The organism is Pelosinus baikalensis, assembly GCF_020819555.1.
Lineage (GTDB): Bacteria > Bacillota > Negativicutes > DSM-13327 > DSM-13327 > Pelosinus > Pelosinus baikalensis.
In genome coordinates this window covers 1-57,054 of the sequence record NZ_JAJHJB010000010.1, presented here as the reverse complement: position 1 = coordinate 57,054, position 57,054 = coordinate 1, and the positions used below count along the sequence as shown (strand labels likewise).

Annotated in this window: 67 protein-coding genes, 1 tRNA gene and 1 pseudogene (1 of these 69 only partly in view); 61 read left to right on the top strand and 8 right to left on the bottom strand. The window is 39.3% G+C overall.

The genetic code is table 11. The features are described 5' to 3' along the window. The 13 genes from LMF89_RS09395 to LMF89_RS09335 all read left to right on the top strand — a co-directional run. Window positions 1-94, top strand: partial view of a formate--tetrahydrofolate ligase gene (locus LMF89_RS09395; RefSeq protein WP_229534837.1) — the final stretch only. Its footprint begins 1,574 nt before the window's first position; the window shows 94 of its 1,668 coding nt (coding positions 1,575-1,668); its start codon lies beyond the left edge, outside the window; its stop codon occupies window positions 92-94. Between the two features lie 200 nt (window positions 95-294). After that, window positions 295-1,149 (top strand): sulfide/dihydroorotate dehydrogenase-like FAD/NAD-binding protein, encoded by an 855-nt coding sequence (locus tag LMF89_RS09390; protein ID WP_229534836.1) that lies wholly within the window; start codon window positions 295-297, stop codon window positions 1,147-1,149. Next, a complete protein-coding gene (gene gltA / locus LMF89_RS09385) occupies window positions 1,134-2,540 on the top strand; it encodes an NADPH-dependent glutamate synthase (RefSeq protein WP_229534835.1) in 1,407 nt (468 codons plus the stop codon). The genes LMF89_RS09390 and gltA overlap by 16 nt, the downstream gene beginning before the upstream one ends. 729 nt (window positions 2,541-3,269) lie before the next feature. Further along, window positions 3,270-4,352 (top strand): alanine/ornithine racemase family PLP-dependent enzyme, encoded by a 1,083-nt coding sequence (locus LMF89_RS09380; protein WP_229534834.1) that lies wholly within the window; start codon window positions 3,270-3,272, stop codon window positions 4,350-4,352. 180 nt (window positions 4,353-4,532) lie between these two features. Further along, the gene (locus LMF89_RS09375) at window positions 4,533-4,793 is read left to right on the top strand and encodes an EamA family transporter (RefSeq protein ID WP_229534833.1); all 261 of its coding nucleotides are present in this window, start codon (window positions 4,533-4,535) and stop codon (window positions 4,791-4,793) included. A 413-nt stretch (window positions 4,794-5,206) separates the two neighbouring features. Next, on the top strand, window positions 5,207-6,250 hold the full coding sequence (ord, locus tag LMF89_RS09370) for a 2,4-diaminopentanoate dehydrogenase (RefSeq protein ID WP_229534832.1): 1,044 nt from the start codon (window positions 5,207-5,209) through the stop codon (window positions 6,248-6,250). 198 nt (window positions 6,251-6,448) lie between these two features. Continuing rightward, a complete protein-coding gene (locus LMF89_RS09365; protein ID WP_229534831.1) occupies window positions 6,449-7,885 on the top strand; it encodes an amino acid permease in 1,437 nt (478 codons plus the stop codon). A 36-nt stretch (window positions 7,886-7,921) separates the two neighbouring features. Beyond that, window positions 7,922-8,233: a 2-amino-4-oxopentanoate thiolase subunit OrtA gene (gene ortA, locus LMF89_RS09360; protein WP_007952724.1), complete on the top strand. Its 312-nt coding sequence runs from the start codon at window positions 7,922-7,924 to the stop codon at window positions 8,231-8,233. After that, a complete protein-coding gene (gene ortB / locus LMF89_RS09355) occupies window positions 8,226-9,641 on the top strand; it encodes a 2-amino-4-oxopentanoate thiolase subunit OrtB (protein WP_229534830.1) in 1,416 nt (471 codons plus the stop codon). Before ortA ends, ortB begins: the two co-directional genes overlap by 8 nt. Window positions 9,642-9,710: 69 nt before the next feature. Beyond that, complete coding sequence (locus tag LMF89_RS09350; RefSeq protein ID WP_229534829.1) at window positions 9,711-10,076, top strand: ornithine aminomutase subunit alpha; 366 nt, start codon at window positions 9,711-9,713, stop codon at window positions 10,074-10,076. Further along, a complete protein-coding gene (oraE, locus tag LMF89_RS09345; protein WP_229534828.1) occupies window positions 10,076-12,277 on the top strand; it encodes a D-ornithine 4,5-aminomutase subunit OraE in 2,202 nt (733 codons plus the stop codon). The genes LMF89_RS09350 and oraE overlap by 1 nt, the downstream gene beginning before the upstream one ends. Before the next feature lie 5 nt (window positions 12,278-12,282). Continuing rightward, window positions 12,283-13,638: a GlmL-related ornithine degradation protein gene (locus LMF89_RS09340; protein WP_229534827.1), complete on the top strand. Its 1,356-nt coding sequence runs from the start codon at window positions 12,283-12,285 to the stop codon at window positions 13,636-13,638. A 265-nt stretch (window positions 13,639-13,903) separates the two neighbouring features. Next, complete coding sequence (locus LMF89_RS09335; RefSeq protein WP_229534826.1) at window positions 13,904-14,821, top strand: PhzF family phenazine biosynthesis protein; 918 nt, start codon at window positions 13,904-13,906, stop codon at window positions 14,819-14,821. Between the two features lie 163 nt (window positions 14,822-14,984). On the opposite strand, the gene LMF89_RS09330 is transcribed toward LMF89_RS09335, so the two are convergent. Next, window positions 14,985-16,460, bottom strand: a complete 1,476-nt coding sequence (locus tag LMF89_RS09330) for a sigma-54 interaction domain-containing protein (protein ID WP_229534825.1) — start codon at window positions 16,458-16,460, stop codon at window positions 14,985-14,987. Window positions 16,461-16,691: 231 nt separating this feature from the next. Here LMF89_RS09330 and LMF89_RS09325 point away from each other — a divergent pair. Together LMF89_RS09325 and LMF89_RS09320 are read left to right on the top strand one after the other, a co-directional pair. Beyond that, window positions 16,692-17,013 (top strand): annotated as a pseudogene (locus tag LMF89_RS09325) (hypothetical protein); the annotation flags it as partial. Between the two features lie 114 nt (window positions 17,014-17,127). Further along, window positions 17,128-17,203 (top strand) — tRNA-Lys (locus LMF89_RS09320). Between the two features lie 118 nt (window positions 17,204-17,321). On the opposite strand, the gene LMF89_RS09315 is transcribed toward LMF89_RS09320, so the two are convergent. From LMF89_RS09315 to LMF89_RS09305, 3 genes are all read right to left on the bottom strand, one after another. After that, complete coding sequence (locus LMF89_RS09315; protein WP_229534824.1) at window positions 17,322-18,554, bottom strand: site-specific integrase; 1,233 nt, start codon at window positions 18,552-18,554, stop codon at window positions 17,322-17,324. A 67-nt stretch (window positions 18,555-18,621) separates the two neighbouring features. Continuing rightward, window positions 18,622-19,041, bottom strand: coding sequence for an ImmA/IrrE family metallo-endopeptidase (locus tag LMF89_RS09310; RefSeq protein WP_229534823.1), 420 nt, complete (start codon window positions 19,039-19,041; stop codon window positions 18,622-18,624). A 22-nt stretch (window positions 19,042-19,063) separates the two neighbouring features. Continuing rightward, entirely contained in the window at window positions 19,064-19,501 is a 438-nt protein-coding gene (locus tag LMF89_RS09305; RefSeq protein ID WP_007930574.1) for a helix-turn-helix domain-containing protein, read from the bottom strand. A 215-nt stretch (window positions 19,502-19,716) separates the two neighbouring features. Here LMF89_RS09305 and LMF89_RS09300 point away from each other — a divergent pair, with 215 nt between their 5' ends. From LMF89_RS09300 to LMF89_RS09230, 15 genes are all read left to right on the top strand, one after another. Continuing rightward, complete coding sequence (locus LMF89_RS09300) at window positions 19,717-19,908, top strand: helix-turn-helix domain-containing protein (protein ID WP_007930573.1); 192 nt, start codon at window positions 19,717-19,719, stop codon at window positions 19,906-19,908. A gap of 32 nt (window positions 19,909-19,940) precedes the next feature. After that, window positions 19,941-20,198: an excisionase family DNA-binding protein gene (locus LMF89_RS09295; protein ID WP_229534822.1), complete on the top strand. Its 258-nt coding sequence runs from the start codon at window positions 19,941-19,943 to the stop codon at window positions 20,196-20,198. 218 nt (window positions 20,199-20,416) lie between these two features. Beyond that, a complete protein-coding gene (locus tag LMF89_RS09290; protein ID WP_229534821.1) occupies window positions 20,417-21,166 on the top strand; it encodes a phage antirepressor KilAC domain-containing protein in 750 nt (249 codons plus the stop codon). 206 nt (window positions 21,167-21,372) lie between these two features. Next, the gene (locus LMF89_RS09285) at window positions 21,373-23,019 is read left to right on the top strand and encodes an AAA family ATPase (RefSeq protein ID WP_229534820.1); all 1,647 of its coding nucleotides are present in this window, start codon (window positions 21,373-21,375) and stop codon (window positions 23,017-23,019) included. Next, a complete protein-coding gene (locus LMF89_RS09280) occupies window positions 23,016-23,864 on the top strand; it encodes a hypothetical protein (RefSeq protein WP_229534819.1) in 849 nt (282 codons plus the stop codon). The genes LMF89_RS09285 and LMF89_RS09280 overlap by 4 nt, the downstream gene beginning before the upstream one ends. Further along, window positions 23,851-24,633 carry a PD-(D/E)XK nuclease-like domain-containing protein gene (locus tag LMF89_RS09275; protein WP_229534818.1) on the top strand — a complete coding sequence of 261 codons (783 nt, stop codon included), beginning with the start codon at window positions 23,851-23,853 and terminating at the stop codon, window positions 24,631-24,633. The genes LMF89_RS09280 and LMF89_RS09275 overlap by 14 nt, the downstream gene beginning before the upstream one ends. Window positions 24,634-24,646: 13 nt before the next feature. Next, a complete protein-coding gene (locus tag LMF89_RS09270) occupies window positions 24,647-25,234 on the top strand; it encodes an ERCC4 domain-containing protein (RefSeq protein ID WP_229534817.1) in 588 nt (195 codons plus the stop codon). A gap of 171 nt (window positions 25,235-25,405) precedes the next feature. Continuing rightward, window positions 25,406-25,639, top strand: coding sequence for a hypothetical protein (locus LMF89_RS09265; protein ID WP_229534816.1), 234 nt, complete (start codon window positions 25,406-25,408; stop codon window positions 25,637-25,639). A 26-nt stretch (window positions 25,640-25,665) separates the two neighbouring features. After that, a complete protein-coding gene (locus tag LMF89_RS09260; RefSeq protein WP_229534815.1) occupies window positions 25,666-26,490 on the top strand; it encodes a phage replisome organizer N-terminal domain-containing protein in 825 nt (274 codons plus the stop codon). Continuing rightward, window positions 26,474-27,178, top strand: coding sequence for an ATP-binding protein (locus LMF89_RS09255; RefSeq protein ID WP_229534814.1), 705 nt, complete (start codon window positions 26,474-26,476; stop codon window positions 27,176-27,178). Before LMF89_RS09260 ends, LMF89_RS09255 begins: the two co-directional genes overlap by 17 nt. 16 nt (window positions 27,179-27,194) lie before the next feature. Then, window positions 27,195-27,875: a hypothetical protein gene (locus LMF89_RS09250; RefSeq protein ID WP_229534813.1), complete on the top strand. Its 681-nt coding sequence runs from the start codon at window positions 27,195-27,197 to the stop codon at window positions 27,873-27,875. Beyond that, window positions 27,868-28,260, top strand: a complete 393-nt coding sequence (locus tag LMF89_RS09245; protein WP_229534812.1) for a single-stranded DNA-binding protein — start codon at window positions 27,868-27,870, stop codon at window positions 28,258-28,260. The genes LMF89_RS09250 and LMF89_RS09245 overlap by 8 nt, the downstream gene beginning before the upstream one ends. Window positions 28,261-28,294: 34 nt before the next feature. Then, window positions 28,295-28,654 carry a YoqU family phage-derived protein gene (locus LMF89_RS09240; RefSeq protein WP_229534811.1) on the top strand — a complete coding sequence of 120 codons (360 nt, stop codon included), beginning with the start codon at window positions 28,295-28,297 and terminating at the stop codon, window positions 28,652-28,654. Window positions 28,655-28,673: 19 nt separating this feature from the next. Beyond that, window positions 28,674-29,741, top strand: coding sequence for a nucleoid-associated protein (locus tag LMF89_RS09235; RefSeq protein ID WP_229534810.1), 1,068 nt, complete (start codon window positions 28,674-28,676; stop codon window positions 29,739-29,741). 106 nt (window positions 29,742-29,847) lie between these two features. Next, the gene (locus tag LMF89_RS09230; protein ID WP_229534809.1) at window positions 29,848-30,147 is read left to right on the top strand and encodes a hypothetical protein; all 300 of its coding nucleotides are present in this window, start codon (window positions 29,848-29,850) and stop codon (window positions 30,145-30,147) included. A 53-nt stretch (window positions 30,148-30,200) separates the two neighbouring features. Here the strand turns inward: LMF89_RS09230 and LMF89_RS09225 are convergent, their stop codons facing one another. Continuing rightward, window positions 30,201-30,620 (bottom strand): beta/gamma crystallin-related protein, encoded by a 420-nt coding sequence (locus LMF89_RS09225; protein WP_229534808.1) that lies wholly within the window; start codon window positions 30,618-30,620, stop codon window positions 30,201-30,203. Window positions 30,621-31,240: 620 nt separating this feature from the next. Here LMF89_RS09225 and LMF89_RS09220 point away from each other — a divergent pair. The 19 genes from LMF89_RS09220 to LMF89_RS09135 all read left to right on the top strand — a co-directional run bounded on the left by LMF89_RS09220 (window position 31,241) and on the right by LMF89_RS09135 (window position 42,102). Then, window positions 31,241-31,447 (top strand): helix-turn-helix domain-containing protein, encoded by a 207-nt coding sequence (locus tag LMF89_RS09220; RefSeq protein WP_229534807.1) that lies wholly within the window; start codon window positions 31,241-31,243, stop codon window positions 31,445-31,447. Window positions 31,448-31,502: 55 nt separating this feature from the next. Beyond that, the gene (locus tag LMF89_RS09215; RefSeq protein ID WP_229534806.1) at window positions 31,503-32,084 is read left to right on the top strand and encodes a hypothetical protein; all 582 of its coding nucleotides are present in this window, start codon (window positions 31,503-31,505) and stop codon (window positions 32,082-32,084) included. A 596-nt stretch (window positions 32,085-32,680) separates the two neighbouring features. Further along, window positions 32,681-33,208 carry a hypothetical protein gene (locus tag LMF89_RS09210; RefSeq protein WP_229534805.1) on the top strand — a complete coding sequence of 176 codons (528 nt, stop codon included), beginning with the start codon at window positions 32,681-32,683 and terminating at the stop codon, window positions 33,206-33,208. 4 nt (window positions 33,209-33,212) lie between these two features. Further along, the gene (locus LMF89_RS09205; RefSeq protein ID WP_229534804.1) at window positions 33,213-33,428 is read left to right on the top strand and encodes a hypothetical protein; all 216 of its coding nucleotides are present in this window, start codon (window positions 33,213-33,215) and stop codon (window positions 33,426-33,428) included. After that, window positions 33,409-33,696, top strand: a complete 288-nt coding sequence (locus LMF89_RS26200; RefSeq protein ID WP_369412572.1) for an HNH endonuclease — start codon at window positions 33,409-33,411, stop codon at window positions 33,694-33,696. Before LMF89_RS09205 ends, LMF89_RS26200 begins: the two co-directional genes overlap by 20 nt. A gap of 190 nt (window positions 33,697-33,886) precedes the next feature. After that, on the top strand, window positions 33,887-34,060 hold the full coding sequence (locus tag LMF89_RS09200) for a hypothetical protein (protein ID WP_229534803.1): 174 nt from the start codon (window positions 33,887-33,889) through the stop codon (window positions 34,058-34,060). A gap of 182 nt (window positions 34,061-34,242) precedes the next feature. After that, window positions 34,243-34,554, top strand: a complete 312-nt coding sequence (locus LMF89_RS09195; protein WP_229534802.1) for a P27 family phage terminase small subunit — start codon at window positions 34,243-34,245, stop codon at window positions 34,552-34,554. Beyond that, on the top strand, window positions 34,538-36,205 hold the full coding sequence (locus LMF89_RS09190; RefSeq protein WP_229534801.1) for a terminase large subunit domain-containing protein: 1,668 nt from the start codon (window positions 34,538-34,540) through the stop codon (window positions 36,203-36,205). The genes LMF89_RS09195 and LMF89_RS09190 overlap by 17 nt, the downstream gene beginning before the upstream one ends. A 16-nt stretch (window positions 36,206-36,221) precedes the next feature. Then, the gene (locus tag LMF89_RS09185) at window positions 36,222-37,394 is read left to right on the top strand and encodes a phage portal protein (protein WP_229534800.1); all 1,173 of its coding nucleotides are present in this window, start codon (window positions 36,222-36,224) and stop codon (window positions 37,392-37,394) included. Then, entirely contained in the window at window positions 37,391-38,110 is a 720-nt protein-coding gene (locus LMF89_RS09180; RefSeq protein ID WP_229534799.1) for a head maturation protease, ClpP-related, read from the top strand. The genes LMF89_RS09185 and LMF89_RS09180 overlap by 4 nt, the downstream gene beginning before the upstream one ends. A gap of 20 nt (window positions 38,111-38,130) precedes the next feature. Continuing rightward, complete coding sequence (locus LMF89_RS09175; RefSeq protein WP_229534798.1) at window positions 38,131-39,288, top strand: phage major capsid protein; 1,158 nt, start codon at window positions 38,131-38,133, stop codon at window positions 39,286-39,288. Window positions 39,289-39,298: 10 nt separating this feature from the next. Then, window positions 39,299-39,472, top strand: coding sequence for a hypothetical protein (locus LMF89_RS09170; RefSeq protein WP_229534797.1), 174 nt, complete (start codon window positions 39,299-39,301; stop codon window positions 39,470-39,472). Next, window positions 39,472-39,741 (top strand): hypothetical protein, encoded by a 270-nt coding sequence (locus tag LMF89_RS09165; protein ID WP_229534796.1) that lies wholly within the window; start codon window positions 39,472-39,474, stop codon window positions 39,739-39,741. Before LMF89_RS09170 ends, LMF89_RS09165 begins: the two co-directional genes overlap by 1 nt. Next, complete coding sequence (locus tag LMF89_RS09160) at window positions 39,728-40,087, top strand: phage head closure protein (protein WP_229534795.1); 360 nt, start codon at window positions 39,728-39,730, stop codon at window positions 40,085-40,087. The genes LMF89_RS09165 and LMF89_RS09160 overlap by 14 nt, the downstream gene beginning before the upstream one ends. Then, the gene (locus LMF89_RS09155; protein ID WP_229534794.1) at window positions 40,084-40,473 is read left to right on the top strand and encodes an HK97-gp10 family putative phage morphogenesis protein; all 390 of its coding nucleotides are present in this window, start codon (window positions 40,084-40,086) and stop codon (window positions 40,471-40,473) included. Before LMF89_RS09160 ends, LMF89_RS09155 begins: the two co-directional genes overlap by 4 nt. Further along, window positions 40,470-40,877, top strand: coding sequence for a tail completion protein gp17 (gene gp17, locus LMF89_RS09150; RefSeq protein ID WP_229534793.1), 408 nt, complete (start codon window positions 40,470-40,472; stop codon window positions 40,875-40,877). Before LMF89_RS09155 ends, gp17 begins: the two co-directional genes overlap by 4 nt. Before the next feature lie 3 nt (window positions 40,878-40,880). Then, complete coding sequence (locus LMF89_RS09145) at window positions 40,881-41,366, top strand: phage tail tube protein (protein WP_229534792.1); 486 nt, start codon at window positions 40,881-40,883, stop codon at window positions 41,364-41,366. 65 nt (window positions 41,367-41,431) lie between these two features. Further along, on the top strand, window positions 41,432-41,815 hold the full coding sequence (locus LMF89_RS09140; RefSeq protein ID WP_229534791.1) for a hypothetical protein: 384 nt from the start codon (window positions 41,432-41,434) through the stop codon (window positions 41,813-41,815). A 98-nt stretch (window positions 41,816-41,913) separates the two neighbouring features. After that, window positions 41,914-42,102 carry a hypothetical protein gene (locus LMF89_RS09135; protein WP_229534790.1) on the top strand — a complete coding sequence of 63 codons (189 nt, stop codon included), beginning with the start codon at window positions 41,914-41,916 and terminating at the stop codon, window positions 42,100-42,102. Window positions 42,103-42,116: 14 nt separating this feature from the next. Here LMF89_RS09135 and LMF89_RS09130 read toward each other — a convergent pair whose 3' ends face one another. Continuing rightward, window positions 42,117-42,386, bottom strand: a complete 270-nt coding sequence (locus tag LMF89_RS09130; protein ID WP_229534789.1) for a hypothetical protein — start codon at window positions 42,384-42,386, stop codon at window positions 42,117-42,119. 64 nt (window positions 42,387-42,450) lie between these two features. On the opposite strand from LMF89_RS09130, the gene LMF89_RS09125 reads away from it, so the two are divergent. The 11 genes from LMF89_RS09125 to LMF89_RS09075 all read left to right on the top strand — a co-directional run bounded on the left by LMF89_RS09125 (window position 42,451) and on the right by LMF89_RS09075 (window position 55,834). Then, window positions 42,451-45,906, top strand: coding sequence for a tape measure protein (locus LMF89_RS09125; RefSeq protein ID WP_229534788.1), 3,456 nt, complete (start codon window positions 42,451-42,453; stop codon window positions 45,904-45,906). Window positions 45,907-46,050: 144 nt separating this feature from the next. Continuing rightward, window positions 46,051-46,266, top strand: a complete 216-nt coding sequence (locus LMF89_RS09120; protein ID WP_229534787.1) for a hypothetical protein — start codon at window positions 46,051-46,053, stop codon at window positions 46,264-46,266. After that, window positions 46,259-46,876: a baseplate hub domain-containing protein gene (locus LMF89_RS09115; RefSeq protein WP_369412571.1), complete on the top strand. Its 618-nt coding sequence runs from the start codon at window positions 46,259-46,261 to the stop codon at window positions 46,874-46,876. Before LMF89_RS09120 ends, LMF89_RS09115 begins: the two co-directional genes overlap by 8 nt. After that, window positions 46,873-47,235, top strand: a complete 363-nt coding sequence (locus tag LMF89_RS09110; protein ID WP_229534785.1) for a hypothetical protein — start codon at window positions 46,873-46,875, stop codon at window positions 47,233-47,235. The genes LMF89_RS09115 and LMF89_RS09110 overlap by 4 nt, the downstream gene beginning before the upstream one ends. Continuing rightward, complete coding sequence (locus tag LMF89_RS09105; RefSeq protein ID WP_229534784.1) at window positions 47,223-51,557, top strand: phage tail protein; 4,335 nt, start codon at window positions 47,223-47,225, stop codon at window positions 51,555-51,557. Before LMF89_RS09110 ends, LMF89_RS09105 begins: the two co-directional genes overlap by 13 nt. 13 nt (window positions 51,558-51,570) lie before the next feature. After that, window positions 51,571-52,830 (top strand): gp53-like domain-containing protein, encoded by a 1,260-nt coding sequence (locus LMF89_RS09100; protein WP_229534783.1) that lies wholly within the window; start codon window positions 51,571-51,573, stop codon window positions 52,828-52,830. 16 nt (window positions 52,831-52,846) lie between these two features. Further along, entirely contained in the window at window positions 52,847-53,230 is a 384-nt protein-coding gene (locus LMF89_RS09095) for a hypothetical protein (protein ID WP_229534782.1), read from the top strand. A 117-nt stretch (window positions 53,231-53,347) separates the two neighbouring features. After that, complete coding sequence (locus tag LMF89_RS09090; protein ID WP_229534781.1) at window positions 53,348-53,767, top strand: phage holin family protein; 420 nt, start codon at window positions 53,348-53,350, stop codon at window positions 53,765-53,767. A 108-nt stretch (window positions 53,768-53,875) separates the two neighbouring features. Further along, the gene (locus tag LMF89_RS09085; protein ID WP_229534780.1) at window positions 53,876-54,613 is read left to right on the top strand and encodes an HNH endonuclease; all 738 of its coding nucleotides are present in this window, start codon (window positions 53,876-53,878) and stop codon (window positions 54,611-54,613) included. 38 nt (window positions 54,614-54,651) lie between these two features. After that, window positions 54,652-55,212: an N-acetylmuramoyl-L-alanine amidase family protein gene (locus LMF89_RS09080; protein WP_229534779.1), complete on the top strand. Its 561-nt coding sequence runs from the start codon at window positions 54,652-54,654 to the stop codon at window positions 55,210-55,212. A gap of 1 nt (window position 55,213) precedes the next feature. Further along, on the top strand, window positions 55,214-55,834 hold the full coding sequence (locus tag LMF89_RS09075; protein WP_229534778.1) for a hypothetical protein: 621 nt from the start codon (window positions 55,214-55,216) through the stop codon (window positions 55,832-55,834). 59 nt (window positions 55,835-55,893) lie between these two features. Here LMF89_RS09075 and LMF89_RS09070 read toward each other — a convergent pair whose 3' ends face one another. Then, window positions 55,894-56,208 (bottom strand): hypothetical protein, encoded by a 315-nt coding sequence (locus LMF89_RS09070; RefSeq protein ID WP_229534777.1) that lies wholly within the window; start codon window positions 56,206-56,208, stop codon window positions 55,894-55,896. Window positions 56,209-56,338: 130 nt separating this feature from the next. On the opposite strand from LMF89_RS09070, the gene LMF89_RS09065 reads away from it, so the two are divergent. After that, window positions 56,339-56,578, top strand: coding sequence for a hypothetical protein (locus tag LMF89_RS09065; RefSeq protein WP_229534776.1), 240 nt, complete (start codon window positions 56,339-56,341; stop codon window positions 56,576-56,578). A gap of 30 nt (window positions 56,579-56,608) precedes the next feature. On the opposite strand, the gene LMF89_RS09060 is transcribed toward LMF89_RS09065, so the two are convergent. Further along, a partial coding sequence (locus LMF89_RS09060; protein ID WP_304622599.1) for a Ku protein occupies window positions 56,609-57,054 on the bottom strand: 446 nt, incomplete at its 5' end.

Here is a 57,054-nt window from a genome sequence, read left to right as displayed (position 1 = left end):
AGGTGAAGTGATGACTATGCCAGGGCTGCCTAAACGTCCAGCGGCAGAAAAAATGGATATTGATAATGTTGGAAAAATTGTTGGCTTGTTTTAAGTATAAGCAAGAATTAGGACAGGTTTCATTATAAATGGTGAATCGTATTGATAAAGTATTGACTTATCATGAGAAAGGGATAAAATTAGAGACATATTACTAATAAAAATTGGACTATTATTTACATTACGATTCGAGAAGTTTCTGGGAAGGTGAAATAGGTAAGGGGTTTACCTTTCCTTAATTAAAGGAGGTTTCTTGTGTATAAAATTCTTGTGAAACAGCAGTTGGCGCCAAGTGTTCAACTTTTTGAGGTGGAGGCGCCTCTGATTGCTAAAAAAGCAAAACCCGGGCAATTTGTTATTTTACGTGTAAATGATCAAGGGGAGCGTATTCCTCTAACCATTGCCGATTTTAATCGGGAAAAGGGCAGTGTTACCCTTATTTTCCAAGAAGTAGGTGCTTCTACAGTTGAGTTAGGTCGCTTACAGCAAGGGGACTTCTTATTAGATTTAGTTGGTCCTTTGGGTAAGCCTACTCATATTGAAAAGTTTGGTACGGTTGTCTGCGTAGGTGGTGGTATCGGTATAGCACCAGTATATCCTATCGCTCGTGGTCTGAAAGAAGCAGGTAATGAAGTGATTTCAATTATTGGGGCCCGCTCGGAGGATATTTTGATTTATGAAGAAGAAATGGCGGCAGTCAGTGATCAATTGATCATTACAACGGATGATGGCTCAAAAGGTATTAAAGCTTTGGTTACCCAGCCACTAAAAGAATTATTAGATTCGGATAAAACCATCGGTCTAGTAGTCGCGATTGGTCCTGTTATTATGATGAAATTTGTTGCAGAAACAACCAGACCTTATGGGGTTCCTACAGTCGTTAGCCTGAACCCTATCATGGTGGATGGTACTGGCATGTGCGGCGGCTGTAGAGTTTCCGTCGGTCAGGAGAATAAATTTGCCTGTGTTGACGGTCCCGAATTTGATGCCCATAAAGTTGACTTTGAAAGCCTAATGGCGCGTCAGCGTATGTATAAACCTCATGAAAAACAGCATAGTGAGTATATTGCTGGTAAAAGAGAGGAGGGTTGTAAATGTCACTCTCACTAAATAAAAATCCAATGCCAGAGCAAGAACCTAAAGTACGGGCAAAGAATTTTGCTGAGGTAAGCCTTGGTTATACGGAAGAGCTAGCGAAAGCAGAAGCAGCACGCTGCCTGCAATGCAAAGCAGCACCTTGCCGTAAGGGCTGCCCCGTACAAGTTGATATTCCTGCTTTTATTAAAGAGGTAAAAGAAGGAAATATGGACGTAGCCATTGCAAAAATAAAAGAAGTGAATAGCCTTCCAGCAGTTTGTGGCAGGGTATGTCCTCAAGAAGAGCAATGCGAAAAATACTGTGTCTTGGCTAAAAGAGGGGAAGCAGTAGGTATTGGTCGTCTAGAACGCTATGTGGCAGATACTGCCCGCAATAAAGGAGAAAGTATTGCTGCAATTGATTATGCCCCTGATGCACAGAAAGTAGCTGTCATTGGTTCTGGACCGGCAGGCCTGGCAGTAGCAGGCGATTTAGCGAAAAAGGGTTATAAAGTTACTATTTTTGAAGCCTTGCATTTACCAGGCGGCGTTTTGATGTATGGCATCCCAGAATTCCGTTTGCCAAAAGACGAGGTGGTACAAGTAGAAATCAACAATTTACGCAAGCTTGGTGTGGAAATTGTTGTGAATGCTGTAATTGGCAGCACCTTTACCGTTGATGAACTCATGGAAGAAGAAGGCTTTGATGCTGTATTTATTGGTACAGGAGCAGGACTTCCTTACTTTATGGGAGTACCAGGAGAAAATCTGAATGGTGTCTATTCTGCCAATGAATTTTTGACTCGCTGCAATCTGATGAAAGCCTATCGATTCCCGGAATGCGGTACACCCATTCATGTAGGAAAAAAAGTAGCGGTTGTCGGTGGTGGCAACGTAGCCATGGATGGAGCAAGAACTGCTCTGCGCTTAGGGGCAGATCGTTCCTATATCGTGTATCGTCGTTCGGAAGCTGAGTTACCAGCAAGATTAGAAGAGATTCATCATGCAAAAGAAGAAGGCATTGATTTTCAATTTCTCACAGCTCCTACTGCTGTAATCGGCAATAAGGATGGCTGGGTCACAGGCCTTCAATGCGTACGAATGGAGCTGGGTGAACCCGATGCCTCTGGACGTCGCCGTCCTATTGAAATTCCAAATTCTGAATTTGTATTAGAGGTAGACACTGTCATTATCGCCATTGGTCAAGGTCCTAATCCTTTAGTACAATCTACTACAAAAGGATTAGATACGAATAAAAAGGGCAATATTGCTGCTCACGAAGAAACTGGCGTTACCAGTAAACCAGGTGTATTTGCTGGTGGTGATATTGTAACTGGTGCAGCCACGGTTATACTAGCCATGGGCGCAGGCAAAAAAGCTGCAGCGGCTATTGACAGTTATTTGCAGGAAAAGAAAGCAAAATAATAAAATAGAATGTATAGCTTAGAGATATTTTCCCTAAGGACAAGTAGGGTAAGGGTTAATTCCTCTGTATGCCATCATAAGAAAAGCCTTCGCAGGTATGCGAAGGCTTTTCTTATGATGTATTCGGCATAGCGACACAGCGATGCTCGGACAGTGAAAGTCTGTTATACGTTGGTTATAAGAGTGTTATCCCAAGGGCAAAGCAAATATTTTTGCGGTATTATGCCTTTGGGCAAATCTCTTATATGCAAAATGATGTGAGGTGAGCGTGCTGAAAAAAATTATTTTAGGTTATATTTTTTTAGCTTTATTTCAGACAAACTCTAAGATTAATCTTTGCAGCTGCAAAAAAATTGGCGGTATTTTCCCGTAATCATTAAGCTAATATGCAAGAATGCGGGGAATTGAAGGTTATTTGCGTTGGCATCATTATTGCATTAAAAGAAGGTAAGTAGTGGCAATAGGGTGCCAGTTTGGCAAGCTATTAAATATAGCAAGAGTGCAAAGCTTACTACATTCGCTATACTAGTACCTTATCAGCCCTAATCCAGTGAATACTGACGGTCTATTTTCCGCAACCCTTCGTTGTCGTCGGTCAGCATACTCCCGGTATGCCTCCCTCCTCCGCCTTGTGTTGCGAAAAATAGCCTCGCCATTATCCTACCGTTTTAGAGCTGACAAAGTATTAGAATATTTTGCACGTATTCGTAAAAGATGGAGGTAGGTACTATGGGTTATCCTTTTATTGAAATTGATCTTGATAAAATTACTGCTAATGCTCGTTTGATCGTTAACATGTGTAATGCTCATAATATCCAGATTGTCGGTGTGGCTAAAGCTGTGTGTGCGGATATCGATGTAGCTAAGGCTATGTTAGCTGGCGGAGTGCCTATGCTAGGGGATTCACGGGTTCAAAACCTTCGCAGGCTTCGAACGGCTGGTATTGATGTTCCGCTGCTGCTGCTAAGGATTCCAATGCCGAGTGAAGTGGATGAAGTGGTGAAAATTGCTGACTGTAGCTTAGTTTCTGAGCTTTCAACGATCAGTCAGCTGAGCCAGGCTGCCATCAAGGCTGGAGTTATTCATGACGTAATCCTAATGGTGGACATGGGAGATTTAAGAGAAGGAGTTATGCCGCAAAAAATTTTGCCTCTGGTTCAGCAAATCCTTTTGCTATCGGGAATACGTTTGCAAGGACTTGGCGCAAATTTTGCTTGTTATTCAGGCAAAATTCCTACACAGGAAATTCTTGAAAAACTTGTTGCGTTAACTCAGCAAGTTCGAGATGCGTTTGATTTGGCATTACCCATTATTTCTGGTGGTAATTCTGCTACTATTGACTTACTAATGACTAGTGCCATGCCAGCGGGAATTACTCAATTGCGAATTGGAGAAGGTATTTTACTCGGGCGGGAAACCCTAAAGCGGAATCCTATTCCGGGGGCTTACCAGAATTCTTTAATTCTACATGCTGAGATTGTCGAGGTGCAGGAAAAACCATCAGTGCCGTCAGGAGAAATTGCCCAAGACGCTTTCGGGAATATACCGGTACTTATTGACCGAGGTATCCGCAAACGAGCGATTGCAGCCATTGGTCGCCAAGATGTTGAAATCGATAATTTAACGCCAATATTAACAGGAATTGATATTTTAGGCGGTAGCAGTGATCATTTGATTCTTGATGTCAGTGATGCTGCTGAAGATATTACTGTCGGCAGTGAGGTTTGTTTTTATTTGCGGTATGGAGCTTTGGCTCATGCCATGGTTTCGCCCTATGTATCTCGCGTTTACAAACACGGCAATATTAAATAATGCATGTCATTGTTTAAGCAGATATATCATCCTTACTTGGGGGAATTTTCATATGAAATTTAAGGAAAATCTATTACTTTTACTTACGGCGGCCATCTGGGCGCCTTACTTAGCTTCTTTTACAAGCCGGCATACCAAATTTTATACGGTGGGATTTTCTCTGTTGCCATTGGGCATACCTTGCAAATCATTGGTCAGAGTTATACCTTGCCTTCTCATACTGCTACTATCCTTAGTATGCAGACGGTTTTTGCAGCATTTGGAGGTTATTTATTGCTTGGTGAGTTGCTGGGATTACAAGAGATCCTAGGATGCATATTCATCATAGTAGGAATGTTTTTGGCCACAAATACCTGCGCTTGCACAGAAAAGGTGTGCGAAGAGTTCTTCATTTTCATCCGAGGGCTAACCCCTGTAAGACTCTTAGCTTCGCATCATTAATAGTCTATAAGTTAAAACTCTATCTAATTAAGTTTTCTTTATAGTAAGCCTAGGTAAGGTGCCAAATGCTGCAAATAAATTTGCTCACTTATAAAGGGAGGTATATGTCTATAAATTATCGAATAGCAAATTTATATTTGCAGATGGTGCAAATTTTTTTGCAGATGTCGTTATATTTAAGAGAGTTATATAGAGTAACAACGAGCCAGGGAAGTGACATATGCCGTTACCAACACCCTCCTGATATTTTACTAACCTACGATTATATTGAAAATAGATATTTGATAATTGAGAAAATTAAATGAGATGAAAAAAATTATATTGTACTAGCTTAGCTTGGCATGAATGTTGCAATATGCAGTTAGTAAGCAAGTTGATAAATGTGCTTGCAAAAATTGGGGAGGTTTTATTATATGGAAACAGTAAAAGTAATTCTATGGGGCTTGGGTGCAATGGGAAGCGGTATGGTCAGAGACATTGTACAGAACAAGAAAGGAATTGAAATTGTGGGTGCCATTGGGCAAAATCCTCAAAAAATTGGAAAAGACCTAGGAGATGTCTTGGGACTCGAAAAAAAACTGGGAGTTATTATATCCAAAAGCCCTGGAGAAGTATTGAATAATACGAAGGCGGACGTGGTACTGCTTTCTACTCAGTCGCTTACCAAAGAGGTATTTCCAGAGATTAAGCTGATTGTGGAATCTGGCAAAAACGTTATCACGATTGCAGAGGAAATGTCAGCACCGCAAGTGGAAACACCTGACTTGGCAAAAGAGATGGATGCACTTGCCAAAAAGCATAATGTCACTATTTTGGGAACTGGCGTTAACCCTGGTTTTGTGCTAGATACATTGATTTTAACATTGACTGGTGCTTGTCAAGTTGTAAACAAAATTTGGGCAGCCAGAATTAATGATCTTTCCCCTTTTGGTCCGACAGTGATGAAGAGCCAGGGAGTTGGCACTACTTTGGAAGAGTTTAATAAAGGTGTAGAGAATGGCACGATTGTCGGACATATTGGTTTCCAACAGTCCATTTACTTAATTGCTAATTCCCTTGGCTGGAAGCTGGACAAAGTGGTAGAAAGCCGCGAACCTATTATTACTAAGGTTTATCGTGAAACACCTCATGTTCAGGTTCAGCCTGGTATGGTTGCTGGCTGCCGTCATATTGCACGCGGTTTTTATAATGATCAGGAGATTATTACGTTAGAGCATCCACAGCAAATTCATCCAGAGTTAGAAGGGATAAAAACCGGCGACTACATTACAATTGAAGGTACACCGACAATCAAGTTTGCTGATGAACAAGAAATTCCTGGAGGAATTGGTACAATGGCCACTGCTGTGAATATGATTCCGCAAGTAATTAATGCCAGGGCAGGCTTATTGACTATGCCAGAATTACCTGTGATTACTGCTCTAATGGGTGATGTACGTAAACTAGTAACAAGATAGAGAAAAAGGGATGTAATTTACATCCCCCTGTTATAGACAATACCCCTATTTGAGAATATGATTCAGACTGCCTTTTTGGGTTTCCTTATGGATTAGGATTGTTGCTTTATAAGTAGGAGTACAAAGGGAAAAATGTACAAATGAAGGAGGATAGTAGGCAGAGTGTAATCACTGGAAAATAAACGAGGGGGACTAATAATGAATGAAAAATTTAATGGAAAAATTGAGCAGGCTATAGCGCAGCAGGCAGGTTTGGATCGGGGGATGAAAAGTCGACATTTATTTATGATTACGCTGGGGGGCGTTATTGGAACCGGATTATTTCTGGCTTCTGGTTCCACAATAAATCAAGCTGGACCGCTTGGTAGTGTAATAGCCTATATGATTGGCGGCTTTATCATGTATATGGTCATGATGTGTTTGGGTGAACTCGCTGTGGCAATGCCTGTATCCGGTGCTTTTCAAACCTATGCGAGCATGTTTATTTCGCCTTCTATTGGTTACTTATTAGGCTGGCTATTCTGGTTAAACGGGGCGACAACGATTGGAATTGACCTCGTGGCAGCAGGTATGCTGCTAAATAATTTGACAGGAATTTCTGAATGGATTTGGGTACTCATATTTGGTGGTGTATTATTTGCTTTGAATTCCTTGCGGGTAGGGGTTTTTGGTGAATCTGAATTTTGGTTTGCAGGTATAAAGGTAGCAGCCATCGTTGCCTGTATTATAGTGGGTGGTTTGTCAATGATGGGATATATTGGCGGTCATGAAGCAATTGGCTTTAATAATTATTTTACAGATGGCATATTTCCTAATGGTGTAGGTGCAATTTTAATAGCTATGCTCACGGTTGCATTTGCTTTTAATGGGACAGAAATTATTGGGATTGCTGCTGGCGAAAGCCAAAATCCAGAAAAAACTATTCCCAAAGCGGTGAATGCCACTGCATTTAGAACGCTATTGTTTTATGTTCTATCGATGATTGTTGTTGCAGCTATTGTTCCATGGAGAGAAGCCGGCGTAAAAGACAGCATTTTTGCTGAAGTTTTTCAATATGCAGGCATCCCTGGTGCCTACACGATTATGACATTAGTGGTTATTACTTCGGCACTTTCTTGTGGCAATTCATGGGCTTATAGTGCCACCCGTATTTTGTGGGCAATGTCTAAAGATGGTATGGCGCCGTCTGCATTAAGCAAATTAAATAGTCATCAGGTTCCTATGAATGCGTTGATTTTGACTATGGCTGTTTCTGGCATGTCTTTGTTATGCAGTGTGTTTGCCGCAGATACAGTATACCTTTGGCTGATTTCGATTTGTGGGTTAGCAGGTGTGCTAGGTTGGATGGGTATATGTGCTTCCCAATATTGCTTCCGAAAGCAATTTGTTGGTAATGGAGGAAATGTAGATAATTTGAAATATAAAGTTCCTTTATTCCCCCTAGTTCCAGCTTTAGGTTTTTTCCTCAATGCCCTCATTGTAATCGGATTATGGTTTGATGATAGTCAGCGTATTGCGATTTATGCTAGCGTACCGTTTATTATCATTGTTATGATATATTATTATAAGGTTGTTTCGCCACGTCGGGGATTGATTCAGATGGAGAAGGCAGAACGCACAGATAATCAAGCGTGATTTCTGAATATTCATAAAAAAGAAGGGAGAGTTACTATGTCGCAAGCACAGAAAGGTGATTGGGTACAAATATATCAGGTGATTTTACCGGTGGGCGAACGTGCACCACAGGTGCCAGCAGAAACAGCAGGTGTTCCTTTGGAGATGTGGGTGAAAGGATTTTTAGAGGAAGAACAAGCACAAGTGGGTACTGATGTAACTATTCGTTCACTGGCTGGTCGCTTACTACAGGGACAGTTGGTAGCTATAAAACCCGATTATGAGGTTAACTATGGCTTTCCTCAACCAGAATTGTTAACGATTGGTGTTGAATTAAGGGCGATATTGGAGGGGAATGGTAATGTCTAATACTAGCTACCAAGCGGTAATTACTCGGAAACCGGAAATTATCAAAAAAGCAACGAATATTGATTATGCTGCATTTGAAAGTGGTGAGATTGGGTTTGATTATGAGCGCATGATGAGCCAGGTGGCATATAGTTTGAATAAGATTCGTCAAATACAACAGGAAACCGGAGTTGGCAATACGCCGTTACTGGAACTAAAAAATATTACGGCTTTGGCTAGACAGCTAGCTGGTCCAGGAAAGGGTGCCAGGATTTTTATCAAAGATGAAGCCTGCAATCCGTCAGGCAGCTTTAAAGCACGGCGGGCTTCGGTATCCGTTTATCATGCTAAACAGCATGGGTATAAAGGGGTTGTTGCTGCAACTAGTGGTAATTTTGGTGCAGCAATTGCTTCCCAAGCTGCCATGCGTGGCTTAAAAAGCATTATTGTTCAAGAAGTGTTTGACAGCCGTGGCATTGGACAGCCGGAAATATTGGAAAAAGGAAGAGCCTGTGAAGCATATGGTGCTGAGGTTATTCAAATGACTGTTGGTCCAGAACTTTTTTATCAATTCCTTCTTGTGCTGGAACAAACAGGCTATTTCAATGCCTCGTTATATACTCCATTTAGTATTTGCGGCATTGAAACCTTAGGAACCGAAATCGCAGAACAGACGTTATTGGCGACAGGGCGAAAGCCAGATGCCGTTGTTGTAACCCATGCTGGTGGCGGGAATGTGACTGGTACAGCGCGAGGCTTGCAACGGGCCGGTTGTGAAAGCAGCCAGATTGTTGCTGCTAGCGTTGACTTGAAAGGTCTGCATATGGCCAGTGACATTGATTTTAACCGCAAATCGTTTACTACCGGACACACTGGTTTTGGCATGCCGTTTGCGACTTCTCCTGATCGTGCGGATGTACCGCGGAATGCGGCACGACCATTACGCTATATGGATCGCTATGTAACGATTACGCAGGGTGAAGTATTTTATGTAACTGAAATGTTGGCTATGCTGGAAGGTTTGGAACGTGGACCAGCTGGTAATACGTCATTGACCGCTGCCTTTGTTATGGCTCAGCATATGGAACGTGATGAGGTTATTGTTGTGCAAGAAACGGAATATACGGGCGCTGGGAAACATCCTTCTCCACAGCTTTCATTTGCCAAAAAGAATGGGATTGAAGTGCGTCGCGGTAATCCAATCGAAAATGTGCCAGGCAAAGCGATCATTATCCCTGAACATCCTGGGCAAATCAATATCAAAGACATTAATTTGGGCAGAGTACGTCAATCTTATCTTCGTAATGCGCTAGGTAGTGTCGGTACTGGAGCACTGCATCCTCAGGATATTGAATTCTTGGCAGCTGAAACTAGGCTCGAAGCAGCAATCGTTGAGAAAAAAGTCCGTGAGTTACAAGCGAACCTGTGATGTTCGACAGGTTAATTCATTGGTTACAATTTGGTTTAGGGGGTGATCCCAGATATTTCTGGGAATTATATGCAGAGAAATGATGATTATTTACAGCGAAGAGTTCATCTAGCACCTTTGACGGATGAAGAATTAAAGGATCATTTTTGGGAATTGGCAAAACAACTAGTTGAGCCGCTGGTTGAACTGGCAGATACACATACTTCGCCGTCGGTGGAGCGTTCGGTATTGTTACGCATGGGATTTTCTAGTATGGAAGCCAAAGAAATTGTTCAGCATTGTGAGGAACAAGGACTTCTGGGCAAGGGGGCTGGTCATGCTGTATGGCGGCTAGCTGCATTAGAAAAGATAGACTATCGTGAAGCTGGCTTGCAGTTAGGTAAAGGTCAAGGTTGGGAGAAATTAGCGCAGTTTTGGGCAAAGGGGGGAGCATAATGATATTGAATCATGAAGATAAGATTTCGTTGGAAGCAATATTAACAGATTTACAGACATATCGTCCCAAACGCAAAGGCTGGACATGGCGCAAACCCCATGCAACTGGGAAAATCGGACCTTTTACCTATAAGCAGACATCGGAATCCCTTCAAGCGTCTGGAGGATTACCCGCATCCAAATATTTCAATAGTATTGATCCCCAGCCTGATTGTGTTATTACTACTGAAATAGCCTCAGGACGATTTGAGGACGATATCCGCCGTATGCGTATGGCAGCTTGGCACGGTGCAGATCATCTTATGGTTATTCGTACGGCAGGACAAAGCCACTTTGATGGCTTAATTGAAGGCACTCCTGAAGGTGTGGGCGGTGTGCCGATTACGCGCAAACAACTTCGCGCTACCCGCAAAGCACTAGACTATATTGAAGAGGAAGTCGGTCGCCCGATTAATTTCCATTCTTATGTAAGTGGTGTAGCAGGCCCAGAAGTTGCTGTGCTGTTTTCTGAAGAAGGAGTAAATGGAGCGCACCAAGACCCACAATATAATGTATTGTACCGCAATATCAATATGTACCGTTCCTTTGTTGATGCTGCTGTTGCCAAGAAAATGATGGCAACAAGTGGTATGGCCCAAATTGATGGTGCACACAATGCCAATGCTACGGCGCGTGAAGCGTGGAAAGTAATGCCGGAATTGATGGTGCAGCATGCTATCAATTGTCAATATTCTGTAATGGCAGGGATGCCCAAGGACAAGATTTGTTTGTCTACCGTGCCGCCAACTGCGCCGCCAGCTCCGTGTATTAGCTTGGATCTGCCCTATGCTGTAGCATTGCGCCAACTGTTCAAGGGTTATAGATTTCGCGCACAAATGAATACTAAGTATATGGAATCCTGCACACGGGAAGTTACAACTACCCATGTGCTGAATACGTTGCTTTCAAGATTGACCAGTGCCGATATTCAAAGCACGATTACACCAGATGAGGGCCGCAATGTTCCTTGGCATTATAATAACATTCATGGTGTAAATACCGCGAAACAAACGCTGCTTGGGCTAGATGGTATTATGGATTATGTCACTCTCAATTTTGACGGACCTCTGGGTGAAAAAGTTCGTGAATTAAAAGAACGAGCTTGTTTATTCATGGAAGAAATTGTGGCATCCGGCGGTTACTTTACGGCAGTGAGCCAAGGGTTCTTCGTAGATTCAGGTTTCTATCCAGAACGAGGTGGAGATGGTATTGCGAGGCAAATGAATGGCGGCGTTGGAGCAGGCACCATAGTTCCCCGGGATAAAGACTATATGGCACCGGTTTGTGATCACTTCGGTTATAATAAGTTGCCAGCAGATTGTAGTGTTACCGAACCATGTAATTTGATTGACGGTTGTACCTTATGCCATTCGGAAAAAATCCAGTGGATTGATGAACTGGATCCAGAAGATAATGTATATGAGCGGTTGGCTCAGAATGAAACAGAACGTAAAGAAGGGTTATTACGTCCAGAAGTACAGTGGCATGGTGACGGTATCGTTTGTATGACCATGTTTTTGCCGGCAGCGGAACGTGTGGCAGAATTTGCTGCAAAGGATATTGCGGAACGATTGGGATTAGAAGATGTTGAAGTTATTCACAAACAAGCCATGCATCCTTCAGAGGGAGCACTAATTGAAGTAAAAGGTAAGGTACCATTCGGTATCGATCCGGCGAAATTAGTGATTCCGCCTTTAGTTGAACCTCTAAGTGAAGAGGCAATCAGGCAATATGTTAGTGAGAATAAGTTGAAAATCGTGGCAGCCACAGTAGGGGAAGATGAGCATTCTGTTGGTCTAAAGGAAATCCTTGATATTAAGCATGGTGGGATTGAGAAATTTGGCATCGAATGTAATTATCTGGGAACATCCGTATCGGTAGAAAAACTAGCAGATGCGGCGGTGGAAATTGGCGCAGACGCGATTTTGGCTAGTGCAATTATCTCCCATTCTGATATTCATCGCATCAACATGCGGCGACTACATCAATATTGCCAGGAAAAAGGCATTCGACAAGATCTGATCGTTGTTTGTGGTGGAACACAAATTACGAATGAAATGGCCAAGGAAGAAGGCATGGATGCTGGCTTTGGTCGTGGTACGAAAGGCGTTCATGTAGCTAGCTTTTTAGTCGATCAGCATCGCGCAAACAAGAAAGGGTGAATAGGATGAAAACTGTTGATATGTTGGTTGCCGAAATTGGCAGCACGACGACTGTTGTAAATGCCTTTCATAGCATTGATACAGATGCGCCGATTTTTGTTGGGCAGGGGCAGGCAGCTACGACCGCATTGGCAGGTGATGTCACTATTGGTTTATATCAGGCAATTGCTTGTTTGGAAAAAAGGCTGGGGACTCAGCTCGCTTGGCAGGAGATGATGGCCTCCAGTAGTGCAGCTGGTGGGCTTAGGATGACGGTACATGGTCTGGTTTATGATATGACTGTGAAAGCGGCGCAGGAAGCGGCTTTAGGGGCTGGTGCGAACATTTATTGGGTGACAGCCGGCGAACTGAGTGATGCTGATATTGATACGATTGAACGCACTAAGCCGAATATTATCTTATTGGCTGGCGGGGTAGATTATGGTGAAAAAGCGACAGTAATTGCTAATGCCAGGCGTTTGAGTCATCTGACTTGTCCAATACCGATTATCTATGCTGGTAATAGGGCAGTTAGCGATGAAGTATGGCAGATACTGACTGCAGGTGGTATACCAGTGACGATAGTCGAAAATGTTTATCCGCGGATTGATCAGTTGAATATTGAACCAACCCGCCGGGAGATTCACGATGTGTTTGAAAAACACATCGTCGAAGCTCCTGGTATGCAAAAAATTAGGGAATTGGTGAATGGAAGCATCATTCCGACACCAGGAGCTGTCATGAAGGCTGCCCAATTGCTACGTGAAAGTATCGGGGATTTAATGGTCTTAGATGTGGGCGGAGCGACTACCGATGTTCATTCTGTAGCAGAAGGTGATCCGGAAATCACAGCCATGCTGGTTGGTCCGGAGCCATTTGCTAAACGCACGGTAGAAGGCGATTTGGGAGTCTATGTAAATGCTGATAATGTACTGGCACTTTGTGACAATAGTAAGCTTTGTAAACAGCTAGACTGTACACCACAAGAATTGACTGCTTTACGGACACCACTGCCGGCTACTGATAAAGAAAAATTATTTGCAGGTTATTTGACGGATATGGCTGTACAGACAGCCGTAAATCGGCATGTTGGTAATATTGAGCATATTTATGGTCCAACCGGAAGGTTAACAGTTGCTAGAGGTAAAGACTTAACTGGAGTTAAATGGATCATCGGCACAGGCGGGGCATTGACTCGTTTGCCGGTGGGACTGGATATTTTGGCAAATATTAACGCGCCGTCTAGTAGTAATTTGTTGCTGCCACGGCAGGGGCACGCTCTGGTTGATCGGCATTATATTATGGCATCTGCTGGAATGTTAGCCCAGAAGTATCCCCAGGCAGCTTTGGGTATATTGCGGCAAAGTTTTTTCGATGACTAAACCGCTCTAAGACTCCCCATCTTCTATCTCGTTAACAGAATGTAATCCCCTTCCCCTCTGGTCAGCAGGATAACAGTCTGTAGAACTCGAAGTAAGTTCGCTCTAAGGGTCTCTAGACCCAAGGCTCACTTATATAAGTGGGAGTTAAGAGCGGCTAATTTCGGCTAAGATTCAGGTGGAGTTAAAACTCCATCTGAATCAAGTCTTTTTATCTAACATCTCGGGTTTTCGAGAGATACATTGATAATGTGGGAGGAAATCGCAGATGGAATTAATAGTATATACATTAAATTCTTTTGCAAAAACAGAAGATGGAGGAAATCCTGCAGGTGTTGTATTACAAGCAGATGGTCTTTCAGATGAAGAAATGTTAAGTATCGCACAGCAAGTTGGCTTTTCTGAGACAGCATTTGTGCAAGAGTCAGAGAAAGCAAATTATAAAGTACGTTTTTTTACTCCTAATTCTGAGGTGGATTTATGCGGTCACGCGACAATTGCAACGTTTACCTTGTTAAAAATTAAAAAAATTATTGAAGATGGAATTCTGTGCCAAGAAACAAAAGCGGGCATTTTAAATATTGAAGTTCATAATGATAAAATTTACATGAACCAGAATACTCCAGAGTATTTTAATATCATTGATAAAAATGAGATTGCAGATAGTTTAAATATTACTCAGAATGATTTTGTTTCTCACTTGCCTGTTCAGATAGTTTCTACTGGGCTAAAAGATATAATGATTCCTATCAAAAGCTTGGATAGGTTATTAGCGATAACACCAGATCTTGAAAAAATAACTGCTTTAAGCAAGAAGTATAATGTAAGTGGTTTTCATGTTTTTTCGTTAGAAACTAAATTTGATTCTACTGCACACTGTAGAAATTTTGCACCTCTTTATAATATAAATGAAGAGTCTGCTACGGGCACATCAAATGGAGCTTTAGCTTGTTATTTGTATAATCATGGGATTGTTAATAAAGAACAATCCTCTGAACTTATATTTGAACAGGGATATTCCATGCAGAAACCCTCTGAAATATTAGTTCGACTAAAGATAGATAAAAATAAAATTTGCGAAGTAAAAGTTGGAGGAACGGCTATTATAAAGCAAGAATTGAGCTTGGGCAAACCAATTTTTCCTTCAGTAATACTGGAGGAAAAAAGACCAAGACAAAAGCCTTGATCGATATAACATCTCGGGTTTCCGAGAGAGTACATATCAAAAGAAGAGGTAAAAACGGTACTAGAGAGGGCAAATGATTTTGTCAGTAAACATTTTTCCTTTATCTTTTATCCGAGGACTAAGATTCAGGTGGAGTTAAAACTCCATCTGAAACAGATCTTCTTTATTTTAGGTTATATTTTTTAAGTTTGTACTGTAAAAGCTGGCGAGTAAGTCCTAAGGACTTTGCCGCCCATGTAATATTGCCGTTTGACTTGTTGAACGCGGCGCAGATTAGTTCTTTTTCGATGGTCTCTCGATGTTCGATTAATTTTGTGGGTTCGGTACAAATTATATTGGCTGCCTGTGAAGATTTTGATACCGTTAGTAGATTAGACAAGAATAATGCCGGTAGGTGGTGCATTTGTATTTCTTGTTCTGTCGATACAAGGTTCATGGCTCCTTCAATTGCATGCTGAAGTTCTCGTATATTGCCTGGCCATGAGTGCTGGTAAAAAGCGTCTAACACCGTGGATGAAACTTTCTTTATATCCAATTCCAAACTCTGATTATATTTTTCAATAAAGTGATCGATGTAAATTGGAATGTCCTCTTTATGTTCGCGCAGAGGGGGTATGTGAAGGGTTACAGTGCCAAGACGATAATAGAGATCTTCCCGTAGTTGTTTTTGGGCTATTGCATCAAAAGGATTCACGTTTATTGCGGAAATAACTCGGACATTAATAGCTATTTCATTTGTTGCTCCCACTCTGCGAATGGAGTGTTCTTGGAGTACTCTCAATAGTTTAGCCTGTAGATTAATGTTCATGGAGTTAATTTCATCGAGGAGCAAAGTTCCACCTTGAGCTTGCTCAAAAAAACCCGGTCGGTCAAGGGCACCGGTGAACCCCCCTTTGGCAGTTCCGAAAAGCAATCCTTCTAGCAGATGTTCTGGCAGAGCCGCACAGTTTATTGCAACAAATGGACCTTGCTTGCGAAGGCTGGCATTATGAATGCTTTGTGCAAACAACTCTTTTCCTGTTCCTGTTTCACCATACAATAGTATATTTGATGAGGAGCGTGCCACCCGATTTGCTTGTACCTTCACGGTTTTTAATGCATCAGAGTTTCCAATGATATCAGAAAAAGTATAGCGGGTGCTAAAAGGTTGTGCTACATTCAGCACATTCTTCTGGGCAGATAGGTTTTGTTGCAAGTCAATGATTTTTTCGGCGAGCATCTGAATAAAGGTGATATCTTTGGCGATTTCCAGAGCTCCAAACAATTCATTGTTAAAGTATATCGGTGTAGTGCTGTTTACTGTGATGACTCTTTTATTTTGAGCAGTAATATAAGTTTGTCGTCGGTCATTTAAAGGTCTCCCCAATTTTAACGCAGTAATGAGCGTACTGTTTTCTGCTTCCAGATAAGGCATTGTGTTTAGCAATTTCTTGCCTAGTATATTGTTGACGTCTTCGCCTTCTAATTTTGCCATCATACTATTATATACAATTGTTGTCTCTTGCTTATCAATTACCTGAATACCTACATCCAAGCTATTTAAGATTGTTTCATATAATAATAATTTTTGTTCAGCGATTGCCAGCTGTTCTCTTAGTTTATGTTCTTGATCCATTACTAGTTCTTTGGATTTAGTCATATTTTGCTCCCCCATATAAAGGTATCATATTTTCAATATTCTGCATTTTGTAAAAAAATTCCTATCTACCAGACATTGGTAATCAAATTTATATTTTGAATATTCCCGTATAAAGTTATAAAAGTAATATGAAATATTAGACTCCGATAAAACCATCAGTCTAGTAGTGGCGATTGGTCCTGTTATTATGATGAAATTTATTGCAGAAACAACCAGACCCTATGGGGTTCCAATTCTGAATTTGTATTAGAAGTAGACATTGTTATTTTGCCTTGGTCAAGGTCCTAATCCTTTAGTACAATCTACCACAAAAGGATTAGAGACGAATAAAAAGTGCAATATTGCTGCTCACGAAGAAACCAGCGTTACCAGTAAACTAGGTGTATTTGCTGGTAGTGATATTGTAACTGGTGCAGCGACTGTTGTTTTGGCCATGGGGGCAGGAAAGAAGGCTGCAGCAGCCATTGACAGCTACCTGCAAGAAAAGAAAGCAAAACAAGAAAACAAAATTCAGGTGGAATTCAAAATCCATCTGAAGTTAAGTAGATTATAGAGATCTTCTTAACTTCCAGTGTAGAAGGAGAGTTTAGGGTGGCTGATGATCGAATAAAATAGTTGACAATTATAGCATTATAGTATATTATATAAATGTTGCTGAAATTAATACGACTCACTAGCTCAACTGGCAGAGCAACTGACTCTTAATCAGTAGGTTCGGGGTTCGATTCCCCGGTGTGTCACCAGTAAATTCAAGCCTTCGCAGGTCATGCGGAGGCTTTTTTATTTTAATCGTTGCCAAAACCGTTGCCAATGGTGGGCATAAAAAAATATACAGCACCAATCTGCACTAATCAATAGTATTCATTTCTTAAACTTACTTTCTATACTTTTTATAGAATCGCGTTTTTCTAAGGGAATAAAATGAAAATATGTTTTATAAGTTATTGTGATATCGCTATGACCTAATCGCTTTGATACATATGAAATATCTTCGTTTTCCGCTAATAAGTGGCTGGCGTGTGTGTGGCGCAAGCAATGGAAGGTGAGTCTAGGAAGTCCACAATCAATACAGAAACCGGGAAACCATGACGAAGGGGTATCAGGATGAATAGGTTGTCCATTGTTCCTGCAAAATATTAATTTATTGTCGGTGTATTGCGGTATACTTTCGTCTCTTTCCTTGTTTTCCGCATTATTTGCTTCTGCATCTTTTTTAGCTTTTTCTTGTTTTTCCTTAACTAAATTTAATATATCAAGCACCTCGCTAGTGACTTCAATTATGCGTTTGTTTTTATTCTTAGTGGATTTATATATGCAACCATTGTCGGGGGTGTATGATATAGAACGTTTAACAAAAATCGTTGATTTGTCAAAGTCAACACTATCCCATGTTAAAGCTAATAATTCACCGCGCCTCATTCCCGTCCGGAGGGCTAGTGCTACCAATGCGTAATAGTCAGTGTCTATGGTATGACGCTCCAACGTGGTTATTTGCTCTGCTGTGAAGACTTTTACAAGGTCTTCGTCTTCATCAAAATCTTGATCCGGCGGTTCTGGAATAGTAATCTTATCCGCAACATTCCTAGGTAAAATTTCATCTTCATACACAGCATGGTTGAGAATGCGCCTAATTACTTGATGGTGATATAAAACAGTTCTTTTGCTTACTGGTTGGCCTTTTTTGCTATCTTCCTCTCTGCCAGCCAATCTGCCCTCTTCATAAATTCGCTGATAAAAATTCTTTAATTGGGATCGAGTTAAATCTCCAATTTTAGTATTACCGATCCAGGGTACTATGCGAAGGTCTATACATTTTTTATAACTTGTAAATGTCTTAGGGGCCAATCTTTTCGCTTCTGGTGTTTTAAGCCAGTTGGTGAAGTATTGTTCTACAGTTAAATTAGGCGACTTGATAAATGTTTTATTAGCTATTTCCCCTAAGATAATATCTAGTTGGCGTTGCGCTTCACTCTCGTCATCGGTCTTTACGGATTTCGACCAACGTTTTCTTATGCCCGTTTCGGGATCAATTCCTTCATCGATTATTAGAGTATAACTACTTTTATGACGGTTTTCTATGCGACCTTTTGCCATTTTTACCTCCAATTTATAATTAAGACACAGCTTATCCATTTTTATGGGGCTGTGTCTTTTTTTATTTCTATCTATTTTTTAAATGCAATAATTCCAGTGGTACTCCGCTGTTTGCTGCAAGATGAGATAATGACACGTCCTGATGTTCATACAGCAAGGTATCTGGTAATAACAGTTCAACAGCAAATTCGTTTGCTTCTCGCTCAATTTTAGAAATAGAAAAAAGAGTATTTTTTCTAAGAAAAGGCGTGTTTACTTCTGGATGAAAAATAGAATGCCCTAGTTCATGAGCGCATACAAATTGTTGTTCCGATTCGTTAAGTTCTTGATTGATATGAATTATTTTAATGCGTTTGTATGTATTAAAGTATCCCAAGGTATCTTTTAACCTTTCAAAAAGGATAACTACGCCCATCTCCCTAGCGATTTGGAAAGGGCAATTTGTGTGGAATTTTTTAATTAATTTTTTCGCCATTTTTTTACGCATCTACGAAAACCCTCCCTTGAGGCTATTTCTTATATTTATTAGGTGTGAATTTTTTCTTTGCCATTTGTTTGGCGAGGCGCATTGAGTTTTCTAAAGAAATACGCAACAATTCCTTGCTTTCTTCATCTAAAGGCTCACCATCGTAAAAAGACATAGCTTCTTGGTTCTCTAGATTAGAGAGCATTTTTTCTAAGTCGCGGGCAATGTCTCGCTCTTCTTTTGGCAATAGAGAGGATTGAGGTAACTTTTCCTTTAGACCTTCACCATCATTATCTTTAAGCAGTTCACTCATAGTAACACCCAAAATATTGGCTATGTTTTCCATTAACTCTAAACTGGGATTTCTTTTGTTATTTATGACATAACTTAGATGGGTTGGGCTTATACCCAATTTTCCAGCGAGTTCTTTAGCTGGAATTTTATTTTCCATCATAATATTGCGAAGATTATCGCCGACCATAAAATCACCTCACAAACTGTTAGTTTATCCAATTATAAACTAACAGTTAATATAATGCAATGAAATATTGAGATATATTGAGGAAACATGAGAAAATAAACAATAGGTTTATTTAATTGATGAAATATGATAAACTATAAGTTTATTTGAAGGTTTCAACAAACTATGAGTTCATGATAAGATAAACTCACAGTTTAAGAAAGGACGGTGATTCCGTGAACAACATTGACAAAATCAGATTAAAGAAGCACTTAAGTTATGGTGTTATTGCCAAGGAGGCAGAATTAACCCCAACTTATATTCACCTATTGGCAAAAAGTAAACGCACTAATCCAAGCTTAGATGCAATGAAAAAAATATCACTAGCACTAGGAGAGAAAGTAGGATATGTCTTTCCAACAACCTGAAAAAACAAATGAATTAAAAAAGGAGTGCTTATATGACTTGCAAATGTGGCATAGACCTTACGCCAAAAGCGAAATTTTGCCCTGAGTGCGGAACGCCTGTCCCAAAACCAGAACCATTAAAAGAATCCAAAATAGAAGAAATTCTCACCACTTATGAAGCAGCTGAATTCTTGAAAATATCTCGTTGGAAGATATATGACTTAATCCGTAAAAAGCAAATTCCATTTAAAGAAGTTGGAACGCAAAAACGATTTGTAAAAGCGAGATTGATTGAATGGATGCAAGTCTAACCTCTATTTATTGCCACAGTATATCTTCTATTTGAGGAAAAGGAGCATAACCACATGACAGGTCGCTACTCAACAATAATGGCTCTGCAATATCACCGAAAGGTAGTACATAATCTCAGCCGCATGAAAAGTCCCGAAGTAAGCAAGATGATCAAACGTCATGCGAAAACGGTGGACAGGTTGAGCAAAAAAATTAAAACGAAAGGATGGTCGATAGCGTGACCGAGTTAACAATCATTAATCAAAACGGCAAATTACTGGCTAATAGTCGGCAAGTTGCTGAAATGATAGGCAAAGAGCATTCTCATTTAATGAGAGACATTCGAGGATATATAAGTATTTTAGACCCCAATCCAAAATTGGATTCGGCTAGATTCTTTATTGAAAGTACATATTTAGATTCTCAGCAGCAAGCAAGGCCTTGTTACCTACTAACTCGCAAAGGTTGCGATATGGTAGCCAATAAAATGACAGGTGAGAAAGGAGTACTATTCACCGCTACATACGTTACCCGCTTCGAAGAAATGGAACAGCAATTAACTCAACCGCAGCAGCTTACCCGAATGCAGATTCTTGAAATAGCAATGGCGGCAGAAAAGCAAGTGGTAGAGCTACAAGCAACCATTACCGAGCAAAGGCCAAAGGTATTACTAGCCAATTCCGTAACAGCCAGTAAAAAGTCAATCCTAATCGGTGAACTAGCAAAAATCCTCAAGCAAAACGGCATAGACATAGGCCAGAATCGTTTATTCGAATGGCTAAGAAGCAAAGGTTACCTTGGCAGGAAATGCGGTGACAACTTCAATTTACCAACTCAAAAGGCAATGGAAATAGGGCTGTTTGAAATAAAGAAAACCGCCATAAACCATTCAGATGGGATTCGCATTGAACGAACTACCAAGGTTACAGGCAAAGGGCAGCTATATTTTGTTAATAAATTTTTGACCAAAGAACTAGCAAAAATTTAGGGGGTGTTAGAGTGGCCCAAGTACAGATTACCGTCCTAAAACAACGATCTCAAGACAATAAGTACTTAAGCTTTATATTAGGCGTAGTAATGACCACCTGGATAGCATGGTAAAAATGAGAAAAAGCCCGTTTGCAGACGGACTTCTTCGGGAACATATGAAATCAGATTACTAAAATTATAACTCATAAAGGAGATAAAAAGCAAATGAAGATAAATGCAATTGAAATTAATAAATTTATTGGTATTGATATATTGAGGTATAACCCGGGTAATTTGACTGTTTTTATAGGCCCGAAAGGTAGTGGAAAGTCTAGCGCATTAGAAGCAGTTGAAACGGCTGTAAGTAACACTAAGCGGCGTACTGAGGTTATAAGGCATGGTAGTGACGAAGCTACTATATTTGTCAAAACTGACACTGGATTAGAGATTGATAGACGAATCCGCGACAATAAAGCCGATTACTTAAAATTACGCCAAGAAGGTCAAGGGATAAAATCGACTGAATCTGAATTGCGGAAATATGTATCTGGAGATATATTCAGACCGCTTGATTTTATTGATATGAGTCCACAAGAACAGACTAAAATCATCCTTAGCATGATTAAAATGCAGTATTCAGACAAAGAGATAAACGGCTGGTTTGGTGAAGATGTAGACGTTTTAAGCAATATTAATACATCTAAGCACCTATTGCAAATTCTGAGAGATATTGAAAGTGCCAAGTATAAAGAACGCGAGGAAGTAAATCGAGAAATTAAATCCTTAGAAATAGATGTAAAGAATATCGAGGCAGCATTGCCAGCTAATTACAATGGCGAAGAGTGGAAAGTGTTAAAAGTCCAAGATTATTACAATAAGGTTGCCGAGGCTCAAAAGACTAATAACCTCATTGCCGAAGCTGAACGGCTACAGACGGGAATTACCGATAAAATTGAATCTCTTAAAACTACTGCCGAAGGTGCTAAGTCTAAAATACAAATGAAGTTTACCGAACAACGGCAGGATCTGAAAGACATTATTGATTTGTCAAAAAACAAGATTGAAAAAGCGCAAAATACAATCGATTCTTCTACCAGTAAATTAACAATCGAGCAGCATAATTTAACCACTAAGATGAATGACGAAATTGCCGCAATTAAAGAAAAATACGCCAACTTAGGCATACAGCTAGTTAAAGAAATTAACAAAGAAAACACCGAACAGCAAGAAATTATTAGTCAACAAAATCAAAGAATAGCCGCTAAAGAACAGGAAATAACTTCACTTTCGGATCTTGAAAAACAAGAACTGAAAGCCGAAGATACTGCAACGGAATCTGCAATTGAAAAAGAAAATTTGCGAGTTGGGACAGCGACTGAATGGTTAAAAAACCATCAAGTAACCGATATTGAACCGCTACAGGTTGAAGCTGATAAAGTGGCAAATATGCAAAGTTATCTTAGAGAATGGGATCGTATGTTAGATATTCGAGATGGTAAATTAGCCACTAAAAAAGCCTATAGTGACACCTTAACCAATCTTATCAACGTCGCTAGAAATAAACCTGCCGAGCTATTAAAACAGCATAAATTGCCAATTGATGGTATTTCAGTAGACGAAAACTCAATGATTAGAATTAACGGAACTTTACTGGACGGTCTATCTGATGGCGAAAAATTAGAGGCTGCATTTAAGATCGCCTTGCAGCGTATGGGTGAGATGCGGATTATATTTTTAGATGGGTTTGAAAAACTCAACAAAACCGAACAAGATAAAATTGCCGACATTTGTGAAGATAACGACATTCAAGCGTTTGTGACAATTACTAAGGATACCGAAAGCGGAGAATTTGAAATCAAGGAGAGTTTATGATGGCTGATTTTACATATGAATCCCCTGCAACAATTAACAGTAGTTCCAATTTAAAGCCTGTAAATACAGAGGCGGCAATTAGTAGACAGGCCCAGGAAGTACAGGCGGCAATGGTAGTCGCTAAACGCTTTCCACGTGATGAAAATGAAGCGTATTCAAGAATAATTCAGTCTTGCAAAAGAAAATCTCTAGCTGAACAAGCCGAATATGAGTTTCCTAGAGGTGGGCAGAAAGTTGTTGGACCATCAATCAGACTAGCGGAAACTTTGGCCAGAAATTGGGGCAACTTGGATTATGGTGTTATTGAATTAGAACAGCGCAACGGCGAAAGTACTATGATGGCTTACGCTTGGGATTTAGAAACAAATACACGGCAGACTAAAGTGTTTGCTGTAAGGCATGAACGTAAAGCAAAAGGTAAGATGAATTCTCTTGATGATCCTAGGGATATATATGAACTTGTTGCAAATAACGGTTCAAGGCGTGTTCGTGCTTGCATCCTTGGAATCATTCCTGGCGATATTGTGGAGGCTGCCATTGATCAATGTAGAGCTACTTTAAAGACCGGCAATGCAGAACCATTAAATGACCGCATTAGAAAAATGATTGTTACCTTTGAAGAGAAGTTCCAAGTTTCAAAGGAAATGCTAGAAAAGTATATAGGGTGCGCTGATACGGCATTTAGTGAAAATGATGTAATAAGGCTTGGCAAGGTTTTTAACTCCTTGAAGGATGGTATGGCAAAGCGTGAAGACGTTTTTAACTTAACAAAGCCTAAACCAGCCAGCGAAGAATCCCCCTTTAAAATGACTGATGATGAGGTGTTAAAAGATGCAATTAAATAGCGAAAATTATTTCTCACTAGAAGCTGACAGGGAGTATTTCTCTGTCAGTCAGGTAAAAAGCTTTTTAGCGTGTGAAGCAAAACAAATGGCATTACTGAATGGTGATTGGCAGAAAGAAGATAAAAAAGCATTCTTGATAGGCAGCTATGTACACGCTTGGAATAGCGGTGATTTGCAAGAATTTATCAGTAAAAATTACAGTAGTATTTATAAGAAAAACGGTGAAATGTACGCTGATTTTATTGCAGCAGACCAAATGATAAATACCTTAAAGAATGATAAATTTATCGAACGAATGCGCGAAGGTGAAAAAGAATTAATCTATACGGCTGAATTGTTTGGAGCTAAATGGAAAATCGCTGTAGACATAATAAATGATGAATTAGAATATTTCAATGACATTAAAACCGCACGTTCCATTCGTGAAAAATATTGGGATGAGGAAACAAGGCAGAAGGTAAATTTCATTAAGAATTACAGGTATGATATTCAAATGGCTGTGTACGCCGAGGTTGTGAGAATTAATAAAGGCTTAGATTACTATTACCACCCTCATATTATCGCCGTAGACAAGCAATCAGTGCCTGATAAAGAGATTATTTACATGGGCCGTGAGTTTATACCGGAAGTTTTACAAGAAGTAAGCTCATATATGCCGCGCTTGATTTTAGTTAAAGGTGGTAATACAGAGCCTGCCCGGTGCGGTAAGTGTGATTATTGTCTAAGTACTAAAAAGATAACGGAAGCTATTTTCTGGACGGATTTGTAATTGGAGGTACAACATGCTAGGAAAACGTAAATTCACTGATTCGGAAATGAAAACATTGCTAAAGTCTATGACCGTAATTATAGACACTCGCGAAAACGTAAATCAGCATATTACAAACTATTTAACTAAGGCAAAAGTTCCTTTTAAGAAGCAAAAGCTTGATGCAGGTGACTACTCTATATTCTTACCTGCAAATAAAGACCTCAATATACCAGTAGATATTTATTATACGGATGAAATAGCCTTTGAACGCAAAAATTCTCTTGAAGAAATATCTTCAAATCTTACAACTGGTCGCCAACAATTTGAATCTGAATTACTCAGAAATAAATGTGAGTTTTTCACCTTGCTAATTGAGGGCGGCAGCTATGACAAGATTTTAAGCGAGGATTATAAGACGCAGTATGACAAAAAATCATTCTTGGCAACGTTGGCAGCTTTCAAAATGAGATACAAGATACATATTGAGTTTATAAGTAAAGAGGAAATTGCGGGCCATATGTGCAGACAGTTTTATTACTTCTTGCGCGAGAAGCTGAAAGAAGGAGCTATGTCGCATGAACCAGCAACCATGCCTCTGCCCAACCTGCCAGAATCATAAAGAGTATTGCAAGTATTACGGAGAGTGTCTTAAGACTTGCGGTGAGTGCGATAAAGTAACGAGTTGCCCAGAATATACGGAGATTTTAGGGGCCTCAGAACCCCTAGACTCCACAATATGAGCATACCCAATTCACGAAAAATTATACATAGGAGTTGATAAAGTGAGTGGGTGATAAATAAAAAACCTTCCATAAATTGGAATAAAGAATTATCAATAAAGTTTGTCGGTGATATATGGGCGTTGGCTTATTATGCGCTGATCGATGCTGGTAAAAATGATAAATTGTTGCAAATGCAAGATTCTTTAAAAGCAAACCAAGAACCGAAGGAAGTTTTTAATATTATACAGCGGTTCGTTGATATTGAAGGGGTTAGAAGTAAGATACCTCGTAGACGTAGATAATTTAGCAGTTAGTAGGCGGTGAAACTATGGCAGAAATCAAGTGGATAAAGATAACCACGGATATGTTCGATGATGAAAAAATTGATTTTATCAGTAGTTTGCCAGAAGGAGATTCATTAATTGTAGTGTGGGTTAGATTGCTCACAATGGCAGGTAAAAACAATGCTGGCGGCTTTATCTTCCTTACAGAAAATATTCCTTATAGCGAAGATATGCTATCTAACAAATTCAAGAAACCATTAAACGTAATAAAGTTAGCACTTAGAACTTTTAAAGACCTAGAAATGATTGATTTTGATGATAGCGGAAGGTTGTTTATATCAAATTGGGAGAAGCACCAAAATATTGAAGCCCTAGATAAAATAAGGGAGCAAACAAGGTTAAGGGTGGCTAAATATCGCGAAATAAAACAGTTACAATGTAACGTTACAGTAACGGAAGAGGTAACGCCAAGTAACGCAACAGATAAAGAAATAGATAAAGAAATAGATAAAGAAGTAATACCTTGTCAGGATATTATTGATTATCTAAACCAGAAAGCTAGTACTAAATTTAGGGCCACTGATAAGCATAAAGAATGCATTCGCGCTAGATGGAAGGAAGGGTACGGCTTTGATGATTTTAAAACTGTTATTGATAAGAAATATAAAGAGTGGGCCGGAACGGAGCAAGCGAAATACATAAGGCCCATTACCTTGTTTGGCACTAAGTTTGACGGATATTTAAACCAAGTTGAGGGAGGTTCAAAGGTTGGAGCGTATCAGCAATCCACTAGAAAGGCTAAGGCAACAAATATTACGAAACCCTCCACGCCAACACGTAGCCGAAAAGCTAGTGAGTGGGAAGACTGATTGTCCACACTCTATACAGCATTGTGAGAATTGCGTAGATGGCGTGTATAACGATTATGAGGGCAATCGCATCAAATATCTAACTAGCGAATGTCGTAAGCAGCAGGTAAAAGCAAAAATGCTATCTGAAAGCGGATTGATCGGCAAGGATATTACGGAAACTTTTCAAAAGGCAAAAATCGACAGTTACAATAAGGGGCCTTACAATTACCTGCAAAACAAGTGGAATCGCGCCGAATGGCTTTATATTTGGAGTCGCGAGAATGGCACAGGAAAGAGTTATACCGCCAATGCTATTGCCAATATGCTGCTGGACGAAGGTATACGCACGTTGGTAAAGCGTGAGGTTGATATGGCAAATGAGATACAAGAGACATTTAGTGATAAATCAGGCGAGTGTGAATATGCGCTAATGGGCAAGTGGAAAGGCGTTGCGGTATTGATAATTCAGGACGTTGGTAAATATGGTTGTAAATCTGAATGGTGGCCCCAACGTATATATGACATTATCGACTACAGGCTTATTAATAACAAAACTACGATCTTTACTTCTAATTACAATATTGAGTATCGGGATATTATTGAACAACGTTTCGGCGAAAATCACGGAGGCGCAATCTTTTCCAGGCTCAATGGGCTATGCACCATATTCGAAATGGACGGGGAAGACCGAAGAATAAAAAATTAAAGGATGGTAGATAAAAATGGATTTAAATAAATTAGTTAACGAAAGTTTAGCAAAAATTCAACAGGATGGATTTGTTCAGAAAGTGGTGGAGAAGCAACTAAAAAGCACGATTGAAAGTATTGTTGATGATTTATTCAGGAGCTATAGCGACTTTGGCAAGAACCTCAAGAAAGAAATTGAAAGCCAGTTAAAGATTAATCTAAATGAGCTTAATCTTGCTGGTTATAATGTCATGGTTTTAAACGCTGTCAAAGAAAAGTTGGATGAAGCAGTTACTATTCAAGGGGTAGAAAAAATACAGCAAGCACTTGATGCAATGCTTGGTGATGTAAAGAAAGAATATAAATTATCTGAACTGATAAAGAAAATGAAGGAAGAATCTAATGAATATGGTGACCATAACGGAGAAGAAATATCATTCCATATTGACTCTGACAGGAGAATTTTAACGTTCATTTCCTTTGATGAAGAAGACGGGCAAAGTGAATATGAATGTAAATACAGGCTTTCCGTTAGCAAGGACGGCAAAGTTACTTCTGTAAAAATCGGGAACAAAGAATTAAAAAACAGCGTAATTATGGGCGGTCTTTATGGACTTGATGAAACTTTATTTAAGATATATGCAAGTGGCGCAAAACTAATTATTGATGAAGATGACGTTAATCTTGAGTATGGCTATGGTGATGAAGATGAATAAATTTATAGGAGTCGGAAGGTTAACCCGTGATCCTGAAATACGCTATACGCAAGCAGGCAAGGCGGTAGCCTCTTTCAATATAGCAATAGATAGCGGGTATGGTGACAACAAGAAAACTGACTTTGTGCCAATAGTAGCATGGGACAAACTAGCCGAAGTGGTAGGCAATAACTTGGGTAAGGGCCGCAGGATATTAGTCGAGGGACGTTTACAGATTAGGGACTATGAGAAGGACGGAGTAAAGCGCAGACAGGCTGATATAGTGGCGCAAAACATTGAGTTTCTTGATAGTAAGAATCCTGCCAGTAATAGGGCGGCAGACGATGGCAGTCCCATGGATAAGTTCGGTACAGAGGTCTTCCCCGAAGAAGAGATTCCCTTTTAGAATATTCTGATAATTAATAATAAGGAGCGATATTATGCGCGATAATAAGCGAGCGGAAAGGGTAGAAACAATAAACAAACTTATTGAGAAAGTTGCTTCATGTGGTCGTAATTTCTTTTTAAAAAGAAATGGTATCTGTAGATTTGAATTAATTAATGGCAAACCGAGATATATAGACACTTACAATAATGAAACAATTTACCCTTATGGAGAAAGAGATGGTAAGTTTAACGGCGGCAGTACTTTATGGGAATTGATTAAAGAATTTAGAGCATTCATCATTGATGGAGAGCAGTTAGAATATTCGGGGTTGTACGTTCCTTATTGGGGATACCCGCAAGAAGACATGAATTTAATTAGGGAGTTTGCTAAAAATATCGGATATTTAAAATGAAAATTGGAGAGTGACACTAATGTTTGATTTTACTAGTGCAAATTTAGATAAATTAGTTATTCATCAAGTAGGTAATAAATTGCGGGATGAAGGGATTCATACCTCTCCCGCTGTTTACGAAATGAAAGACGGCAATGTAGAAGAGTTGTTATTAAAATACTTTCTAACCTCTTTCAAAGATAATTCACTTTATAAGTTCTTCAATGAAACGGACGTCCATTTAAATGAGCTATATATGCGTGTGAGTGATATTTTCATCAAGCCTGAAACTTTTTACGATCATTCCATTAATATTTTAAAACACTTATACGAAAAGTCTTCACATCCTCAAATTAGAGGCGGGGAATTCTATATGGCTTACTTCAAGGACTGCATTATAAATGATCAAAGGACGGATGCAGTTGGGATTTTTAAGACAGAGAAAAAGGAAACATACCTGAAAATTACCAAGTATGCCAATGAGTTTATGGTAGGTAGTGAAAAATGCATTGACGTTAAAAAGTTAGATAAAGGTTGCATTGTTTTTAATGTAAATTCTGAGGACGGTTATCGAGTGGCAATTGTGGATGCAGTCAATAAAGGGGGCAATCAAGCCTTGTACTGGAAAGATGATTTTTTACAATTAATCAACGTACAAGATAGTTATTTTCACACAGAGAGACATTTACAGATATGCAAGGATTTTGCTGAAAATATTTACGGCACGGTTTACCAAGCTGATAAAAAGGATCAGGTCGCATTTATCAATGAAGCAGTAGCTTATTTTGATAAACATAGTGAATTCCAGCTTGAAGATTTTGTACAAGATGTACTGAAAGAGCCTGAGATTATCGAACAATTCAAAGAACATAAGCAAAATTATGATCTAAACCAAGGTATCCAGAGCGTAGAACAGTTTAGCATTTCTACACCTGCCGTAAAAACAATAAAGAGAAAGATTAAAAGCTTGATCAAATTGGATACTGATTTTGAAATTAAAGTGAAAAATTCTAGTTCGGAAGATGGGAATATGCAACACATTGAGCGTGGTTTTGATGAAGAAAAGGGCATGAATTTTTACAAAGTCTATTTCAACGAAGAAGAGTAGAAAAAGGGAGTTGCAACAATGGCTGCTACTATCTTGCACATAGGACAACGTGTGAACTTCTATTCTGGAGAAACGTAATACCATTTAGTTAAATTAGGAGGAATATATGGCTAAACAAATAAATTGCGGGATTTGCGCTATACATGGAGAAACAACAGCAATGAACCTAGTAAATAGCTTCTTTCGTTGCCCTGAGTGCGGCGCGGAACTACATGTAAATGACACAGGGGATAATACTTTCATAAAGTCATGGCAACAGCAGCAACAATATAGGTCGTGCAGCTTGCCAGAGGGGGTAAAGGTGCATGGGGGCGGTGATTCTGTGGGGAAATCGAAGAAAGAGGCTATGAAGAAAAAAACATGTTCTAGATTAGCAACGGAGTTAGGGCCGAAGAGATATTACTAAACAAAAAGAGCCGTCTATCTTAATGATAGACGGCTCTCTCTCTTTCCAACATATTATTGGGTTAATTGGATGCACTTAAACGAAGAAATTATGTCGTTGGGGATATTTGCTGCCTCAACCCATCTGTAGTAGCCTGGCCCAAGCACCCAATAAGCCCCTTGATAATGCGCGTGTTGGAAAAATTGCCATACACCACTGCTAATTACCATAGACGATATTTTGTCATTCCAAAAACCACCTACATAATACCAGTTGAGATTTGTTCGTGCGTTAGCTCCACCATAGTCTATATGCTCATATATTGTTATTTCTGGAAAACGTAGAACTTGTGTTTGTACTGGTATTATTGGAGGATCTTGACTATCAGAGATTTTCACTGACGCTTTAACTAGTTCAATGGTTCCTCCTATTTTTGATTCTAGATCGACAATACAACCATTAAGCGTACTAAGTTCTGATTTTAAAGTGTCCATAAAGTAGCCTCTTTTCTAAATTGGTTTCAATCATCTCATATTTTTTCAAAGAATATAACGTACATAGTCTTATGAAAACACTATCTTGTGATCCTAGTTTTAGGCAGCAATGCAATGATTGATTTATTCATAGTTTGTCTTTATAAGTACTGTGATATACGTTGCACGAAGGATAATATTTAAAAACTTGTTTGATCATTGTAATAACAATGCATTTACTTTTGGTTGACGTAGAGCAACTATAATGGTATAATTAAGACATAGAAAGGAGGTGCAAAACCAATGTGATTGAATGGGTGGACACAGCAAAAAACCTAGTAATTATCGGATATACCGCCTATAAGTGGTATAAAGAAATCACTAGGCAAAAGAAAAAGCGCTCTCAGCCTCGCAAGCAAAGAAAGCGCTAACCACAGGGGACGGTAACGTCCCCCACCTATTAATCATATTGTAACAAACATGAAAAGTAAAAGCAAGTTTATTGACTGGGGTATGGTGTTTATCTTTGTACTTTGGTTAGCTTCAACGAATTTTCATGAAATGACGGATTTGTCATGGATTGCTGGTGGTTTGATCATCTCCTATTTAGTATTCTATGCAGTTAGGAGGATAAATAATAGATGAAATATCAATTTAAATCCGATGAAGAATTAAAGTTATTTATTAGTGATAATATTATAACAACTATGGAAGCAGCTGCTATATTAAATTGTTCTCGCCAAAATATTGACAAAATGGTCAAGGGGAATAAACTAATTCCTGTCAAGCAAACACAGCGAGATAAGTTGTTTTTAAAGTCAGATGTGATGGTACACATTAAAACTTGAGTTGCCAATTTATAAAAATTAATTAACACGGTTGCAATGAAGGGGATTTAAGATAATGATGAAAAAATTTATATTCTACCTTTCTACGACTATGATTATTTTGGGACTTGCATGGATTTTAATTAATTCAAATAATGAGGTTAAATCAACATTAGCCTTTTTAGTTGCAGTGTTTAGTTTCTTTTTCGGCCCAGGAGCTTTTATAAAACTAAAAGACTGGTGTTTTGGCAAAAGCTCTGCCAAGCTTGTAATTAAAAATATTGAAAAGCCTTTTTCGTCTTTAATTAGAGAAAAAACATTGCAAGGTTATAGCATTGAAGTTTGCATTCTAAATGTTGGGCAGATGGTAGTTATAAAAAGAATTTGCTTAGATACCGACAAGGGATTGTTTCAAATGCAGTTGATTGGATCTAGCGACATAAACACTGGGGAAAAAATAACGCCTCGTCATATGGTTAATCCCGCAAAGCGTTTAAAAATTAATAATATTTTTGTTGAGGATTATTATGGGAATAAATGGTTTATGGAAAAAGCGGAACTTGATAATCTTGCTCAAGCATTTGAAAATTTATTAGATAAAGATGCAAAAAATGGATATACGATACCTGAAGATCTCAAAAACGGTAAAAAGTGTTGACAATTTGACAAAAGTAGATTATCATAAAAATGTACACGTGAACCTCAAGGGGTTTTTACAAATTTAATAGTAATTTTAAGGTCGTCAAAATCATTGGCGGCCTTTTCTTTATGCCTAATTTTAAGCCTCTAAAAATGGCAACTACCTTTAACCGTTTTCTCCTTGCGGTTGGTAGTTGCTGTTTTTATGGGCTTAAGTAATAAAGGAAGGGGTGAAAGCGATGTGAAAGCGTGTGAAGAGTTTATAAGAGATGTAAATTTGCCTTGGGTGAGGGAATTGATTGTCCTTTGTGATGTGTGTATTTATAGTGTTGGGCATAAGGATTGCAAGATCAATGGCATTAACAACGAAACTGTAATTGTGCATAAGCCATTTTACGGTAATAGTAGGGTGATTAGGGTGTTTAAGTGAGCGATTTTCGGCTAATCATGTAAACATGTAGTGTATATACATTACATCTCTGCATGATTTGTGAAATAAAAATAGCTTCAACTCCTTGTAATTAGAGGGGTTATAGATATTTTATTGTTTTGCAATTTTTGCTCATTTTAAGGCTTTGAAATGTTATGAGATTGCAATGAAAAATGAGGTGATATATGTTAGAGCGCAAACAGGTAATTGACAATAAAACTGGACAGGTAATGGCTGATAACGTGAGACATATATCGTCTGCTTTTGATGATGATAAGGGTTATTTATTCTGGGCTAGGAAGTCATTTGCAAAGTCGTTTATTGATGTGCCTTATCCTAAAGAAATGAGCAAGATGGATATTGCGAATATCTCTATATTATCTAAACATATGTGGTCTAACACTAATATGTTGGGTTATCGTGGCAGCGGTGGAGCCAAGCCGTATGATGTAGTTATGATTGCAAAAGCGATTGAGTTAAAGCAGCGGCAAACATATTCATTCCTCAAAAAAATGATTGATCTTGGGTTGATGGCAAAGGTTGATATCAAGACCGATAACGGAATTGAGACTCAATACTACATCAATCCTATTTATTTCTTTAGCGGGAATAGAATTCCATTGAGCTTATATTTGATATTTAGAAAGCAGTTAGATGGGGTGTTGCCTGGGTGGGTGAGGGAAAGGTTTATGATTGATAATATGAGGAAGTGATGAAGTGGGAGATAAGTTAGTAATTGTTTTTAATGGTGCTGTGTTATTTGTAACTGACAAAGCCGAACAAAAGAAAATATACCGATGGTTTACACTTGGTAATGAACAAACAGCTTTTGTAACCGCTCATAGTTCTTTCGGTAACAGGAAGAGCGAGCAAGAACATATTATAAATAGAAATAATGTTTCTTTTATGACCTTTGAAGACGATCAACTATAACACTTTTTATCGCTCAACTATTTGGAGATCAAAGCGCAAAGAGATATTAAAGCGTGACAACAACGAGTGCCAAAGGTGCAAGAGTAATGGTAGATATAGTAAGGCTGACTGTGTGCATCACATTAAATTCTTGAAGGACAGGCCAGACTTGGCATTGGTTGATAGTAATTTACTATCTGTTTGTGATATTTGCCATAATATTTTACATCCTGAGAAATTGCATAATAATGATGTGGTGAAGCGAGTTGTTAGTGAGGAAAAGTGGTAAATGAGTTATGCTAAGTGAGTGGAATTTATAGTATAATGTAAAAGGTATAAAGTATAGGAGTTGATGATGTGATTACTCAACTATCTCCCAATACCAAAAATTATTGACCCATTTTCAAAAATGCATATGTATGACAGATCGTAGATATTTATTAGAATGTCAAACTAAAGCGGCTCGCGAGGTTGCCTTTATGGAACTAGAAACAGTGATTCGTTGTTTAAATGATATTAAGGCTGACATGTCGCAGTATAAAGAAATGGACACAGAAGAACTTCAAGCAACAAGAAGAAGATTGATCCAAGAAGCAAGTAATAAGTTACCTAAATATAGTGCTGATGAGTTACGTAAATTATTATGCAACTAAATAAATTGTAATTGAACCACTTGTAAAAGATGCAGGTGGTTTTTCTTATGCGAATTAATAAGAAAGATGGTAGTATACCCCCGGGTCAGAAAAATGATTTTAGGCTGATTTGCTAGGAACCGGGGATGGGCAAGACAAAAGAGATTTTTTTAAAATATTGCGTGAGGGGTGGGGGTGATGGCGTGGCGAAAAAGGCTGATATTAAAAAAGACCTTATTGACCAGCTAGAGCGCAATGGGGTTTATGGTAATCACTTCCTTGATGTTGTTGAAGATTATATGTCTTTGTGGGAGATAAAAAACAAGCTTATTAGAGATATTGAATCTAGAGGCGTGTCTATAGAATGGAGCAATGGCGGCGGTCAAGGAGGATTTAAGAAAAACGACTCAATAGGCGAGTTGAATAAAACTAACGCTCAGATGTTGAAAATTTTAAATGAATTAGGGTTAAAGGCATCTAAAGCAGAAGTGATTAAAGATGATGAGGAAATGTAAATATCATCCGTTCATAGATGATTATATGGACGCAATCACTACCAGGAAAGTAATTGCATCAAAAGATATCCTCCTAGCCATGATTTACGTAAAAGAAAAGCTCAATAATCCTGATGTAGTAATTAAAGCTGATATGATCGAGAAAGCAGTCGAGCTTACTGAACGATACTTTGAAACAAAGCTAGTTGATTGGGAACTTTTCATAATAGCCTTAATTCACTGTTATTACAAGTCTACGGACATGGTAGTATTCAGTGAATTTCTAATTGTCATGGGCAGGGGAAACGGGAAGAATGGCTTTATCTCGTTGCTGGCGTGGTATCTAACGACGCATTATCACGGTGTAAGGGAATATAATATTGACATTGTTGCTAATAGTGAAAAACAGGCAATGACCTCATTTGAAGACGTGTATAATGTTTTAGAAAGAACGTGGGCTAAGTCTAAAAAGTTTTTTTATAAATCTAAAGAAAAAATTATCAATCTAAAAACAAAATCATATATTCGCTACAATACATCCAATGCCGACACGAAAGATGGTGGTCGTCCTGGATGTTTAATTTTTGATGAAATACACGGCTATGAAACAGATGATACTATCAGGGTTTTCACATCTGGTTTCGGTAAGAAAAAACATTCGCGTACTTTCTACATAACAACAAATGGTTATGTAAGGGGCGGCGTTTTGGATGCTCAATTGGAAATGGCTGAAAAGATTCTGCAGGGTAAGATTAAAAATTTGCGCTTGCTCCCATTGATTTACCGAATTGATAAAAAGGAAGAAGCTCAAAACCCTGACATGTGGCATAAAGCTAATCCTTCGCTGGCGTATTTTCCTATACTGAAAAGCGAAATGGACGACGATTTTATAAAAATGCAATACCAACCGACTATAGCAATTGAGTTTATGACCAAACGTATGAACCATCCGGCGCAAGATAATTTTCTAGTGGTCACACCATGGGAAAAAATATTAGCCACCAATAAGCCAATACCTTATGACGAGTTGCAAGGGCTTCAATGCATTGGTTGGATTGACTATGCCAGGATAACAGACTTTGCTAGTGTTGGATTAATGTTTAAACACAAGGGGAAAAGAATCTGCATTGAGCATAGCTTTGTTTGTAGAAGGTCGCTGCAAATTGAAAGCAGACCTATTAAATTCCCGATTCAAGAGGCAGTTGATAAAGGGTTAATAACAATTGTCGAAAATGGCCCGGACGGTCAAATTAAACCAATTACTCCGCAAATGTTAGCAGATTGGTTTTTGGAACAGGCTAAAAAGTATCACATTAAAAACATTGCTTGTGATTCGTACCGTAAAAGCATTTTAGAGGAGAAATTTACCGAAGTTGGTTTGCCGTTAACGGAAGTTAGGAGCGGGCCAATTACACATGCTAAACTTTCCTCGTTAATCGAATTAATGTTTACAGAAGAAAACCTAATCTTAGGTGATAATATTACCATGCGTTGGTATATAAATAACACGTGCCAAGAGATGGACAAGAAAGGCAATGTAACATACTTAAAAATAGAGCCGAAAACCCGTAAAACAGACGGCTTTTTCGGCTTAATTCATGCCTTGTCGCTTGATTCTGAGCTTGTTGAGGTGCAGGGCGATATCATAACCTACGATGTTTATACTTACTAGAAAGCGAGGTGATTAAATGAGTCTTATGAGTTGGTTTTCAGGGTTGTTTTCAACTGACGGAACCCTGCAGTTAGATATTTACTTGGGCGAACTTGCCAGCGAGGTTTTTTACAAGGAACTAGCAGTACAATCTTGTGTTAATTTGATTGCGAATACAGTATCACGTGGCGAGTTTCTTACTTTTGAAAAGGGTAAAGATGTTCGAAAAAACAATTATTACCTCTTCAATGTGGAGCCCAATCAAAATAAATCAGCTAGTAAGTTCTGGCGGGATGTAATACATAAGCTTGTCTATGAAAATGAGTGTTTAGTGATACAGCAGGGCGGAATGTTCTACGTTGCAGATAGTTTTGGCATTACTGAGTTCGCCTTTAAAGAAAATGTGTATAACAATATTGTTGTTGGCGACTTGGGGTTAACTGGTAGTCGTGTAGAATCAGAGGTTTTCCATTTTGAGCTACACAATGAAAAAATTAATAATGTTGTTGATGGTTTATATGCGTCATATTCAAAACTGATAGCAGCAAGCCAGATGCAATACAAGAAAAATAATGCAAGGCGTGGGACGTTAGATATACCGACCAAGTATCCACAAACAGAAGCAGCGCAAAAAGCTTTGCATGACCTTTTAAATGTTAAGTTCAAACGATTCTTTGATGCAGAAGGTGGCGCGGTGCTTCCGTTATCTAATGAAATGAAGTATACAGAATTAAGTAGTAATATTGGCGTAAAGGGCGGGGCAGAAGGTAGGGACGCAAAAGCCTTTATTGATGATGTGTTTGAATTTGTGTCCATAGCCTTTCAGATCCCACCTACTTTATTACGTGGGAATGTGGCGGATACGGACAAAGCATTAAATAATTTTTTGACGTTCTCTATTAATCCACTGGCAGAATTAATTGCTGATGAAGTAAACCGTAAATTATACGGTAAAACGCTATTCCTGCAAAAAACATACATGAAGCTAGACACGACAAGAATTAAAGCCGTAGATATTAAAGACGTTGCTAATGCTATGGACATACTTGTGAGAATTGGAGCGTACTGCATTGATGATTGCTTGTTAATGCTTGGCATGGAGCCGCTAAATACTGTAGAAAGTAGGGCAAGGTGGATGACTAAAAACTATACTCCCGTAACGGATGCAATTAAGGGTGATCAAGTAGGGAAAGGGGGTGAAACTAATTGAGGGAAAATAAATTTGATCTACAGTTATTCGCTACTAAGGAAATTCCTAAGGTTGAAATAAGGCTAGAGGTTAAAAACGAGACTACCGATACCGCAGATTTATTTTTATATGGCAGTATCCGTCAATCATATTGGTGGGATGATGAAGGATCATGTATATCTGCGAATGGGGTTAGGAAAAGCCTTGAAAGCCTAAAAGGTAAAACCGTAAACATACATATTAACTCTCCTGGTGGTGACGTTTTCGAGTCTATTGCAATTTGTAATTTACTTAAACAACATGATGCCGATATTAATATTTACATTGATGCTATGGCGGGAAGTGGAGCTAGCTTACTTGCGACTGCTGGTAAGAACGTATATATGTTTAACAACAGTATGCAGATGATTCATAATGCTTGGACCATTGCATCTGGCAATGCTGCAGCATTACGAAAAACCGCTGACGATCTTGATAAAATAGATGCGGCAGTTAAGGCAAGTTATATGAGCAGGTTTGTTGGTACTGAGGACGAGCTAACAAAACTATTAGCCGACGAAAGTTACCTAACAGCCGCTGAGTGCTTGGCTTTTGGCTTGTGTACTGAAATCATCGAAGATAAGCAAGAAGAGGAACCACCTCAAAATAATATTAAAACTTCTCTTTTTGCAAAATACAATAAAGTTCCTAAGGAAGACGGTAAAAAGCCGTCTATTTTTAATGCCTTTAAAAAATAAAAAAACGGGGGAAATAAAGTATGAAAAAACAATTCAAATTTAATCAACAGTTATTTGCAATGGTAAACGCTGACCTGGATAAAACAGATATTGAATTGCAAACACAAATGAAGGAGGCAATTGAAAGCGGAGATAGTGAAGCTTTTGTAAAGGCGCAGGTCGCCATGGCAAAAGGCATTGAGGCGCGAATCCTTAAAGATGCCAAACAAGCCGTAAATGATGATCTCAACGATCAAACAGTCATGGCTAAACGTGGATTAAACCCGCTTACTAAGGCTGAAATGGAATATTACAATGAGGTAATCGGGACTAGTGGGTTTGCTGGAACCGAAAAACTAATGCCTGCTACTGTTTTTGGCCGAGTATTTGAGGATTTGCGGCTAAATCACCCGTTGTTATCTGAGATTAATTTCCAGAATACAACTGCAACCTCTGAATTTATCAGTAGAAATAATGATGTAGTTGCCGCATGGTGGGGGACTTTAACTTCTGCAATTACTAAAAAGCTAGAAATGGCGTTTAAGAAAGAACAAACTGAACTATATAAACTATCTGCGTATGTCCCTGTATGTAAGTCTATGCTTGATCTTGGGCCTCAATGGATTGACCGTTTTGTTCGTGAAGTATTGATGGAATCTCTAGCTATTGCCTTGGAACTAGCGATTGTGGCAGGTACAGGCAAAGAACAGCCAATTGGCATGATTAAAAACTTGGCTGGCGCGGTTGTTGATGGTGTTTATCCTGATAAAACAGGTACTGCCCTGAATGACCTCACTCCTGGTACTTTGGGCAGCTTGGTAATGTCACCTTTAACTAAGGGCGGCAAACGTGCAGTTCCTAGCGTGTTAATGATTGTTAATCCTCTAGATTATTGGGCTAAAATTTTCCCAAATACAACTGTTATGAGTGCTGCGGGAACTTATGTTTATGGTGTGTTGCCCATACCCGCAAAGATTGTGCAGTCAGTCGCAGTAGCCCAAGGAACGGCGATTGCAGGTATGGCGAAGGATTACTTTATGGGCGTTGGATCTACTCAAAAACTCGAGTTTTCCGATCATTACAAATTCCTAGAAGATGAACGGACATACATTGCTAAACAGTACGCTAATGGCAAACCAATGGACAATGATAGTTTCTTGGTGTTCAATATCTCAGCAATGACTATTCCTTCCGCCTAGGAGGTAGCTTATGAAATACATGGTAAGTAATACGTTTCGAGACAAACGGAACGGTAAGATTTACAAACAAGGGCAAGAAATAGAACTTACTAAGAAGCGGTTCGAGGAAATAAACTCAACCGCTTCTGGTGTTTTAGTAGAAGAAATTATTCCGAAGAAAACTGCTAAAAAGCAGGTGAAATAATGCTAGATGAACTTAAAGATATCCTAGACATAATCGGGAATGACCGAGACGCTAGCCTAGAAAAAATCATCTTGCGAGGCAAAGATAAAATTGAAGGTTTGGCAGGGGTAGTTCTAGACTTTTCAGCAGAAGGACTGCCTAAGTTCCTTCTGCTAAATTATTGCCGATATGATTATAATAATGCTCCTGAGTATTTCGAGGAAAACTTTAAGTCTGAAATACTTAGGATGCAGTTACAGGCGGCGGTGATTGCTAATGTTGCTGAGTAAAGCTGATGTAATGAAGGCCGTAAATAAAAAGTATGTTGAAAAGATTATATTACAACAAGTGAACATGATATCTGATGGAGCCGGGGGATTTAAACCAGCAACAGGGATAAATAAATGGATTACAGTTGCTACGGTCTGGTCAGAGTTTCGCAAGCCAAATTTAAAAACAGAAGTCGTCGCAGGTGCCATTTCTAGCGTCCTTTTACGTGAAATTGGTATTCGGTATCGAACCGATGTTAAAAAGGGCTGGCAAGTGCTGTATGGAGCTAAAACATATAGCGTGGAACATACTTACAATTACGGCACAGAGAGTACTATCCTTGTTTGTAAAGAGGTGGTCAAGTGACGATTGGCGGCAAAAATGCAGACTACAGTAAAAACAAGCTGAAAATAAAGTTTGACGTTCCAGAAGTCCAAAAATCAATGAATCACTTTAAAATGTATGATGCAAAAACGCAAGCAAAAATAAGACTTGCAATAAGGAAATCGCTTAGAAACATTAAGCGAGGAGCCAAAAGGCGCGTTCCTGTCAGAACAGGTGAGCTATCAAGTAAAATAACTGATACCTTTGACATGAAGAGTGCTAGCGGTTCGGTGTCGGCCAATACATTTTATGCTCACATTCCTGAGTTTGGCAGTAAATATGTAAAAGCAAGACCTTATATGCGCCCCGCTTTTGAGGATGAAAAGCCTAGTTTAATCAAAGGAATTAAGGATGCGGTAAAACCATGATAAGAAAGAGAATCCCTTTAGCTGCTTCACTGAAAGCGTTGTTCCAAGTATTAACAGTCTACCAAACAACAACTGTATACAATAAAATTCCGTCTGATGCCGTGGCACCTTATATAAAAATATGCGCCTTTACTTGTAAGCCTGGCGGTTCTAAAGATGTAAACATTTCTAATATAACTGCTCAAATTCAAATATTCAGCACATACGATGGCGAATTGGAAGTAAACAGCATAGCCGACGATGTAATACAAGTAATCGAAGCTGATGTTGCTAAATTAGACTTATCAGCAGATGGATTTAATGTAATGGAACAATCATATGACTTTTTTGAGTCGTTTGAAACCGAAGACGGATACACGGGAATTATTACTTTCGTCGCAAAAATACAAAATTTAGGAGAGTGAAACATGCAACAAAATGGAATCAATCTACAATTATTCGCAGTGACTTTACCTGAGAATCCAGATGCTTCAAATAAAGCAACGGCGGGTAAGGATTATAAAATATATATCAATACGGGAACTGTGGCAGTTCCAATTTGGACAAAGGTGGGAGGGCAAAGGAATAGTCCTTTAAATCAAACCGCTGATACCATAGATGTTACGCATAAAGAAAGTGGCGGTTATAAATCAACAATTGCCGGGCTTAAAGGCTGGGATATCTCGCTTGACGGCCTTGCAATGCTTGACGATCCTGGTGTTGATGCAATTGAATATGCTTACGATAATTCCAAACAGGTAAATATTAAGTTCGAACGTCCTGATTTGAAATATAAAACAGGATGGGCAAGCGTTTCGGAATTCTCGCTTGACGTTGGACATGATGCCGAAGCGACTATTTCGGGCAGTCTTCAAGGAGTCGGACCTATATCCGCATGGACTACACCGGAGTAATTAAATCAGCCGTGAGTGAGGGCTTAAAACTCACTCTAAATTAATTATAAAAGGGGTTATTTAATATGAAAAAAGTACCATTTGATTTATTCGAAGAAGGACAAACAATCTATTTTGACATTCCGCGAATTGAAGATCTGGAAAAGGGAATGGGGATGCCGATTACTACTATAGTCAGCAAACAAGAAGTGGGTGTTGGATTTTGCTTAACCGCCTTGCAAATTGGCTTGAGACATCATTACAGAAAAGGCAACAAAGAGTTTTATGCAGCTAAAATGGGAGAGTATTTTGAAAATGATGGCACGTTAGGAGACGTTATCACTCCAATTATTAGAGCGATAATGGGGAGTGGTATTTTTGGTAAAGAAGCTATTGAGAAAATAGAAAAAAATGTTGCTGAAAATAGTGAATCTGAATCTGATATGGAAGAAAACTCAAAAAACGTATAGAAGGTGACAATCCTGTCTTTTCCTTTGCGGATTGGCTAGAATGGGCAAAACCAATTGCATATGGCCCGTTAGAGTTAAAACCTTGGGAATTTGAACGATTGTTTCCTATTGAATTTATGGATTTATGGGATGGTTACCGCTGGCGACAAGAACAAGAAGAAAACAGGCTTGCATATTTTACAGCCTGTCAAATGAGTGTACATACTAAAAAACCAGTTGCGCCGAAGGATTTATTGAAACCTCTTAGGGGCAAGGGGAAACAGAGAAGAAATAAGGACGATGAATAAAAAAGACCAAAGGCTTATGCCCTTGGTCTTGGTGGTAGTCCAAATATGTTGTTTACAATTTTTTCTATTATAGGATTGTGTCTTTTTCGCTGAGCAATAAAAACAGCAAACGTCTTTTTAAAACCTTTAATTGTAATATAAAATCCTATAGGTATTAAAAATAGTCCCGCAGGAATAAAGAAAACCACGCCTAGTCCTATTAAAAATATACCTATCCCTAAAATCCATGACACTATAAATATTTCTTTAAAAGTTGTGCCGAGTTCTTTCAAAAAACCATTCATACAAAACATCCCTTTTGGTTTTTATAGTATTACAATTATTGGCACTTGTCAATGAATAAGGGAGGTGAAAAACATAGCAACAATAGCACAATTAATGGTGAATATTGGAGCAAATATTGGAGACTTTAGGCAAGGAACAGACGAGGTAAGAAGTGACTTGAAAAGTTTGGCTAGTGACGTGGCGAAAATATCTGCAACCGCCTTTGCTGGTATCGCTGCTGTAATGGCCCCTATTAGTGCCTACGCCATACAATTAAGTAGTAATATGCAGCAAGCCAAAATAAGCATGGACACAATGTTAGGTAGTGCACAAAAAGCAGATGCCATGATTGCAGATTTATGGAAGTTTGCTGCTGAAACTCCATTTGAATTTACCGAATTGCAAATGGCAACGAAAAGGATGCTTGCTTTTGGCTTTGCGGCAGAAGATATCATTCCAGACCTTACGGCGATAGGTGATGCGGCTGCAGGGTTAGGTGTTGGATCTGAGGGAGTTAATCGGATAACCCTTGCATTAGGTCAGATGAAAGCTAAATCAAAGGTGTCAGGCGACGAAATGTTGCAAATGACAGAAGCTGGAATACCTGCTTGGGACATACTTTCTAAGTCAATTGGCAAATCAACTGCCGAAGTAATGAAACTTGCCGAAAAGGGTGTTATTCCTGCAGATCAAGCAATACAAGCCTTGCTTGTTGGCATGGAAGAACGATTCCCCGGGATGATGGATAAACAATCGAAGTCTTTACAAGGCTTATTTTCCACGCTAAAAGATAACGTCAGTACCGTATTGATTGAAGTGTTTAAACCTGCCGTTGCATGGCTAACTGATGTAGGACTGCCGAAACTAGTTGAAATGACTGGTAATTTTTCAGACACGATAAAAAGCGGCGGCAGCATAACAGAGGCAATAAGTTCAATGTTTAGCGGTGGATTTGACGGAGTCCTTGATCAAATGGGGACGGTTGGCGAATATCTTAAAAACATAGGAGATATGATTGCTTGGGTTAAGGATAATGCCAATATGCTTATACCTGTCTTAGCTGGTTTGGCTGGTGCATTTGTTGGATTACAAATTATACAAACCGTACTTGGCCCACTTGAAGCCTTTGTAGTTACTGGAATTGTTGTTATTGGTGTTGTTTCTGCAATCTGCATTGCGTTAGGCAACATGGCGGCAGCAGCGGCAATTGCTCCATATTTTTATGCATTGATCGGGGTACTTGGAGAGTTGGCGAAATGGTCACTTATTATTGGTGGGGTGACCATAGCAATATCATTATTGGCGGCAGCAGCTTATTTAATTTACGATAATTGGGAGCCAATCAAAGCCTGGATGATAAATTTCTGGAATAGCCTAGTTAATATAGTTGCCGATAATATTGCGTTAATAGTAGCGATATTCCCAGGGCTTGGCCTAGCGGCATACGTAATATATGAGTATTGGGATGATGCAGTAAATGCCGCAAATAAGGTAATAACATGGCTTGCGGAGCAAGTAGCCTTTGTAACAGATAAAATCACAAACAACTTTCAATGGTACTCTAAAATGTGGGACGATTTTGTCGCATGGGCAAAACAAGGCGTATCTGATTTTAAAGTTTACTTATCAGATTTAGTTGACTCTTTTATACCAGCATGGGCAAGTTCGATGTTAGGCGGGATACAATCATTAGGGCAGAAGTTGGCTGCTAAAACTGCTGAAATAGGCAAAGCAATGAGGGAAAATTTAACTATTACCCCAATTAATACTAGTGGTGGATTTGGAAGCGTTCCTTATGGTCCAGAAAATACAGATAAAATGTTCGCGGGAATAAATGAAAACGGTGGCGCTGGCAGTGATACTTACGGCCCTGCAATGAAATCTGCTGGAATTAAAGCGGCAGACTGGTCTAAGGTTGATTTTACTGGTGGTGGAACCGACAAAGAAGCCGCGAAAGCAGCTAAAGCCGCCGCAAAAGAAGCTAGGCAAGTAATAAAAGAGCAATCCGATTATGAGATTGACATTCAAAAAAATAAGGCTACTTTACTACTTGACTTAATAAAAACCGAACAGGAAGATTTAGACCGTGAGCGCAAAGGCGGACTCAAAGCCATTCGACAGTATTGGTCATCCCGTGAAGATGAAGATTCCGCAGGATTAGCCGTAATAAAAGATTATTGGGATAAGAAAAATGCGCTTGATATTAAGGGTATTAATGCCGAGCTTGAAACCCTAAACGCGCAAAAAGCGGCATTAGATACCGAAATAGCAGCAACCGCCGATCAGTCTGATAGCATAAAATTAAAAAAAGAAATGCTAGACTTAACCACGAAAATAACGCTAAAAGAGCGTGAATTAGGCGACATCGTTAAGAAAAACACAGATTCTGCAAATGCTGAATCTATCGGCTATATTGAAAAACGTGCGTCATTACTGGAAAGCATTAAGCAATCCATGAAAGACCTTAATGCGACTAATGTTATTAATGGTCTGAATGGATCAAATAAAGACTTAGCGGAATTTGAGCAGGAAAAGGCTAGTAGGATAAAATCAGTTCAAGACATTGTTGATAATTGGGATAAGGCTGCAGCGGAAATAAAAGATAGTTATGGTATTGCTTTAAAAGATACTATTGATAAAGACAAGTGGCGTGCAGAACAATTTGAAATGATAAACAAGCAAAGTATTGATGAAGTAAATAAATATTATGCAACGGGTAAAGCGTTGCAGGCTGATTTAGACGAGGCTTATAACAATGGTAATCTCGCAGAATATCGAAATCTGCTAAATAGTAAATTATCCTTACAGCAGCAAGAATTAAAAGGTCAACAAGCTATGGCGGACACCTATAAAACGATTTGGAATGAAGCAAATAAATCAACTACTGAAATTATGGCAGATGCTATTAGTAGTTTTAATTCAGGCATGCAAAGCGTGTTCAAAGATATGATTTCTGGTGTGGACGGTGCCAAAAGTGCATGGGTAGGATTCCGAGACACGGTAATTGATATTATTGCAGATATATATGCAAAGCAAATGTCTGCAAATCTTACATCTAGCCTTATGAGTTGGTTGCCCGGCATAAGTACGCCATCCTTTGAACTCCCGGGCGTTAGCGTCAGTGCGGCAACTGGTGGGGCCATATATGGACCAGGTACAGGAACATCTGATAGTATCATGGCAATGCTTTCAAATGGTGAATACGTCATCAAAGCATCTAGTGTTAAACAATTTGGGACTGGATTTTTCGATACGTTAAATAATGGTCGTATGCCCGCCTTTGCTACAGGTGGACTTGTGACAGGAGCTCCGTTGTCTAGCGTAGGCAATAGTTATAGCAGTGCAAGCACAGGCCAATCAAACGGTGGAAATGAGACTCCGAACATTCGTGTAAATATAAACAATTATGGAAACGCCAATGTGCAAGCAGAAAAACCGCAATATGATGCGCAATCAAAAAGTTATATTTTAACCGTTATGGTTGATGGGCTTAAAAATAATAGCTCTGTCAGAAGTGCAGCGAAAGGGGCGATGAAATAAATGGCAGTTACAACATGGGATATTCCTTGGCTAGAGTCAAAAAGATTCTCTATTAAATACAAAACGGAAGTCGATTCCGAATACACAGCACATGAACAAAGAAGCAAATTACAATCATCCCCACGCTATGGGTGGTCTATTAGAATGCAAAAAACTATAGCAAATTATCATCTATTAAGGGGATTTTTCGAGGCCAGGAGCGGAAGGTATAACGCTTTTAATTGGAAATGGGATTCAACAATTGATCCATTTGGCGATAATAACACCTATTTAGTCAGATTTGATGTTGATGAATTTGAATTCGACGATGATGGAGGATTATGGGTTATACCGATTGTGCAGGTGGTAACGAGTGAGTAAAGGCATAAGTGCCGAACTTGAAGAAGTAATATCATCCCCGGAGATCATGCCAAGAATGTTATTAACCATTTACGCCGCAAATGGCGTTATTTTTAGGTTTGTAGCTAATGACAATCAAGATTTAGTTTTCGATGGGAATACGTATCTTTCTGCCGAGATAAAAAGAGGCGAGATAAAAACCACTGTCGAGGGAGATAAAGAGCAAGTATCCCTTACTATGTCAAACCGCTGGCAGCAATGGGCCGCCTATATCGCGAACAACGGCAAGGGACTTAAGTATAAACGGTGTGTGATTCAGGAAGTTTATCTTGATCATTTGGAGGAAGGCCCTGTATGGTTATTCGAAGGTATACTAAATACTCTCAAAACCACCATAACGGAATTTAGTTGTGTTGTTGAACGTGACACCGTAGATTTTGCCCAAGAAGGCCCTAACATGGATTATGGCCCAACTTGCCAATATATCTATAAAGGCACAGATAATCGTTGTCGCAGTACTAGACAACTTCCTACCTGTGACGGTACAGTTTCAGCATGTACGGAGCGCGGAAACATAACGAGATTTGGAGGTCATCCAAGCACACCAAATCAAATGGTGATAAGGTCATGACAATAGAAGAGCTAATAAAACAGGTTGGCAAACCCTACGAGCAGTTAGATAGTAATGGTAGAGCGTTGGGGTGTATGTTACCTGTTTATTTAATGTATCCACATTTACCTCGTTTCGACTGGCCCGATAATTTAGGCGAGTATATGAGAGACATGTTTAAAAAACATCTACAAACAATTGAATTGGAAGACATAAAAGCAGGTGACCTATTACTAATTAGGTTGCCTTTTGGTTTAGTCCATCCTGCCGTTTATATCGGAAATGATGAAGTGATTGACTGCATGGTGGAAACGAGCTTACAGAAATCACGGCTTGGTATTTATGGTCGAATAGAGGGGGCATTCAGATGCCGAGTGTAATAGGCGCAGCAGCCTGGAAGTTTGTAGTAAAAACAGTTGTTAGTTTTGCGATTAGCACTATCACAAATAAAATTTTTGGGCCAAAGGCAAAGAGCAATAGCCCTACGTATTCTTTTGGTGTACTGCAGACCCAAACCAATTCAGGTTTAGTGATGCCCCTCATATACGGCAAGGTAAAATGTGCAGGGAATATGATATGGGCTAGTCCACCGGGGGAGATACAACATAAAATTGTTAGTTTCGGCGTTGGCAAAATTAAAGGATTTTCAGACGTAAGGCTAAACGACATTCCGATTGGTGACGTAACGTTGATTTCGATCCAGAATACTATGTATCCCGATGCAACCGTTAAAGTAGGTAATGTACCAGACTGGAAATCTGGCATTTATTGCCGTAGTAGTGGTGACTCTTTTTCTTTAGATTGTCAGGCTGGCATAACAATACAAAATATAGTTGATGCGATAAATAAGCATGCCGAACATGGATGGACAGCGACAACAACATTAGGCAATATTGGCTCTGACCAAATACCTAATACGAAAGTGTCGATAACGAACTTTTGGGGCGTGGAGTGCTACGAAACTCCATACGCCCCGCACAAAGTAATGCTGCCAGGATGCTCATATACTGCATATCTAGGTGATGGAGAGCAGTTAATTGATAATAGGGTAACGGGAGAGACGCAGGAAGAAAAGGCAAAGCTAATCGGTGGTCTAAAGTATGATGCATATCTGGCTATTACCGCCAAGGCGAGCGAAAAATTAACAGGTGATTTTAATGTTACGGCAACAGTCGAGGGGCGCATAGTAAAAGTGTATAGCTCTCCAACTACTTACACTGAGCAATGGACAGATAACCCCGCTTGGTGTGAGTTAGATTTTAAAACCAGTGTAGACGGTTGTGGAATGGATATGAGCAGTATTGATATTCAAACTTATTTGACCGCTGCACCTTACTTTGATTTTTTAGTGAATGGTCAAAAAAGATTTACCTTGAATTTAATCCTTGACGAAAAAAAGAGCCGTCAAGATTGGCTAACCGAGATATTTAGTGTATGCCGATCTTACCCAACATACCAAAGAGGTTTACATGGTATTCTTGTTGACAAACCCGAGCCGGTAAGTCAAATATTTATAGTTGGCCCAGATGAGTCCATAGAAACATGGTGGCAAGATAATGAAGAAGACGTTGAGCGTCTGCAAATAGAGTATGTCGATCCCGAATATGAATACACAAAGGTCGTCGCACAAGCTGATAGAGTGCAGTTAGCAGGAGAAACAAGCCAATTCCGTAATAAAACACCATTAACTAAAAAAATATCTGTTTATGGAATCAACAACTTTCCACAAGCTAGCCAATTAGCATGGTTCCATCTAAATAAAGCACAGACCTGCCCCGAGTGGCTACAGTACACGACTAATAAAAGGGCATTGAATCGTTCTATTGGTGATGTGGTTGGTATCTGGAATCCAATCACTGAGGTTGCAGAACCGGGACTAACCTATAAACGTTATCGTATTATGCAAATGACTGAACCGCAGGAAAATAAAATTACAATGGTCATGCAAGAATATAATCCATTATTGTATACTGACCAACAAGGCAGCGTTGCACCAGTGATAAATGTGACGAAGCTGGCGAATCCCGCTGCTCCGCCGCCCGAGGTCGAAGACATACAGCTTGCACAAGTATATTACCGCCAAAATGACGGAACTATAATGTCTTACATTACAGGTGCTTGTACCTTTCCTGATTTCGGTAACTTTAGCGAAGCGAGGTTAGAATATAGTACTGACATTGGATTGACTTGGACTGATGCAGGGAAAACCAATTCAGACGGTACTTTCATTATTGACAACGTTAAGACTGGAATAAATTATCTTGTCCGCATTAAGGTTGTAAATAGAATGGGGATTGTATCCAATGGCGTTGTTTCCGAGCCTATCTATATAACAGGAAAAGACGCACCACCGTCAAACGTGCCGAGTTTGACCACTACAATAGATTCAACTGACTCTACTAAAATAAATTTGACTTGGCCCGCTGTTACTGATATTGATTTACGTGGATATAGGTTAATGGAAGGGGAAACAATCCTGACTTTTACGCCAATCCTAGACACTCGCTATACCTACATCGCGAAAAGCAGCAGGCAGTATGTTTTTAGCGTTGTAGCAGCAGACAACAGCGGTAATCCTTCCGAAATACCAGCGGTAAAATTAATAGACATCACCGTCGAACCATCTCAAGTAGCTGGTTTTTCTGCTGTACTTCAAGATACTGACCGAAGTCGTTTAAACCTATCATGGAAGGGAAATTCCGAACAGGATATATCTTATTATGAAATTCGCGTGGGTGATGATTGGGAGCATAGTACCTTAATCGCTACACAGCTAAAGGCTAACACTTACACTCATGTATTAACGGCCGAAGGTAGTCAAAATTTCATGATAAAGGCAATAAATATTGCAGGGTTTGCAAGCCAGCAATTTGCATCGCAGCGGCTGCAAATCACATTACGTCCTGATACTGTAACAAATCTGCAAGCTGTACAAGAACCACGCGACAGAAGCATGGTAAAAGTCACATGGACAGCCAGTCCAGGCAAGGATATTGCAGGTTATGAATTACGATACGGCAATGATTGGGCTAGTGGTACATTAATTAGTACAGTTAAAGAAAGTACCTATTGGTGGTACATACCAGCCAGCGGCACCTATAACATTATGGTACAAGCGCGAACAGTAGCAGGGTATGTGTCCAACATAGCAAATGAGACCATTGCGGCTATGATTGAGGCGTATGATGTGACTGGCTTTGGCGCTATACAACTTATAACCGACAGAACAAAAATAAGATTGTCATGGGATCAGCCGTTGTCTTTAGATGTGGCTTACTTCGAGATTCGAAAAGGTACAACTTGGGATACTGGCATTGTTGTAGGTCAACGTGTCACAGGGACTTACTACGACGTAATTGTTACAGAAGAAATATCCCAAACATTTTGGATTAAGTCCGTTACCGTAGCAGGAAAATACAGCCAAAATCCCGCAAAAGTTGAAGGGATTTTTAATATGAATCCTGACCCAGTAACAAATATCTTATTGGCCCAGGACGTAAATGATAGGTCAGTATTAAACATTAGTTTTACAGGGATTAGCGAGAGTGACCTTGTAGCGTATGAAATCCGCGTTGGATATGCTTGGGACACAGCCGTAAAGATAGGTGAAACAAAAGAATTGCGATGGACATATAAACCGCCTTCTACCGGTGACGTAAAAGTCATAATTAAATCCGAGAATTCGGCAGGATATTATTCAGACGAAGCAAGCGAAAATATTTATGTAATGCTTGAACCTGCAACGGTAACAGGCTTACAGGTCTTGCAAAATGGCGAATATAATGAATTGTTTTGGGATAAGCATCCCGATCCTGACGTGGTAGCCTATGAAATTAGAGAGGGCGCAAGTTTTGAACTTGGGGCATTAGTAGCAAGTGGTGTCACTCTTAATAGTTACGCCGTAAAGGTAGATGTTGAGCGCAATTACCGCTATCATATCAAGGCTATTAATCGGGCCAATAAATATAGTATCAATGCTGTGACTCAATCCGTTTTCGTAGAAAATTTACCGCCTAAAAACGTAATACTTACCTATGACGATATAACCTTGCAAACTGGCACAATGGATAATGTAGAGTTCGGGCAATCCTTAATAAACTGGTCAAATATTGGGGGTATATTTAGCGATTATCCAACTACTAAATTCAGCGATATTGGGGGGCAAAACGTACTAAAACTTTTAAAATCTGGTGGCGTTTACCCATCTAGCGGTACATATATCTGTCAGACTATTGATGTAGGCCAGATTATTACAGCTAACATATCCATGCGATTTATTAGTAGTGTCATTTTACGTGGTACAGGTTCAGCGGTATTGCAAATTCGCACTAGTCGGGACGGTATGACATGGACAGCTTGGCAGGATTTCAGACCAGCGCAATACACTTTCAGATACCTTGATAGGATGATTATCCTAGGCACGACTGACCCGACAAAAACGCCAGAGGTTAACCAAATAACAACCAGTATTGATGTGGATGACGTGGAGGCGGTTGGCTCTGTGTTAATTCCTGTCGGTGGGGCTACTATTAGTTATGGTAAAAACTTTTACACAGTGCCAATCGTAACACCAATGGCATTGGGTGATAATAAATTTCCTCAAGTGTTAACGAAAACAGATACCGAATTCACTGTAAAAATAGTAAATCGAGCCGGAACCGATGTTGGCGGTCAATTGGATTGGAGAGCAAAAGGATATTAAAGGAGTTGATTAAATGGCATATGATGCAAACAAACCAGCAGATAATGATTTTCTAGCCGATTTTCCCCCACAAATGAGGGAACAATTAAGATCAATCATTCAAGATGCAATCGTTAATTCTGGACTATTACAAGGTAAGTCCGCAGGTAATGGATCAGGGCAAATACCAGTCAGCAACGGAGTATTAAACACTGGTCTCAATGCTGAAAGAGTGGGGGGGCTCTTAGCGAGTGCGTTTGCCGTGATAGCTCATGTGCACAGCGTAGCAACATCGTCAAGTAATGGCTTTATGTCTAATACTGACTTTGCTAAATTAGCGGCTATTGCAGCAGGAGCGCAAGTCAATCAAAACGCTTTTAGCAATATATCGGTTAACGGCGTAACCATCCAGGCAGATAGCCCAACCGACACGCTAGAGGTTGTAGCAGGTACGAATATAGCTCTTACACCAGATGCTACTAACGACAGGTTAACTATTTCCGTAACAGGAAAGGTTGCCGCTGCTACTGCCGCTGACACTGCCGCCGCTTGCACTGGCAATGCTGCTACGGCAACCAGATGGGCCGCTGCTAGAAATCTTACATTAGGCGGTGATTGCACGGGGACGGTATCTATTGACGGTTCGGGCAATATGACACTGACCGTAGTTGTGGTAGACGATAGCCATAATCACCTAATCGCAAATGTTGACGGACTACAAACCGCTTTAGATGCTAAGTTGGCAGCGACTGGTACAGCGGTAAATGCGTCTAAAGTTGGGGGCTTTTCTCCTACTACTACTAGTACAGCATCAACCGTAGTTCTTAGGGATGGTTCTAATGATATTACAACAAGACTTTTCCGCACCGAATACACTGCTGGCGGTGGTAATTGCGCTTATATCCTTGGGCAAAACGCCATAGGAAGCGGTGTAGACAACTATGCAAGACCTATACCATTGGCAACCCTTAAGGCTGCCTTGGGCGTTACGTCCATTGTTGAATCTGGTGGCGGCACGAATTACTATTGGCGCAAGTGGAGCAGTGGGGATATTGAAATATTTGGAATCGTTGACGCTATAATTAAAACTAATGGATCGATAACCTTTCCAATAGCATTTCCTACTGCCTGCAAAACTATGGTTTATAGTGACACTGGCTATAACGGCGCGAACGCACATATCTTGCACACAACCACTCCTACAAAAACTGGATTTAGTTATAATTGGGATGGTTTTGGCAATCAAGGACAAGGTAACGCAATAAAAATACAATATCATGCAATAGGATCTTAAGGAGGATAAATATAATATGTACCACTTACATTACGACAAAGAAACAGGGCTAATCATTGAAGCTCCTTATCATTCAGGAGTCCATAAAGTAATTCCTATACCAAATATCGAAATAACCGATGTGGAGCATGATGATTGGATGCAAAATCAAACGACTCGCAAAGTAGATATTGCCACTAAAAAGTTAATTGAATGCGAGGCAAAGGTTACAGAGCTCACGAATGTTGAAAAAATATTTGCTCTCGATGCTGAATATCAGCCTCAATTTGCTGAACTTTCTAGTGCGTTAGGTATGGCAACACTTGCGGATAATACGGATTTAATCACCAGAATCAAAGCTGATTATACAGCGTTAAAGGCTGAGTATGATACAAAGCGAGGTGAGATCATTGGCAGTTAAAAGATGTTTTGTGTGTGGAGCGAAAGAAAGTGAAGGAAAATGTACAAATCAAAATTGCAGCAGAAGTAAGTAAGGAGCCAGGAGGCTCTATTTTTATAATAATTTGGGGGTGCAAATTTGTTAAATTACATAAAAACAGAATTTAATACACTGGTAACATGCAGCGCAATTGGCGGTGCTTTTTCTTTTCTGGTGGGAGGCGTTGATCTCCCGATCTCGTCTTTACTGACATTGATTTGCCTAGACTACCTAACTGGCATTTATGCCGGGTGGGTAAATCATTCAGTTAGCAGCCAAGCAAGTTTTAACGGTCTAAAACGGAAGGTTTTTATCCTTGTTATGGTAGCTCTTGCAAACTTGCTGGATAACGCCATGGGGCTGAATCACATGTTCAGGACCATGATGATATTTGGCTATGGAGCAATGGAGGGTATTAGCATTTTTGAGAACTTTGACCGTATCGGTTGGGGGCAATATATTCCTGCTATTTTGCGAAGCAAGTTAATTCAACTGAGGGACGAGAGGGGGATAAAGTAATGAAAATAGTAATTAATGGAGGGCACTACCCAGTGAAATATTTAAAATTATAATAAACAACGGACACCAAATGTATTTAATGATATAATATTTACAAGAGGTGATTCTATGGCAAATATCATTAATGACAATACTCCAAAATCGTGGGATTGTTCTTATTGTGGTGCAAAGTTTAATCTATCTACATTGCAAAGATACAATTATAGAAATAAAAACGCCAGAAAATTTTATTGTAATAAAATTTGTTACCACAACAGTACAGTTGGTCACGAATGCTACATTAAAAAAAATCCATCTATACCAATTGACGGATTTTGTTCACACTGCAAGAAACATATAATACTAACTCAAACTCAAAGAAAAAGGATTAAAATTAATAAAAATTACAATATTTATTGCTCAAAAGACTGCTCAAATAAAAATAGAATCGATAACGCAATAAAAATAGTTATGAAATGCGATGGATGTGGAGAAAGTTTTATAGCAAGTGAAAACCAACGGTTAATACCAAGTGAGAAAAAATATTGCAACAACGAATGTTATCACAAACATCGGACTGGAGAAAAAAATCCTAATTGGAATGGTGGTAAAGTTGTAGATAAAAACGGTTATATTTATATTCATTATCCAAGTCATCCAAACGCGAATTGCAATGGATATGTGTTTGAACATAGGTTAATAGTTGAAAAACATTTAGGAAGATATTTAAGAAAAGACGAAATAGTTCATCATAAAGACGAAAACAAAAACAATAATTGTATTGAAAATCTTCAAGTTATGAGCAACGAAGAACATATTAAATATCATTATGAAAAAGGAACATATAAACTAAACGGAGCAACCTAATAGGTTGCTCTTTTTTATTAAAAAAGGAGCAGATGTGTATGAGAATCGTGTGTAATGCAGGGCATTATCCCGGACTTGACTCCGGCGCAGTAGGGCAAACAGGATTACAAGAGGCAATTGTAGCAGCAGATATAGCGCAAAAGGTGTGTAAATACCTAACAGTCGTAGGATACGAAGTCCTATTTGTCCAGGAAAACGAACTATATCAGATTACCAATGCGTCCAATAGGTTTGGTGCTGATTTGTTTGTATCAATCCATTGCAATGCTGCAGGGAATGAATCTGCACAAGGTGCTGAAACTTGGTTTAATAATGGTTCTGTAAAAGGCAGAGAATTGGCAACTTGTATTCAAGATCAAATTGTCAATTCCATTAAATATCCCAATGGTGAAAACATTGTTGATCGAGGCATCAAAAAAGCAACACCAGGAATTAACGGATTGTATGTTCTTAGCAATACAAATTGCCCCGCCGTACTAGTAGAGACAGCTTTTATTTCTAACGCAGACGATGAACAGTTGCTTGCAGATGATATCAAGCGAAATCAATTCGCCGCTGCAATTTCCAGGGGTGTCACCGATTATGTAGGAGGAATGTAATATGCTTAATACACTTACAGCGAGGGGTAAAGTAATCCTCTCGCTTATTGTTTTTATTGCCGTGTCCGCTGTCGGCTATTTCATTTACCAATATTTGCACCCTGCACAGCTTGTAACGCCATTAAGCCAGCAACAAGCAGAAACACCCCAAGGTATAGATTTAGCGGCTCACAACGCAAAGGTAACTATGATGCAAGATCAGCTTGATTCAGCGGCAAGGCAAGTTGCCGAGCTTAAGAACCAAAAACCTGATACCATCATTAAGACCGTACCAGTAGAAGTAGAAAAAGCAGTTATTAAAGAAGTTGAAAAACGTGGTGCTGACTTTGCAATTGTGACTGATCCTACAAACCCTAATAAGGCTGTCGATTTAAACGAGGTTGCAAATCTTCCCGCAAGTACTGACGTAACACTTAATCAATATAATGTATTTGCTTATAAAAAAGTACTTCGGGACATTGCTGTTTACCCCAGTTTTACAGGCATTACGCCAAACGGAATAGACGAAGTTAGCTATGGTGTTAGCCGTAAAATTACTAATGACGGGAAGTATGTTGGACTTGTCGTAGGGTATGAGTTCGATGATAAAAAAACTAAGATAGGACTTAGATATACATTTTGACATGCGAAAGCCGCCTTACTCTTTTGAGTTTGGCGGCTTTTCTTTTTTCTATTAAAGAACTAGCAAGAGAGTTCTTCGACTGCTTCTATTTTTGAAATTTCTTTACCGTTATCGTTAATGTATTGCATAAGTAAAGCATTGAACTGTTCTACTGTTACCAATTGAGTTGTTTCAATTTTTATTTTGTGGGTATTGGTGTTGAATAATGACTTTGGAAAAGTACTACCCTCGACATGAGCAGGAAAACGGCTTACTTTTAAAATAGGATCTTTTTGAAATGTGTTAAAAAAAGTTTCCTCTTCGTCAAGGTAACTTTCTTCATTGTCCCCTTCAAGATTGACGGGATTAAATTTTAATGCAAAAATTTGATTCATAGCAAACCCTCCTTTTACACTGTAATTCTATATATCAAAAATTAATCCTCCCTAATATATACCACTTGTTTTTTTCTCATAGAAACCCTATAATTTAACCAAACATACGTTCTATATAGAGGTGCTAAAAATGAGCGATTACAAGGTTTTCGTAGAGATTATAGCAAAACACGACATACACGGTAATGTTCGTCCGCTGTCCATCAAATGGGAAGATGGCAGAGTATTTGAAGTGGATCGTCTAATTGATGTACGCCAGGCTGCGTCATTAAAGGGTGGCGGTGTGGGCATACGCTATACCTGTAAGATCATGGGCAAGCAGGTTCATTTATTTGACGATATGGGTAAATGGTTTATGGAAAGAAAATAGAAAAACTCCCTAAATTTATAGGGAGTTTCTTTATGCTGATTTTTGCTTAGTCTTGCGAGGTGTTTTCTTCTTGGTTTCGGTTTTCTTTATGGCTGCCATGCTTGCCTCCAATGCATCCATCAAACCTGCAAAATACGGTGAAGTGTCGGTAGATTTTACTACAGTCTGCTCACTACCTGCTTTTTTATCTATCATATCTAAAATTTGTTTGTGATACTCGTTTTCATATTTAGATGGATCAAATCTAGTTATCAAAGAATTAATAAGTGTTTTAGCCATATTCATTTCTTTGTCTGATAGTTCTACGTTGGATGGTAAATCATTTTCGATCTCTTTTGTTTGTACAATTTCATCCGCAAAAAGCATCGTAGATAGAGTAATAACATTATCCGTAGGTCGTATTGCTGCAAGATATTCTTTGTTTCTCAAAACAAACTTAGCAATTCCGACTACGTTAGACTCAGCCATGCCCTGCA

Excerpts from the sequence above, each read along its gene's own strand:
- gltA (WP_229534835.1), top strand. The coding sequence starts at position 1,134 with ATGTCACTCTCACTAAATAAAAATCCAATGCCAGAGCAAGAACCTAAA.
- LMF89_RS09380 (WP_229534834.1), top strand. The coding sequence starts at position 3,270 with ATGGGTTATCCTTTTATTGAAATTGATCTTGATAAAATTACTGCTAAT.
- ord (WP_229534832.1), top strand. The coding sequence starts at position 5,207 with ATGGAAACAGTAAAAGTAATTCTATGGGGCTTGGGTGCAATGGGAAGC.
- LMF89_RS09365 (WP_229534831.1), top strand. The coding sequence starts at position 6,449 with ATGAATGAAAAATTTAATGGAAAAATTGAGCAGGCTATAGCGCAGCAG.
- ortA (WP_007952724.1), top strand. The coding sequence starts at position 7,922 with ATGTCGCAAGCACAGAAAGGTGATTGGGTACAAATATATCAGGTGATT.
- ortB (WP_229534830.1), top strand. The coding sequence starts at position 8,226 with ATGTCTAATACTAGCTACCAAGCGGTAATTACTCGGAAACCGGAAATT.
- LMF89_RS09350 (WP_229534829.1), top strand. The coding sequence starts at position 9,711 with ATGCAGAGAAATGATGATTATTTACAGCGAAGAGTTCATCTAGCACCT.
- oraE (WP_229534828.1), top strand. The coding sequence starts at position 10,076 with ATGATATTGAATCATGAAGATAAGATTTCGTTGGAAGCAATATTAACA.
- LMF89_RS09340 (WP_229534827.1), top strand. The coding sequence starts at position 12,283 with ATGAAAACTGTTGATATGTTGGTTGCCGAAATTGGCAGCACGACGACT.
- LMF89_RS09335 (WP_229534826.1), top strand. The coding sequence starts at position 13,904 with ATGGAATTAATAGTATATACATTAAATTCTTTTGCAAAAACAGAAGAT.
- LMF89_RS09330 (WP_229534825.1), bottom strand. The coding sequence starts at position 16,460 with ATGACTAAATCCAAAGAACTAGTAATGGATCAAGAACATAAACTAAGA.
- LMF89_RS09315 (WP_229534824.1), bottom strand. The coding sequence starts at position 18,554 with ATGGCAAAAGGTCGCATAGAAAACCGTCATAAAAGTAGTTATACTCTA.
- LMF89_RS09310 (WP_229534823.1), bottom strand. The coding sequence starts at position 19,041 with ATGCGTAAAAAAATGGCGAAAAAATTAATTAAAAAATTCCACACAAAT.
- LMF89_RS09305 (WP_007930574.1), bottom strand. The coding sequence starts at position 19,501 with ATGGTCGGCGATAATCTTCGCAATATTATGATGGAAAATAAAATTCCA.
- LMF89_RS09295 (WP_229534822.1), top strand. The coding sequence starts at position 19,941 with ATGACTTGCAAATGTGGCATAGACCTTACGCCAAAAGCGAAATTTTGC.
- LMF89_RS09285 (WP_229534820.1), top strand. The coding sequence starts at position 21,373 with ATGAAGATAAATGCAATTGAAATTAATAAATTTATTGGTATTGATATA.
- LMF89_RS09280 (WP_229534819.1), top strand. The coding sequence starts at position 23,016 with ATGATGGCTGATTTTACATATGAATCCCCTGCAACAATTAACAGTAGT.
- LMF89_RS09275 (WP_229534818.1), top strand. The coding sequence starts at position 23,851 with ATGCAATTAAATAGCGAAAATTATTTCTCACTAGAAGCTGACAGGGAG.
- LMF89_RS09270 (WP_229534817.1), top strand. The coding sequence starts at position 24,647 with ATGCTAGGAAAACGTAAATTCACTGATTCGGAAATGAAAACATTGCTA.
- LMF89_RS09260 (WP_229534815.1), top strand. The coding sequence starts at position 25,666 with ATGGCAGAAATCAAGTGGATAAAGATAACCACGGATATGTTCGATGAT.
- LMF89_RS09250 (WP_229534813.1), top strand. The coding sequence starts at position 27,195 with ATGGATTTAAATAAATTAGTTAACGAAAGTTTAGCAAAAATTCAACAG.
- LMF89_RS09245 (WP_229534812.1), top strand. The coding sequence starts at position 27,868 with ATGAATAAATTTATAGGAGTCGGAAGGTTAACCCGTGATCCTGAAATA.
- LMF89_RS09240 (WP_229534811.1), top strand. The coding sequence starts at position 28,295 with ATGCGCGATAATAAGCGAGCGGAAAGGGTAGAAACAATAAACAAACTT.
- LMF89_RS09235 (WP_229534810.1), top strand. The coding sequence starts at position 28,674 with ATGTTTGATTTTACTAGTGCAAATTTAGATAAATTAGTTATTCATCAA.
- LMF89_RS09230 (WP_229534809.1), top strand. The coding sequence starts at position 29,848 with ATGGCTAAACAAATAAATTGCGGGATTTGCGCTATACATGGAGAAACA.
- LMF89_RS09225 (WP_229534808.1), bottom strand. The coding sequence starts at position 30,620 with ATGGACACTTTAAAATCAGAACTTAGTACGCTTAATGGTTGTATTGTC.
- LMF89_RS09220 (WP_229534807.1), top strand. The coding sequence starts at position 31,241 with ATGAAATATCAATTTAAATCCGATGAAGAATTAAAGTTATTTATTAGT.
- LMF89_RS09215 (WP_229534806.1), top strand. The coding sequence starts at position 31,503 with ATGATGAAAAAATTTATATTCTACCTTTCTACGACTATGATTATTTTG.
- LMF89_RS09210 (WP_229534805.1), top strand. The coding sequence starts at position 32,681 with ATGTTAGAGCGCAAACAGGTAATTGACAATAAAACTGGACAGGTAATG.
- LMF89_RS09200 (WP_229534803.1), top strand. The coding sequence starts at position 33,887 with ATGGAACTAGAAACAGTGATTCGTTGTTTAAATGATATTAAGGCTGAC.
- LMF89_RS09190 (WP_229534801.1), top strand. The coding sequence starts at position 34,538 with ATGATGAGGAAATGTAAATATCATCCGTTCATAGATGATTATATGGAC.
- LMF89_RS09185 (WP_229534800.1), top strand. The coding sequence starts at position 36,222 with ATGAGTCTTATGAGTTGGTTTTCAGGGTTGTTTTCAACTGACGGAACC.
- LMF89_RS09175 (WP_229534798.1), top strand. The coding sequence starts at position 38,131 with ATGAAAAAACAATTCAAATTTAATCAACAGTTATTTGCAATGGTAAAC.
- LMF89_RS09170 (WP_229534797.1), top strand. The coding sequence starts at position 39,299 with ATGAAATACATGGTAAGTAATACGTTTCGAGACAAACGGAACGGTAAG.
- LMF89_RS09165 (WP_229534796.1), top strand. The coding sequence starts at position 39,472 with ATGCTAGATGAACTTAAAGATATCCTAGACATAATCGGGAATGACCGA.
- LMF89_RS09160 (WP_229534795.1), top strand. The coding sequence starts at position 39,728 with ATGTTGCTGAGTAAAGCTGATGTAATGAAGGCCGTAAATAAAAAGTAT.
- gp17 (WP_229534793.1), top strand. The coding sequence starts at position 40,470 with ATGATAAGAAAGAGAATCCCTTTAGCTGCTTCACTGAAAGCGTTGTTC.
- LMF89_RS09145 (WP_229534792.1), top strand. The coding sequence starts at position 40,881 with ATGCAACAAAATGGAATCAATCTACAATTATTCGCAGTGACTTTACCT.
- LMF89_RS09140 (WP_229534791.1), top strand. The coding sequence starts at position 41,432 with ATGAAAAAAGTACCATTTGATTTATTCGAAGAAGGACAAACAATCTAT.
- LMF89_RS09130 (WP_229534789.1), bottom strand. The coding sequence starts at position 42,386 with ATGAATGGTTTTTTGAAAGAACTCGGCACAACTTTTAAAGAAATATTT.
- LMF89_RS09120 (WP_229534787.1), top strand. The coding sequence starts at position 46,051 with ATGCAAAAAACTATAGCAAATTATCATCTATTAAGGGGATTTTTCGAG.
- LMF89_RS09110 (WP_229534785.1), top strand. The coding sequence starts at position 46,873 with ATGACAATAGAAGAGCTAATAAAACAGGTTGGCAAACCCTACGAGCAG.
- LMF89_RS09105 (WP_229534784.1), top strand. The coding sequence starts at position 47,223 with ATGCCGAGTGTAATAGGCGCAGCAGCCTGGAAGTTTGTAGTAAAAACA.
- LMF89_RS09100 (WP_229534783.1), top strand. The coding sequence starts at position 51,571 with ATGGCATATGATGCAAACAAACCAGCAGATAATGATTTTCTAGCCGAT.
- LMF89_RS09095 (WP_229534782.1), top strand. The coding sequence starts at position 52,847 with ATGTACCACTTACATTACGACAAAGAAACAGGGCTAATCATTGAAGCT.
- LMF89_RS09085 (WP_229534780.1), top strand. The coding sequence starts at position 53,876 with ATGGCAAATATCATTAATGACAATACTCCAAAATCGTGGGATTGTTCT.
- LMF89_RS09080 (WP_229534779.1), top strand. The coding sequence starts at position 54,652 with ATGAGAATCGTGTGTAATGCAGGGCATTATCCCGGACTTGACTCCGGC.
- LMF89_RS09075 (WP_229534778.1), top strand. The coding sequence starts at position 55,214 with ATGCTTAATACACTTACAGCGAGGGGTAAAGTAATCCTCTCGCTTATT.
- LMF89_RS09070 (WP_229534777.1), bottom strand. The coding sequence starts at position 56,208 with ATGAATCAAATTTTTGCATTAAAATTTAATCCCGTCAATCTTGAAGGG.
- LMF89_RS09065 (WP_229534776.1), top strand. The coding sequence starts at position 56,339 with ATGAGCGATTACAAGGTTTTCGTAGAGATTATAGCAAAACACGACATA.